The organism is Actinomadura sp. J1-007 (genome assembly GCF_009793335.1).
GTDB classification, from domain to species: Bacteria; Actinomycetota; Actinomycetes; order Streptosporangiales; family Streptosporangiaceae; genus Spirillospora; species Spirillospora yumaensis.
This window is the reverse complement of record NZ_WING01000001.1, coordinates 3,190,860-3,245,207: the sequence shown is the minus strand read 5'-3', so window position 1 is coordinate 3,245,207 and position 54,348 is coordinate 3,190,860. Positions and strand designations below refer to the sequence as shown.

The window sequence follows — 54,348 nt, the reverse complement described above, 5'->3', positions numbered from 1 at the left end:
CGGTCGCCGCGCTCGACCTCGACGGGGACACGGCGGCCGAGACCGCCGAGATGATCGCCAAGGACGGCGGGGAGGCGCTGAGCGTCCCCGTCGACATCGCCGACGAACGCTCCGTACGGGCGGCCGTCGAGCGCACGGTCACGGCGTTCGGCGGCCTGGACTTCGCCGTCAACAACGCGGGCATGTCCTCGCGCCGCAAACTCGACCGGATGTCGCTGGACGAGTTCGAGCGCGTGGTCCGCGTCAACCTGGCCGGGACGTTCCTGTGCATGAAGTACGAGCTGCCTCAGCTCGGAGGCGGTGGGTCCATCGTCAACATCGCCTCCAACGGCGGCCTGTACGCGATCCCGCACGCCCCTGCCTATGTGGCCGCCAAGCACGGCATCGTCGGGCTCACCAAGGTCGCCGCGGTCGACTACGCGCCGGACGGCATCCGCGTCAACGCCGTCTGCCCCGGCCCGACCCGTACTCCGGGGTTCGAGAGGTGGGCGGACGACCCGGACCTGATCGCGCGGCAGGAGGCGATCACGCCGCTCGGCCGGCTGGCCGCGCCGGAGGAGGTCGCGGCCGCCGCGGTCTGGCTCTGCTCGGACGCGGCGTCCTACGTCACCGGGATCGCGATGTCGATCGACGGCGGACGGCGAGCGTGAAGGGCGGCGGGGCGGGAGAACGTTGACCGGTCTGGCCTGGATGAACGGGTTTGTAGCCCGATGGCAGGTGGGCGGCCGGGACGGTGGGGAATCCCGATGCGAGGGGTCGGTACAAACGCGAAAGGGCTGTCATGCTGCACGGCATCGACGTGGCGTCCTACGAGCCCTCCTTCGACACCGAAGGGCTGGACTTCGTCATCGTCAAGGCGACCGAGGGCCGCTCCTACAAGAACCCCGAGCGCGCCCAGCAGGTCGCGCGGGCCCGCCGCGCCGGGTGCGTGGTGGGCTTCTATCACTTCCTGCACGGCCGCCGGGGCCTGCGCCCCGCCCGCATCGTCGCCCAGGCCCGCTACTTCGTCGCGCACTGCGGCGCCGAGGACGGCGACTTCCTGGCCCTCGACTGGGAGACCGACCCCAAAGGGCGGCGCGCGACCAGCGCGCAGAAGGACAAGTTCCTGCGCACGGTCAAGAAGCTACGGCCGAAGCACCGGATCGTCCTGTACTGCAACCGCGACCTGTGGACCCGCAAGAGCACCGGCGACTACCACGCCGACGGGCTCTGGATCGCCGACTACCGCAAGGCCGGGCATCCGCTCATCCACGACGAATGGCTCATCCACCAGTACACCTCCCACCCGCTGGACAAGAACGTCGCCAAATTCAAAACCCGCAATGACATGAAGAAGTGGGCCGCCCGCAAATAGCCGTCCCGTCCGCGCCACCCACCTGGGCGACCGATGGGCGCGCACCCGGGAAGGCCGTTCTCCCGAGCCCCAGCCGCCCCGACCGACCAGCGCAGCCGCCCGAACTTACCCGTTCCCCCGGCTCGCGGCGGCGGGGCGGCCGCATCACCCTCCGGACATGCGCTGCCGTTCCAGGAAGGCCGCGACTTCAGCATCACTGGAGTCGACGCGGAACTCGTTCCCTTCGGGGTCCGTCAGCACCACCCAGCCGAGTTCTGAGCCGCGCGGGTGGCTGCTGACGAGCGTGGCGCCCAGTCCGGTGAGGCGGTCGACCTCGGCGGCGAGGGTCCCATCGACGGGGTTGAGATGCAGATGCAGTCGGCCCTTGGCCGGCCGTGGTTCGGAGCCTTGCCGGAAGAACAGGGAGAGACCTGGTTCACCTTCGTGCAGTTCGATGAAGCTGCCTTCGGCCGAGCCTTGGACGGGACGGCCGAGCGCCTCACCCCAGAACACCGCCAGCGAGTGGGGGTTGCCGACACAGTCGATCATGAGGTACCGCACGGCTGGGCTCATGGCGGCGAGTATCCCAAGGCTGCCTTGGGGGTCGGGTGGGGCGCGGGGGTCCTGGGGGCGGAAGCGGACAAATTGGTCGTTTAGGGTTTGGGGGTGGGTACTCCGTTGGGGGACTTTCTGCGTGCTCGGCGGGAGCGGCTCAGGCCGCGGGACGTCGGGCTCGCCGAGTACGGGCGGCGGCGGGTCAAGGGGCTGCGGCGCGAAGAGGTGGCGATGCTCGCCGGGATGAGCACCGACTACTACGTGCGTCTGGAGCAGGGGCGCGAGGCCAACCCGTCGCCCCAGGTGGTGGCGGCCGTGGCGGACGCGCTGCGGCTGGACGCGGAGCCCGCCGAGCATCTGCGGCGCCTGGTCCAGGCGCCGGAGGCGCGTCGGACGCCGGACGCCGGTGTCAGCCCTCAGCTGCTGAGGTTGATGGACGGCTGGACGGCCTGTCCCGCGTTCGTTCTGGGGCCCGCCTTGGACGTTCTGGCGTGCAACGCGCCGGCCGCCGCGCTGTACGAGGGGTTCGAGCCCGCCGACAACCTGGCCCGCATGGTGTTCGCGGACCCGGCCGGACGGGAGTTCTACCGGGACTGGGAGCGGGCGGCGCACTCGTGCGTGGCGGAGCTCCGCGCCGCGTACGGGCATGATCCGCGGTCGGAACGCATCGGCGAGGTCGTCGCGGATCTGTCGGCGCGCAGTCCGGAGTTCGCCGCCCTGTGGGCCCGCCACGACGTCAAGGCCAAGACCCAGGACGGCAAGCGCCTGCGCCATCCGGTGGTCGGCGACCTGTCCATCCTGTTCTCGGCGTTCACCGTGAACGGTGCGCCGGGCCAGGAGTTGGTGGTGTACCAGGCCGAGTCGGATGCGACGGCGGCGGCGTTCGGGCGGTTGGGCGAACGGCGGGTACGGGTCGGCTGACGCGAGGCCGGGCGCTCGTCCCGGCCTCGCGCGCGGTCAGGGGGTTCTGCCGAGGCCGCGGGCCAGCAGGGTCGCGGTCCTGGCGATGACGCCGTCGTCGATCTCGGGGTGGTCGCCGTCGCGGTTGGTGTAGACGGTGATGATCACCGGCGCGCCGGACGGCGGCCAGGCGATCGCGATGTCGCTGGCGTTGGCGTACTTCCCGCCGCCGGTCCCCGTCTTGTCGCCGACGGTCCAGCCTGGCAGTCCGGCGCGGATGCGCGCGCCGCCGGTGGAGCTGGCCTTCATCCAGTCGATGAGCTGCCGGCGGTCCGCGGGAACGAGGGCGTTGCCCACGGTGAGTTCGGCGAGGCTATGGGCCATGAAAGCGGGCCTGATGGTGTCGCGCTTCTCGCCCGGCTGCCATTCGTTGAGCTCGGGCTCGAAACGGTCGAGCCGTCCGACCGGATCGCCGAGGGAACGGTAGTAGCGCGTCATTCCGGCGGGGCCGCCGATCTGCTTGAGCAGCACGTTGGCGGCCGTGTTGTCGCTGAGGGTGATGGCCGCGTGGCACAGTCGCGCCGTGGTCAGCCCGTTCTTGATGTTCTCTTCAAGGCCGGCGACCGGGGAGTTCTGCTTCACGACCTCTTCCCGGGTCCAATGGAGTGTCCGTTCCATCAGGCCCGGGTCGGCCGTGCGCGCCTTGTTGAGGACGGCTCCGCACAGGATCGCCTTGAAGGTGGAATTGCTCGGGAAACGTTCGTGCGATCGGTGGCCGAAGGTCCTGCCGGTGGCGGTGTCGATCGCGTACGCGCCGATGCGTCCCCGGTAGGACGCCTCCAGTGCGCGCAGTTGCTTGGTGACCTCGGCCCGCTGGGACGACACGTCCGACTTGGGAACGGCGACCGTCAGCGCCTGCGCGTTGCCACGCAGCGCCGCCCCGCTTTCCGCCGCGTCGGTGCCGCAGGCGGCCGCGCCCAGCAGCAGGGAGGCCGCCAGCGTTGCCGTGCCCAGCCTCCGCCACGGCCGTCGGCGCTCGGATTCGCGCATGCTCGGGCTCCTCGTTCCTGTCCTCGTCGTTCAACGAACTTCGAACGCGGGACAGCCCACCAGACCCGGGCCATTTGTGTCCAATATTGATATGGCCGGATGAACGATTATTAAATACATATCGCAGATGGTCAGCGTTCGGGTGCCGGCATGGTCGAGGCGGCGTGCAGGATCTGCCGGATCCCGAACCGGAACCGTCCCTCGAAGTCGACGGACATGAGGTCGTCCAGCGCCGGGACCAGCCCGGGGAACCGCTGCCCGCTCACGTACGCGCGCAGGCGGTCGCGCTGGCCGGTGGGCTCGGCCTGCTCCTCCTGGACGAGGCCGAGGGTGAAGTAGAAGAGGTTCCAGGCCGTCCACGCGGCCGTCCTGCCGGTGGGGCAGCCTTCCAGGAGGGCGGTCATCAGGCGGTCGGTGAACGCCAGGGTCCGCGGTTCCGCGGGGAACGTGCCCGCGACGATCCGGGCGCCGTCGCGGTGCCCGAGCATCGCGCGGCGCAGCCGTCCCAGCAGCTCGGCCGCCTGGTCGTCCCACCTCCCCGGCAGCCCGTCGAGGTCCACCTCGCCGAGGACGGCCTCGGCCATCGCGTCCAGGAGCCGTTCCTTGGTGCGGATGTGCCACATGACGGTGTTCATGCTGACCCCGAGCTCGGCCGCGATCGCCCGCGTGGAGAGCTTGGCGACACCGCCCCTGTCCAGTACGTCGAACGCCGCGCCGACCACCTGGGCGAGCGTGATCCCGACCTTCGCGCGGTCGGCGGCTTGCTTCTTGGTCACTGACCAAGTATATCTGAACGGCATTATTCTTGGTCACTGATAGAGAGGCTTGGCATGGAAGAGAGCCAGGAACGCGAGCGCGGCCGTTCACGGACGGGAGGGTTCGCGATGACGGAGGCGAGGCAGACAACGGTGCGGCCGGTCCTGGCGCTGTTCGCGCTCACGCTGACGGTCTCGGCGGTCCTGCTGGGCAGCACGATCCTCAACGTGGCGCTCCCGACCATGCAGGACGACCTCGGCGCGAGCAACACCGAGCAGCAGTGGTTCCTGAACGCCTACACGCTCACCTTCGCGGGCTTCCTGCTGGTGGCGGGCAACGCGGGCGACAGGTTCGGCCTCAAGCGCCTTCTCGCCTGGGGAACGGCGGCGTTCGCCGTGACGACGGCGGTGGCCGGGTTCCTCGACTCGCCCATGGCGATCATCATCCTGCGCGCGCTGATGGGCGTGGCCGCCGCCACGATCATGCCGACCACCCTCGCGGTCATCCTGCGGATCTTCCCGGCGGAGAAGCGCGCGCGGGCCATCGCGTCGTGGGCCGCCGCCTCCGGCCTGTCGATCTCGCTCGGGCCGCTGCTCGGCGGCGCGCTGCTGAGCGCGGGCATGTGGTGGGGCTCGGTGCTGGAGATCGTCGCCCTGCTCGCGCTCCTCGGGCTCGCGGCGACCTGGGCGTGGATTCCCGCGATCCCGGCGAGCGGCGCCGGGGAACTGCGCGTGATGCCCGTCGCCGGGTCGCTGGCGGGGATCGGCCTGCTCGTGTTCGGAGTCGTCCACGCGACCGACGACGGCTGGGCCTACCTCGGGACCTGGCTGCCCGCGGTCGTGGGCATCGTCGTCCTGGCGGGGCTCGCACTGGCCGAGGCGCGCCACCGCGAACCGCTCCTGGACGTCGGCCTCTTCAAGCACGCCTCGTTCACCGCCGCCGTGGTGGCGCTGACCGTCGGCTCGTTCGTCGTCTTCGGCTACCTGTACTTCACGACGTTCTACCTGCAAATCCTGCGCGGCTACTCGCCGTTGCAGACGGGCCTGCTCCTCATCCCCCTGTCGGTCGGACTGATGGTCGGGGCCCGCTGTCCCGGAACGCGACGGAACGGTTCGGAGCGCGGGCGACGATCAGCGCGGGGATCGTCCTCATGACCGCGGCGTTCGCCTGCGTCGCCGGGCTGGGCGTCCACACCGGGCCCGGCTGGTTCGTCGCGGACGCGTTCGCTCTGCAACTCGGCTTCGCGCTCGTCCTCGCGCCCGCCACCACCCTGGCCTCCGCCTCGGTGCCCATCGAACGGGCCGGGGCGGGGTCGGCGCTGCTGAACACGCTGCGCCAGCTCGGCAGCGCGCTCGGCGTCGCGGTCCTCGGCTCGATCCTGTGGTCCCGGTACGCGGGCATGATGCACGACCGTCTCTCCGGCGCCCCGGCGGGCGTCCGCCGAACGGCTTCCGAATCGCTCGCCTCTGCGCTGGCCACGGGCGATCCCGCGGCCGTGAAGGCCGCCGGTCCGGCGTTCCTCAGCGCCATGCACACGACCGCGCTCGTCGCGGCGGGGGTGTGCGGGATCGCGCTGCTCGTGACGCTGTTCCCGCGCCCGTCCCGCCGTTCGGGAACGACCGCCGCCCCGCCGAGGACCCCGGCCAGGGAACGAACCCACGCCGACCACCGGTCATGACGCGGACCGTCCGGACGCGGCCCGGCCGGGCTTGCCCGTTGCGCTAGGTACTGAAGGTTTAGTTAGAAGCTATCGCGAACCCTATTGACCTCTGCGCGCTCTAGCCGTTATAACTTCTAACGAACACCAAAGCCTCTAGCGAAGTGCGAATGCGGGGCCGGTCCGGAGCCGGGCGCGCAGACGGACGAAGGGAACGCCATGACCACCACCTCCACGACACCCGTCCGCGCGGACCGGCGCGTTCCGCGGACCGTGACCGTCTCCGCCTGGGCCGTCCCCGTCATGGTCGTCGGACAGTTCGCCCTGCTGGCGGTCGTCCCGGTCGTGATCGCGCTGGTCGGCGCGCTCCGCGGCGCCCGCGACCGGACGGTCCGGTGGACGGCCGTGCTCGCGGCCGCCGCGTACGCCGTCCCGCTCGTCATCTGGCGGGTGCGGCCCGACGGCGCGGAGAGCCTGTCCAAGGACATCCACCCCGCGTTCGTCGGACTGATCGTCGCCGCGTCCGCCGCGTTCGTCTTCGCCATCCACCGGGCCGGGCGGCGGCGCCTTCCGGTGCGCTGACGCGCGCTCACACCGCCACTCCCGCAACGCGCACCATCCACTGACAAGGGGAACGCCATGTCCGCGATCCGCAGCACCACCGCCCGCACCGCCCTGCTGACCGTCCCGCTCGCCCTCGGTGTCCTGAGCGCCGTCGCCGCACCCGCCGGGGCCGCCACCGCGTCCGCCAAGACCGCCGAGGCCGCCACCTCCGCCGGGGCCGCCACGTCCGCCGAGGCCGCCACGTCCGTCGGGGCCGCGTCGCGTCACGGCAAGTCCCTCACCTGCCGCGGCGAAGGCGTGGACCCGAACGCCCGCGTCCGCTACAGGACCCAGACCGTGATCAACGCCCCGTTGAAGACCATCTGGAGGTTGCAGACCGACGTGGAGCGCTGGCCGGCCTGGCAGTCCCCGTCGACACCATCGAACGCCTCGACCACGGCCGCTTCCGGAAGGGCTCGGCGTTCCGGTGGACGACCATGGCGCCGCCCACCCCCACCACTCCGGCCGGCACGCTGACGATCACCTCGACCGTCAGGCAGCTCAAGCACGGCTCCTGCATCCGGTGGACGGGCCCCGCGATCGGTACGGGACTGCACATCGACGGCGTCCACGTCTGGAACTTCACCAAGGTCAGGGGAGGCGTCCTCGTGTCCACCGAAGAGACGCACCGAGGTGAGCAGGTCGACTCCAACGTGCCGCTCGCGACCGAGATCCTCGGCCAGGGCCTCAAGGGCTGGCTGAGCGAGCTGAAGACCGCCGCCGAGGCCCGCGGCCGCTGACCGCGAACGGCCCCGCGCCGCCCCCCTCATCGCCGCGCGAGAGGGGGGCGGCGCCGTGGCGTACGGGCCTTCGCCGCCTTCCGCGCGGGGCCGTCCCCCGTGCGAGCTACCCGCGAATGTCCTCTGCGCGGGGAAGATCGCGGGGCCGTCCGATCCCTAGCGTTCGAGATGGCCGCGGCGCTCGGACCGCGGGCTCTCGAAGGGGTCGTCATGCGTTTGCTCAAGCAGTTCCTGGCCGTCGCGGCGGTCGCGTTCGTCGGCGGCCAGGCCGTCGCCGCGGTGGACGGGAACCCGTTGCTCACCTTCGTGCTGGGGCTGGCCGCGGCCGTCCTCGCGCCGGTCGTGTACGCCTGGGTGGTGCGGCGGACCGAGCGCCGCGCGCCGGCGGAGGTGGCCGTGGAGGGCGCCGGCGCCGCGGTGGGGCGGGGGATGCTGATCGGCGTCGGGATGTTCCTGTTCGTCATCGTGAACATCGCCTTCCTCGGCGGCTACCGGGTCGACGGCTACGGCTCGGCGGCGGGCGCGCTCGGGCTGGTGGGCTTCATGGCCGCCGCCGCGGTGACGGAGGAGCTGCTGTTCCGCGGCGTCCTGTTCCGGATCGTCGAGGAACGCGTCGGCACGTGGGTGGCGCTCTCGCTGACCGGCCTGGTGTTCGGCCTGTCGCACCTGGCCAACCCGCACGCCAGCCTGTGGGGCGCGATCGCCATCGCGTTCGAGGCCGGGGGCATGCTCGCCGCCGCGTACGCCGCCACCCGCACCCTGTGGGTGCCGATCGGCCTGCATTTCGGCTGGAACTTCGCCCAGGCGGGCATCTTCGGCAGCGAGGTCTCCGGCAACGGCGACACCAAGGGCCTGCTGGACGGCGCGACCTCGGGCCCGGCGCTGGTCAGCGGCGGCGACTTCGGCCCGGAGGCGAGCCTGTACGCGGTGGGGGCCGGCGTGGCGCTGACGGTCGCGTTCATGTGGCTGGCCCGCCGGCGGGGCCACCTGGTCGGCCGCCGCCGCCCCGTCCGGTCCGCCGCGACCACTACCCTCGCCCAGTGAACGATCTTCGGAGGCTCGCCGGCCTGTGGCGGCGGCGGGACCCCACGGTCCAGGACCTCCCGCTCGCGGTGGGGCTGGCCGCCGTGTCGCTCCTGCCGCCGTTCTACGGCCACGGGACGGAGGTCGGCGACCTGCCGGTCCGCCCGTTCGACGCGCTGGCCGTCGTGGCCGTCGCGCTGGAATGCCTCCCGCTCGCCGTCCGCCGGCGGTGGCCGGCCGCCAGCCTCGTCCTGGTCGTGGCGGGCTTCGCCCTCGACCAGCTCCGCGCCTACCACACGTTCGGCGGCTCCGCGCTGGCCCTGGCGCTGGTGAGCGCGGGCCTGCATCTGGAACGCCACCGGCGCGCCACCGTGGTCCTCCTGTCGGCGGCGTACGTGCCGCTGGCCGTCGCGCTCGACCGGCTCGGCTCGTCCGAGGGGCTGGAAGGGTTCGTGACGTTCTACCTGGCGGTCGTCGCGGTGTGGTGCATCGGGGTGCGGCTGCGCTCCGCCCGCGCCGCCGAGGCCGAGCGCCGCCGCCGCGTCGCCGAGGAGTCCCGCGCCGCCGAACGTTCCCGCATCGCCCGCGAGCTCCACGACGTCGTGACCCACCACGTGACGGCGATGGTCGTCCAGGCGGAGGCGGCGCGCTACCTGACCGCCGCCCCCGACCGCCTCGACGAGACGCTGAGCGCGGTCACCGACACCGGGCGGCGGGCCATCACCGACCTGCGGCACCTGCTCGACCTGCTCAACCCCGACCACGGCACCGGCCACGGGACCGACGCCAGGACGCCGTCCGTCACCGACCTGAGGACGCTCGTCGAGCAGACGCGCCGCGCCGGGCAGCCGGTGGAGCTCACCGAGGACGGCGAGCCCGCGGAACCGGCCGGCAGCGCCGAGTTCGTGGCCTACCGGGTCGTCCAGGAGGCTCTGACCAACGCCCTCAAGTACGCGCACGGCAGCCGAACGTCGGTCCGGGTGCGCCATCGCGAAAAGGAGATCACCGTGGAGGTCGGCAACGACGGCCCCGGCTCGCGCAGCGGGTCCCCGGCGGGAGCGGGCGGGGGCTCGCCGGGCTCCGCGAGCGGGTCGAGGCGCTCGGCGGCGAGTTCGCCGCGGAGGAACGGCCGGACGGCGGGTTCGCCGTACGGGCGCGCATCCCCTCGGGGAGCCGGTCGTGAACGCGCCCGTACGGGTCCTGGTCTGCGACGACCAGGCGCTGATCCGCACCGGCTTCTCCACGATCATCGACGCCCAGCCCGACCTGGAAGTGGTGGGCGAGTGCGGTGACGGGCGCGCCGCCGTCGACCTCGCCCGCAGGCTGAAGCCCGACATGGTGGTGATGGACGTGCGGATGCCGGTGCTCGACGGCATCGAGGCGACCCGCCTCCTGGCGGGCGCGGGGGTGGCCGACCCCGTCAAGGTGCTCGTGGTGACGACGTTCAACCTCGACGAGTACGTCTACGAGGCGCTGCGCGCGGGAGCCAGCGGGTTCCTGCTCAAGGACGCCCCGCCGGCGCAGCTCCTGCACGGCATCCGCACCGTCGCGACCGGCGCCGCGCTGCTGGCGCCCGAGGTGACGCGGCAGCTCGTCGGCCGGTACGCGGCCCGGATCCGTCCCGCCAAGGGCACCCCGGACGACCCCGCGCTGACCCCCGCGAGCTGGAGGTGCTGCGCCTCATCGCCAACGGCCTGTCCAACAGCGAGATCGCCGCGACCCTGGTGATCAGCCACGAGACCGTCAAGACCTACGTCTCGCGCATCCTCACCAAGCTCGACCTCCGCGACCGCGTCCAGGCCGTCGTCTACGCCTACCGCAACGGCCTGGCCACCTGACCTCCGTCCGGCCCCGCTCCCGACCCCGGCCCCGACCCGGTGCCCGAACGCGCTCGCGCGCGTTCGGGGGAGTCCGGAGGGGTCAGTAGACGGTGAGGCCGAAGGTGTTGAGGATCTCGGGGACGGGTTGGAAGTAGGACGCTCCGCCGCCGGTGCTGCACGAGCCGCCGGAGCCCAGTTCCAGGCCGACGGCCATGGTGCCGGCGAAGTAGGGGGCGCCGGGGAGTTCGGGCGGGTCGATGCAGATGTTCGTCCTCGCGACGCCGTTGATCGTGCCCTCGGGGAAGTTGATGGTGAGGTTGGTCGCCGTCACGGTGCCGCAGCGCACGCCGGTGAGGGGGCCGCTGCGGCAGATCCGCTGGCCGACGGACGGGTAGCCCGCGTGCACGATGTCCTGGGAGCCGGGGTACAGGTACACGCTGCCGGGCCGTTCGATCCCGGGGTCGAAGTAGCGGACGAGCGCGGTGGAGATCTTGGCGACCGCCACCACGGTGCCGAGCGGGACGGTCAGGGCCGAGTCGGCGTAGATCGTCAGGCCGGTCTTGGCGCAGCGGCCCCCGGTGAGGAAGTAGTAGGCGTCGGCCTTGCGCACGTTGAAGCCGAGCGCGCAGCGGACGCCGCCGGGGGCGTAGACCGCGCGGCCGCCCTCCAGCATCGGCACGGCCGCGGACGACGGCGCGGACGCGGCCGGGGCCGTGGAAGCGGGCGGGGACGCGGACGCGGCGGGGGCCAGGCCGATCAGGAGGGCGGCGATGCTCGTGGCGATCGCGGCTACGCGGAGTCTCACGGGGTCTCCTGCGGGATCGGAGCCAAGGTTGTTGGCTTTCCCGGATGGTGCGGAAGACGCGGGGCTCCGGCAAGGGGAGGAAAGTGCCAAGGTTGCCGGCGGCCGTATATCAACTGCCGGGGAGTGGAAAGGTCGGTCAGCCGAAGGTGCGGCGTCCTTGTGGAGCGCCGCCGGTCAGGGCGGTGGCTGGGGCGTGACCGTTATGGCTGATACGAGCGCGTCGCTGCGCGGCCAGGGTAGGGGCGACTCCCAGGCTGGTGGGTACGGCTCGGCGTTCCGCGGTGGCGCGGCCGCCTCCTCGGTGGAGGCGGCCGCGCCGGTCGCCTAGCCTCCTGAAGGGACGCCCGGCCGGCTGAGAAAGTCGCGCAGGACGCGCGCGGTGTCGCTCGGGGCGGACGCGGCGACGCACAGCCTGTCGAGCACCAGCAGGTAGCGGCTGAGGTCGCCCGCCTTCTCGACGTGGACCGCGCTGGCGAGCTGCTCGATGTAGACCACGTCGGGCAACTCGTCCTGGTCGAAGCGCAGCACGGTGAAGCGGCCGTTCGGCCCGCCGTGGACGGGACGGCTGAGCGGCAGGATCTGGACCGTCGTCTCCGGCCGTTCGGCGAGCGCGGCCAGGTGCTCGATCTGGCGGCGCGTCACCGCCTCGCCGCCGACCCAGCGGTGCAGGACGGCCTCGTCCAGGACGGCCCAGACGCGGGGACCGCCCGGACGGGCGAGGCGTTCCTGCCGGGCCATCCGCAGCTCGACCTGGAGGCGGACCCGGTCCTCGGGCGCGCGCGGGTCGCGCAGGCGGACCGCGGCGTCGGCGTACTCCTCGGTCTGGAGGAGGTCCGGCACGGCCATCGCCTCGTACACGCGGATGAGCGACGCCGCGTCCTCCAGCCCGAGGTACGGCTCGAACGAGCTCGGCAGGGCCTCGGCGTACGGCGCCCACCAGCCGAGGGTGTTGGCGTCCTCCGCCAGGCGGAGCAGGGCGGCGCGCTCGTCCTGGTCGGTCACGCCGTAGAGGGTGAGCAGGTCGGAGATGTCGCGCTCCTTGAAACCGACCCGGCCGAGCTCCATCCGGCTGATCTTGGAGTCGGAGGAACGGATCCGGTACCCGGCCTCGTGGCGGGCGATGCCGCTCGCCTCGCGGTGGACGCGCAGCCGCGCGCCGAGCCGCAGCCGCGCCACGGTCGGCCCGGCGCGCCACGGCGAGCCCGCCTCCGGCCGGACGTTCGAGCTCTCGGGGCCAGGACGCGGTGGCAGGCGCGGGCCCAGACCCGCAGCTCGTGGTGGGTCGCCCCGCAGAGCTGCGCGATGCGCGTGACGTCCTGCGGGCGCGGCTGCCGTTCGGCGCGCAGGTACTCCGAGACGGTGGTGCGGGCCAGGATCCCGTTCTCGGGGTCGCGGCGGGAGAGCTCGACCAGGCGGCGCAGGCTCAGCCCCGCCTGTTCGCGCAGCCGGTCGAGCTCGTCCATCAGCTCGCGCAGCGTGCGCGCCCGGGACGGGTCCGCGCTGAGGGACGGCCGGGGCGGCGTCTCGACCCGCCCTTTCTCGGGCGGCGGCCTTTCCCTGTCGTCGCCGTCGGGACGTCCCAATGCGGCGGCGGTCTCCCGCCAGCGTTCGCGCCATTCCCGCAGCTCCCCGCCGCAGACCTCGACATAGGCGCTGGTCACCGGCCAGGTCGGGAAATCCCTGCCGCCCGCGGCCTCGGAGAGAATGGAATAGCTGTAGTGGCACCGTGCGGCCATCGCGCGATAGGTGGGCTTTCCGGCCTTCTCCCGGAGGGTGCGGAGCGCGAGGGCGAAGGCCGCCACCGGACCGGCGGACGGATCGAGGGGTTTCTCCTGCCGCGGCATCGTCAGCCACGCGGCGCGCGGACGGCGGCGTTCGCGAGCAGGGCCGCGAGTTCGGCCGCGGCGGCGCACGCGCAGGCCGCGACGCAGGCGGCCTCGTGCGGGTCGGTCCCGCGCAGGACGAGCAGGACGACCATCAGCAGGATCGTCACCGTGATGACCGGCCGCTCCCCGGAAAGGGGCAGCGAGGCCGGAGGCCGGCAGGCAAGGGAAAGGGACACCGGGGTTCCTGTCTGTCATGGCTCGGGCGGAAATTCGCTGAACGGGCGACGGACCTCGGATGGCCCCGCGCGGTTGCCGCCGCGAAAGGCCGGGCATCTCCCGTTTCACGCATCATCGTCGCGGACGGCGCGCGGAACGGGAAGCGTTATGCCTCCCCATATTGTTCACAAAACCAGCGCGCATATCCGCGGGGAACGGCCGTGTCAAGGGCTCGTTGTTCGCGAATCGCGCGGTCAAACAGGCCAAACGTGCGTGCAGAGCATGAACGACCGGGCCGCCCGGCGAACCCGGAACAATGCGCGCCGCCCGCCGGACCGCTGTCCGCGCAGGTCAGCGCCCGGCACGGCGGAACGCCGCCCCGGGCAGGGCGGCCTCAGGGCGGCGCGGGGTTGCCGGACAGGCCGCGTCCGGACTTTGCTTGGAGAGGCCGATCACCGTCTGATGGCTCGGGCGGGACCGATCGAGCGGGGGCCTCCCGTTGCCGCGGGAGGCCCCGACGCGACCCTTCGAACGCGACACCCCCGGCCCGCCGTTCGCCTCCTTCCAGTGCGGCGCCCCGGCGTGCCGTTCGAGCCACGAAAAAGCGGAGGTCCGGCCCGCCGTGCTCAGGGGAGAGGCACGGCGGGCCGGGATCCGTGGGGCACCGCGGCGCGGTACGGCGGCCGGGCCGGGGGCGCGATCAGCGCAGGGTGGCGAGGGCGCGGTGCTCCTCCAGGGCTCGGTCGACCTCCTCGTCTAGCAGGTCGTGGTTGAGGGCGATGGCGGCGGCCGAGCCCATCCCGGCCGCGGTGACGACCTGCGCGCGCGGGTCGGCGACGTTCCCGGCGGCCCAGACGCCGGACACGCTGGTACGGCCCGTCGCGTCGGTGACCACCCGGCCGTCCTCGCCGGTCGCGCAGCCGAGGCCGGTGAGCAGGCCGTCGTTCGGCACCATGCGCGGGAACACGAACGCGGCGTCGCGCGGGACGACCCGTCCCTCGGCCAGTTCGACGGCGCGCAGCCGGTCGCCGTCCACCACCAGCTGCTTGATCGTCCCGTCGAAGATCCGCACGCCGCGGGCGGCGATCCGCTCCCGGTCGGCGTCGTCCACCTCCAGCGTGTGCGGGAAGAAGACGACGTCGTCGGACCACTGCCGCAGCAGCAGCGCGTGGTGGACCGAGCCCGGGTGCGTGCCGAGCACCCCGAGCTTGCGGTCGCGGACCTCGTACCCGTGGCAGTACGGGCAGTGCAGCAGGTCCCGGCCCCAGCGCTCGCGGACGCCCGGGATGTCGGGCAGCTCGTCGCGCAGTCCGGTGGTGACGATGACGCGGCGGGCCCGCAGGACGGCCCCGCCGACCAGGCGCACGTAGAAGCCGTGGTCGATGTGCTCGACCCTCGCCTTGATCAGGCTGACCCCGTACCCGGCGATCTCGGTCCGGCCGACCTCCAGCAGCGCGGCCGGGGACATCCCGTCGCGCGACAGGAAGCCCTGCATGTGGGCCGCCGGGGCGTTGCGGGGCTCGCCCGCGTCGACGACCGCCACCCGGCGCCGGGCCCGGCCGAGCACCAGCGCCGCGTTCAGCCCGGCCGCGCCTCCGCCGACCACCACCACGTCGTACACCGGGTCCCGCTCGGTGTCCTTCACATCGCTCATGGCGATCACCTCCACCGGCAGGATGCGCGGCCCGTCCCCAGACCGGCAACTTTTGTTGCCAATATTGGGACAAACGGGTGGAATGGCCGGCGTGGACAACGCACCCGCCATCGCCCGCGCCCTGACCGAGGTCGGCCCCCGCCTGAAGCGCCTGCGCACCGAGCGCGGCGTCACGCTGGCGGCCCTGTCCGAGGCCACGGGCATCTCCAAGAGCACCCTGTCACGGCTGGAGTCGGGCCAGCGCCGCCCCAGCCTGGAGCTGCTGCTGCCCCTCGCGCAGGCCCACCAGGTCCCGCTGGACGAGCTGGTCGGCGCCCCCGAGGTCGGCGATCCCCGCGTCCGCCTCGCGCCGCAGCGCCTGCACGGCAACGTCGTGCTGCCCCTGACCCGGCAGCCCGGCCCGTTGCAGACGTTCAAGATGGTGCTGCCGGCGTCGCGCAGCACGCCCGACCCCTGCACGCACGAGGGCTACGAGTGGCTGTACGTGCTGTCGGGCCGCCTGCGGCTCGTCCTCGCCGAGCACGACCTGGTGCTAGGGCCGGGCGAGGCCGCCGAGTTCGACACGCGGATGCCGCACTGGTTCGGGACGACCGGGGACGGGCCCGTCGAGGTGCTCAGCCTGTTCGGGCGCCAGGGGGAACGGATCCACGTCCGCGCCAGGCCCCGTTCCGGAAAGCCGTCCGGCGGCTGACCGTCCGGGGCTCAGGTGGGGTAGCCGGGGGTCGCGCCGACGGCGCGGGTCTCGGCGAGTGTGGCGATGCGGGTGGTGGAGCGGCCCGGGATGGCGGGGAGCTCCCACACCTCCGCGCCGAGCACGGCGGCGGCCTCGCGCTTGCCCGCGCCGTGCGGGTCCTCGGCGGTGTAGGCGAGGGCCGCCGGGCGCAGCGGCGCGAACAGGTCGGCGTACGCGCGCCAGTCGACGACGTCGAGCGCGCCGTGCACGATGAAGACCCCGTCCACGGACCGCAGCGCCGCGAGGATCTCGGCCCGTTCGGCCTCGGTCTGGTACGGCCTGCCGGGGCCCTTCCAGGCGCGGGTGCGCGCGTCGTCCTCGACGCCGACCACGAGCGGGTGGCCTTGGGCGCGCGCCGCGTCGAGGAAGCGGACGTGCCCGACGTGGAGCAGATCGAACACGCCGGTGACGATCGTCGCCCCGGACGGCGCGGTCGCGCCGTCCGGAAGCTCCAGGGCCAGTCCGGCGCTGGTCTGTTCTGAGGAGTTCATGTCGGGCGTCGTCCCACTTCCCTCGGTCATGGTCAACGGTACCTACCGTCGCTCCCCATCATCGGACCTCGGGTTCGGTCGAGGTCAACGCACCGCGTACCTCGACTGGACGAGGCCCGCGCCGAACACCTCGGTGCCGAGGTGCTCCAGGTCGACGTCGCGCTCCAGCTCGCCGAACAGCGGCAGCCCCGACCCGATCAGCACGGGCACGGTCGAGATGGTCAGATCGTCCACCCGCCCGGCGCGCAGGAACGACCTGATGACCTGGCCTCCGTCCACGTAGACGTGCCGGGCGGTGGCGTCGAGGTGGTCGATCAGCGCGTCCAGGTCGCGGTGGACGGTGACGCGCGGATCGCCGGTCTCCAGCGTCCTGCTGAGGACCTCGACCCTCTTCCCCTCGTGCGGCCAGGCGCCGAACGTGAGCCCCGTCTCGTACGTCGCGCGCCCCATCACGATGGTGTCGATGCCGGCGATGAACGCGTCGTAGCCGTACTCCCCGGCCTTCTCCCCGCGCGAGGTGAGCCACTCGATGTCGCCGTCGCGGCGGGCGATGAACCCGTCGAGGCTGACGCCGATGAAGACCGATGCGATGAACGTCACGGATGCCTCCCGTTGGCCCGGTAGGGGTCGATGAGTTGGGTGAGCGCGGCGCGCAGGGCGTCCGCGAGGGTGCCGGAGCCGTCGATGGCCCAGGTGATGAGCGCGCCGTTGTAGGCGACCTGGACCGAACGCGCGGTCAGGCCCTCGGCGAGCTCGCCGTCCCGCTCGGCCTCCCCGACGAGCCGGGCGATCTCGCCGTGGATCCGGCGGGCCTGCGCCCTCGCCAGGTCGCGGAACTCGGGGTCGGTCAGGTCGAGCTGGAGGAATCCCAGGTGGTTGGCCATCTCCTCGGGGGTGCGGACCGGCGCGGCGAACGAGTCGAGCGCGGCGAGCAGGGCCGCGAGCGGGGAGCCGTGCGCGGCGCGGGCCCGTTCGAACGCGCTCGCGGCGGCGCCCTCCGCGGTCCGGGCGACCGCGAGCAGCAGCCCGCGCTTGGAGCCGAACCGCTGGACGAGCGTCGCCGGGGACAGCCCCGCCTCCTCGGCGACCTTCGCGAGGGTGAGCGCGGCCGTGCCGTGCGCGCCGATCGCGCGCGCCGCCGCGGCGAGGACAGCCTCGTCGCTGGTCGTGCGTGGCCGGGCCATCGCGCCTCCCGTGGGCTCCCAGTTTGTGAACGGTCGTTTGGAAACCTAGCGCATCCGGGCCCATTAGTAAACGAACGCCCATTTACTAACCCGCCCGCGGGGCGCGCAGAATGCGTCCGCGCGTTCGGCACTCCGTCGCCGGACGCATAGACCGGACGCCCCCACGCTGGCACTTTGGCGCCCATGCCCACGAACCCAGCCCCACCCCCGCCCCCGCCACCGACCACCCCTCCGCCTCCACCCCCCGCACCCCCGCCGGCCGAACCATCCGTGCCGCCTGCGCCGTCCGCGCCGTCCGACCCGTCCGCGCTACTCGCGCCGCCTGCGCCGCCCGCACCCCCAACGCCCCCGCCGTATGTGCCTTCCGGGGGTTTGCGGTGGGGGCGGGGATCGGGCGGGAGTTGGAGCTGCTGCGGAAGGAGGTGGTGGACGATCTCGGGGACCGGGACGCCCGCTACATCCGGCGGGTGATCGCGGTCCAGCGGGGGCTGGAGGTGGCCGGGCGCGCGCTGCTGCTGGCGCACGGGTGGCACCGCAACCTCGCCCGGCCGGGCGCGCGGCGCGGACGTGCGTTCGGCCGGACGGTCTGGGGCGCGGGCACGGCGAGCCTCGCCGCGGCCAAGATCCTGGAGAACATGGAGATCGGGCACAACGTCCTGCACGGCCAGTGGGACTGGATGCGCGACCCCAAGATCCATTCGACGACGTGGGAGTGGGACACCGCGTGCCCGGCGGCGCAGTGGAAGCACTCGCACAACGTGGTCCACCACACCTTCACCAACGTCGTCGGCAAGGACCGCGACGTCGGCTACGGCGTGCTGCGGGTCGCGCCCGAGCAGCCGTGGCATCCGGTCTACCTGGCGCAGCCGTTCTACAACGTCCTGCTCGCCCTGCTCTACGAGTACGGCATCGCGCTGCACGACCTCGCCGTGGAGAAGGTCGCGACGGGCGAGAAGGCGCAGGAGGAGGTGGACGCGCAGCTCCGCGAGATCGGCCGGAAGGTCGCGTGGCAGTGGGCCAAGGACTACGCGGCGTTCCCGCTGCTGTCGGGGCGGTCGTTCCTGCCGACGCTGCTCGGGGCGCTGACCGCCAACACGGTCCGCAACGTCTGGGCCCACATGATCATCTTCTGCGGGCACTTCCCGGCGGGCATCGCGACGTTCCCCGAGGAACGGCTCGACGGCGAGACCAGGGACGAGTGGTACGTCCGGCAGCTCCTCGGGTCGGCGAACATCACCGGCGGGCCGCTGTTCCACCTGATGACCGGGAACCTCAGCCACCAGATCGAGCACCACCTGTTCCCCGACCTGCCGAGCAACCGCTACGCGGAGATCGCGCCGCGCGTCCGCGAGCTGTGCGAACGGCACGGGCTGCCGTACCACACCGGGCGGCTCGGCCGGCAGGTCGCGAGCACCTGGAAGAAGATCGTCAGGCTCGCGTTCCCCGGCGGCTGAGGGCGGCGGGCACCGCGAGCACGGCCGGGACGACCAGCAGCGCGACGCCCGCCGGGACGAGCAGGTACCAGCCGCACGACAGCAGCACGACCGCCGTGAACGCGGTGGCCGCCCACGCCGCCGCGCGGGCCCGTCCCGCGAACAGCCGCGCCGCCGAGGCCATGCCGACGACGGTCACCGCGGCCAGGCACGCCGAGGTGGCCCGCATCAGCGGGTCCAGGCCGACGCCGCCGAGCACGACCGCCGCCGTCAGCGCCCCGGTGAGGACGGCCATGACCGCGAGGGGACGGTGCGGCGTCCCCGACGCCGATGGCGGCGGCCCCCATCGGCGGGGCAGGACGCCGTCGCGCGACAGGGCGGCGCCGAGCCGCGCGCCGCCCGCGATGTAGGTGTTCATCGCGACGAAGCTGAGGGCGAGCGCGACGCCCGCCGTGACGGGACGGGCCGCCGAGCCGATCCCCGCGTCCAGCAGGAGCGTCAGCGGTACGGGCGACGACGCGGCCCGTTCGCCGAGGACGCCGGTCACGGTCACGGCGAGGCCGAGGTAGAGCGCGCCGACGATGACCAGCGTCAGCACGGTCGCGCGCCGCAGCAGGCGGCCGTCCGCGAAGTCGGCGGACAGGTGGCTGGCCGCCTCCCAGCCCGCGAACGCGAAGAACAGCACCCCGGCGGCGTGCGCGATGCCCGCGGCGCCGTGCGGGGCGAACGGGGTGAACGCGTCCGCCCGCACGTGCGGTCCGGCGGCGCAGACGGCGGCGACCAGCAGCGCCGCGAGCAGCGCCACCAGCGCGAGCTGGACGCCGCCCGACAGGCGCAGGCCGCCGTGGTTGGCGGCGAACGCGGCGGCGAGCAGCCCGGCGGCGATCGCGAGCGTGCCCGTACGGCCGAGCCCGGCGGCGGACGCGACGTAGTCGCCGCCGATCAGCGCGCCCGCGAGGACGCCGACCGGCACGGCCGCGTAGAACCAGAGGCCGACGACCGCCGAGACCCTGCGCCCGAAGGCGCGGGCCGCGAACGCGGCGACGCCGCCCCCGTCGGGGTGCCGGGCGCCGAGCGCCGCGAACGTCAGCGCGACGGGCACGCTGAGCGCGAGCAGCACGGCCCAGGCGAGGATCGAGGACGGTCCGGCCGCCGCGGCGGCCAGGTGGGGCAGGGCCAGCACGCCGGGGCCGAGGACCGCGCCGACGAACAGCGCGGTGCCCTGGCCGAGGCCGAGCCGGTGAACGGGCGACTCACTCACGGTGCGGAAACTAGCCAGACGAACGGTCCGTACCGGTCCAAGACGAATGTATGGCCGGAATATGGCCGATAATCCCGTGCATGGACGAACTTGATACGGCGATCGTGCGGCTGCTCCAAACGGATGCCCGGCAGTCCAACCGCGAGCTGGCCCGCACGCTCGGCATCGCGCCGTCGACCTGCCTGGAACGGGTCCGGGCGCTGACCCGGCGCGGCGTCATCCGCGGCTACCACGCCGACATCGACCCGGCCGCGCTGAACCGGGGCGTGCAGGCGCTGGTGTCGCTGCGGCTCCGCCCGCTCACCCGCGGCGTGATCACCACGTTCAAGGACGACATGGCGGGGACGCCGGAGGTGGTCAGCGTGTTCGTGGTGGCGGGCGGCGACGACCTGGTGCTGCACGTCACCGTGCCGGACCTCGACCGGCTGCACGGGTTCCTGCTCGACCGGCTCAGCAAGCGCAAGGAGATCGCCGGGTTCCGCACCTCGGTGATCTTCCAGCACGTGCACAACCGGGTGCTGTCCAGGCTCGACGGCCACGCGTCCCCCTGAGGCGCGGGGTGCAACGCGGCGGAGGCGCGCGGGGTTCCAGTCCCGTAACCGAACGCCCCCGCACCGAAGGAAGAGCATGGACCTACAGCTTTCCGGCCGCGTCGCCATCGTGACGGGCGCCTCGAAGGGCATCGGGCTCGCGATCGTCCGCGGCCTGCTGGACGAGGGGGCGCGCGTCGTCGCGGCGTCCCGCACGTCCGGCCCCGGGCTGGACGCGCTCGCCGGACCGTCCCTCGTCCACGTCCCGGTCGACCTGATGGACCCCGAGGCCCCGGCCCGCGTGGTGGAGCGCGCCGTCGAGGCGTTCGGCCGCCTGGACGTGCTGGTCAACAACGCGGGCGGGCCGCCGCCCGGCGCGACGCTGCCGCGCTTGTCGTTCACCGGCCCGACCGACGACGACTGGCGGGAGATGTTCGAGTTCAACCTGTTCTCGGTCGTGCGGGCCGTCCGGGCGGCGCTGCCGCACCTGCTGGAGAGCGACGCGGCGGCGATCGTCAACGTCTCGTCCTGCAACGCCCGGCAGCCACCGCCGATGAACGTCGACTACAACGCGGCGAAGGCGGCGCTGAACAACCTCACCAAGGCGCTGTCGGAGGAGTACGCGCCGCGGGGCGTCCGGGTCAACACCGTCTCGCCCGGCCCGGTCCGCACGGACTGGTGGACGAAGGACGGCGGCGCGGCCGACGTCCTCGCCGAGCAGACCGGCGCCGGGCGCGACGCCGTGATGGACAAGGTCGCCCCGGAGATGATGAACCTCTCCACCGGCCGGCTCGCGGACCCCCGCGAGGTCGCCGACGTCGTCGCCCTGCTGGCGTCCCCGCGCTCGGCCAGCACGACCGGCGCGGACTTCGCGGTCGACTCGGGCTTCGCCAAGGCCGTCTGACCGACCGGTCAGACCGGGGCCGCCGCCGCCCCTGAGCCGCCGGCCCCGTCCGCGCACACCGCCCCGTCCGGCCGGGCAGCGCTGTCCGCGCGCGCCGTACCGTCCGGTCGCGCCGTACCGTCCGCGCGTGCCGTACTGTCCGCGCGCGCCGCACCGTCCGGCCGGGCAGCACCGTCCGCACGCACCGCGCCGTCCGCGCGTGCCGCACCGTCAGCACGCGCCGTACCGTCCGCGCGCGCCGCATCGTCCGGTCGGGTAGCGCTGTCCGGTCGGGCGGGGGCGTCCGGTTCGGCGGGGGCGTTCGGGGGACGGGGCGGCGGCGCAGGCCCCAGGCGGTGACGGCCGCGCCGAGGGCCGCCGCGACGACCGGCACGACCAGCGCCGCGCGGAACGCGCCGAGCCGGTCGCCGGGGGACGTGCCGTCCAGGGCCGCGACGTGGACGGCGGTGGCGATCGAGATGCCGAGCGCCGCGCCGAACTGGAACGCGGTGTTGAGCAGCCCGCTCGCCAGCCCCTGCTCGGACTCCGCGACGCCGTCGGTGGCCGCGATCGTCAGCGGCCCGTACGCCAGCGCGAACGCGACGCCGAGCAGCAGCAGCGAGGGCAGCATCGCGGCGTACGTCCAGTCCATCCCGACGGGCAGGAACAGCAGGTACGACACGATCGCGGTCAGGAACCCGCCGAGGATCACCCGCACCGTTCCGAAGCGCCGCACGAGCCTCGGGGTGAGGGTCGGCGCGAGGACGACGTCGGCGCCCGCGACCAGCAGCGCCAGCCCGGTCTGCAACGTGCTCCAGCCGCGCAGCTCCTGGAGGTACAGCGTGACGAGGAACTGGAATCCGAAGAACGCGCCGGTCAGCAGCAGCGCCCCCGCGTTCGCCCGGACGAGCGCGCCCGACCGCAGGATGCCGAGCCGGACGAGCGGCGCGGCGGCGCGCCGTTCGATCGCGACGAACGCCGCGAGCAGCGCGGACCCGCCCGCGAACACCAGCGCCGTCCACGCCGCGCCGTCCCCCGGGTGCTCCAGCCGAACGACGCCGTACACCAGCAGCAGCATCGCGGCGGTGACGCTCACGGCCCCCGCCAGGTCGAACGACCCGCCCCGGCCCCGGCCGCCCGCTCCGGCACGTCCGGCGGCGCGGAACGCACCGCCGCGGAACGCACCGCCGCGGGCCGCACCGTCGCGGGGTGCACCGTCGTGGGACGCACCGTCGTGGGGCGCACCGTCGCGGAACGCGCCGTCGCGGTCCGCGCCGTCGCCGGGCGCACCGTCGCGGGCCGCACCGTCGCGGGCCGCACCGTCGCGGGGCGCGCCGTCGCGGGGCGCGGGCTCGCGCGTGCCCGGACCGTCCTTCGGCAGCAGGAGCAGGGCGCCGGCCAGGATCGCGGCCGACAGCGCGACGGGCGCGAAGAACACCCAGCGCCAGCCGAACGAGGTCAGCACGCCGCCCGCGACGAGCCCGAGCGTGAAGCCGCCCGCCGCCGTGCTCGCGTAGACCATCAGCGCCCGGTTGCGCAGGGGGCCCTCGGCGAACGTCGTCGTGATGATCGACAGCCCCGCCGGGGTCATGAACGCCGCGGCGGCGCCGGTCACGAACCGTGCGACCAGCAGCGTCCAGCCGTTCCCGGCGAACCCGCCGAGGCCGGAGAAGACCAGGAACACCCCGAGCCAGAACAGGAACATGCGGCGCCGCCCGAGCAGGTCCGCCGCGCGCCCGCCGAGCAGCATGAAGCCGCCGTAGCCGAGGACGTAGGCGCTGACGACGCCGCTCAGCGTCCCCGTGGACAGGTCCAGGTCGGCCCGGATGGACGGCAGCGCGACGTTCAGCATGGCCACGTCGATGCCCTCAAGGAAGATCGCGCCGCACAGCACCATCAGCACGCTCCAGGCGCGCCCGGCGGACCGCGCGGGCGGCGCCGGAGGGGGCGGAGCGGCGGGCGGGGACGGCGTGGTGGACATCGGGACGGCTCCTTCGTAGACGGTTATGCACGCGCACATCGGTTCTCTCTTGTAACCGACGCCATCATGCGGCACCATCTCCGACCATGGAAGACGGCACTTCGCGGACCCTCGGTACCCCCGGTGATACCGCCTCCGACTTCGACGTCCTCAACTGGGACGTCCGGGAGGGGTGCGAGGTCAGGCAGATCCTCGACCGCATCGCCGACAAGTGGTCGCTGCTCGTCATCGCGCTGCTCGACTGCTCCAGCCTGCGCTTCACCGAGCTGCGCCGCGAGATCGACGGCATCAGCCAGCGGATGCTGACCCGCACGCTGCGCCATCTCGAACGGGACGGGCTGGTCCAGCGCACCGTCCACCCGGTCGTCCCGCCCCGGGTGGACTACGCGCTGACGCCCCTCGGCCGCAGTCTCCACGCGACCATCAAGGCCCTGGTGACCTGGACCGAGGAGCACCAGCGGGAGATCGCCGAAGCCCGCGGCGCCTACGACGTCCGCACCGCCGAGGAGGCCGCGCTCGAACGCGACGGCGCCGCCCCCGCCGCGCCCGCGCGCCCCGCCGGGTCCGCCGCGCCTGCCGGGTCCGCCGCGCCTGCCGCGCCTGCCGGGTCCGCGACCCCCGCCGGGTCCGCGACCCCCGCCGGGTCCGCGACCCCCGCCGGGTCCGCGCGCCCCGCCGCGTCCGCCGCGCCTGCCGCGCCTGCCGCGCCTGCCGCGCCTGCCGCGTCCGCACGCCCCGGCGCGTCCGCCGCGCCCGCCGCGTCCGCGCGCCACGCCGCGCCCGCCGAGTCCGCGACCCCCGCCGCGCCCGCCGCGCCCGCGCGCTCCGCCGCGCCCGCCGCGCCCGCGCGCCCCGCCGCGTCCGCCGAGTCCGCGACCCCCGCCGCGTCCGGCTGAGCCTCCGGCCGCTCGTCCTGCTGGGCGTTGTCCCCGGCCGGGGTGGGCTTGCGGCGGGGCAGCAGGAGCGCCGGGACGAGGGCCAGCGCCATCAGGACGAGCGCGAACCCGTAGGTGTCCCGGAACGCCCCGGCGAGCGGCCCGGCGATCGCCGCGTGCTCGTCCGGGCCGAGCCGGTGCAGGGCCTGGAGGCCGCCGTCGCCGGGGACGAGGCCCGCCATGAACGTGGTGAGCAGCACCGACGCGACGGCCGTGCCGATCGCGGCGGACGTCGTGTTGACGAGGTTCACGGTGGTGCTCGCGGCGGGCGTGCGCTCGTTCGACAGGCCGCGGCTCGCGGTCGTCATCGTCGGCATCATCGTCGCGCCGCCGCCCGCGCCCATCAGCAGCATCGCGCCCCACAGCCCCCAGTACGGGGCGTCCGCGCTGAGCTGCACGGCGAACAGCGCGAACCCCGCGAACGCCACCGCGATCGCGCACGGCACGAACCGTCCGGGCGCGACCCGGTCGATGATCCGCCCGGCGACCTGCATCGTCACGCCGGACGCCAGCGCCGCGGGGACGCCGATCAGCCCGGCGGCCGTGGCGCTCTCGCCCCGGACGACCTGGAGGTACAGCGGCATCAGCAGCATCGTCCCGAAGTAGCCGGTCGAGAACAGCGCCAGCGTGCCCGTCGCCGCGGCGAACGTCCGGTCGCGGAACAGCCCGAGGTCGATCAGCGGGTGCCGCGCCGTCAGCGCCCGCACGGCGAACGCCGCGACCAGCAGCACCCCGGCCGCGATCGGCGCCAGCACGGCGGGCGCGGCGAAGTCGCCCCGGTCGCCGCCCGCCGTCACGCCGTAGATCAACGCCGCGAGCCCCGGCGAGAGCAGCAGCAGGCCGAGCACGTCCAGCGGACGCCGCGGCTGCGCGCCCTCGCGCGGGAACGTCCGGGCCGCGAGGTACACCACGAGCGCGCCGATCGGGACGTTGACGAAGAACATCCACCGCCACGACACCTCGTCGATCAGCCAGCCGCCGACGACCGGCCCGGCGAGCGGGCCGACCAGGATCGACAGGCCGAGCGTGCTCATCAGCCGGCCGAGCCGTTCGGGACCGGCGGCGCGGATCAGGATGGTCATCCCGACCGGCATCACCATCCCGCCGCTGAGGCCCTGCACGACGCGGAACGCGACGAGCGACTCGATGTTCCAGGAGAGCCCGGCGAGCACCGAGCCCGTCGCGAACGCCGCGACCGCGATCAGGTACAGCCGCCGCGCGCCGAACCGCCCGACCGCCCACGCCGTGCTCGGGATCACCGCGCCGAGCGCGAGCGAGTAGCCGGTCGCGACCCACTGGATGGTGCCGAGCGGCGCGTCGAAGTCCTGCGAGAGCCGGTTCAGCGCGACGTTCACCACGGTCGTGTCGAGCGTCACCATGATCGACCCGGCGACCAGCACCAGCGCGATCGCCATGGCCCGCGGGTCGCCCCCGCCCGCCGCGGAGCCCTTCGCGGCTCCGGGGGCCGTTCCTCTGGAGGACATGGCGGTCACGACGCGTAGGGGCGGACGGTGCGGGCCTCGCGCAGGGCCAGCGCCCACCACGCGAGCTGGTCGAGCATCTGCTTGGCCGCGGCGTTGCTCTGCTCCGGGTCCTCCAGGAGGCCCTGGTCGTCGAACCGGCCGTGCGGGTGGTGCAGCGCCACCGAGTCCCGCACGGTCACCGCGTGCAGCTCGGCGAAGACCGGCCGCAGGTGCTCGACCGCCCGCAGCCCCGCCGACACCCCGCCGTACGACACGAACCCGACGGGCTTCGCCTGCCACTGCGTGAAGTGCGAATCGATGAGGTTCTTCAGCGTGCCGGGGTAGCTGTGGTTGTACTCGGGGGTGACGATGACGAACGCGTCCGCGGCGTCCAGCGCCGAGGTCACCGTGTCGAACGCCGGGGGCGGCGCCGACCCGAGCGCGGCGGGCGGCGGCGCGTCGGCGAGGTCGATCACGTCCACCGCGAGGCCGCGGTGCTGCTCGGCGCGCTCGACGAACCAGCGCGCGACCGTCGGGCCGAACCGTCCCTGGCGCGTGCTGCCGATGATGACCGCGAGGCGCAGCGGCGTGTCGTTCATGGGATCTCTCTCCTCAAGACGCAGGTCACAGGCTCTTGCCGGTGGGTCTCCGACGCTACGGAGCCCCGCGCGGCCGGGAATCTGTCAGGTGACCGGCCTTGGCGACCGGCCCGTCCGTCCACACTCTGAGACCTGAACGAAACTTGAGGTCAACCCCGCGGCGCGCACCGCCTCGGCACGCGCGTCAACGTGCGAGGCGGGCAGGCCGGAAGAGGGCGTTCACGGCTGTGCGCGAACGCCCGGTCGAACGGGCCGGGTCAGCCGCGGTGGGCCAGGGCGTCGCCGATGACGTGCTCGCGGCCCCACGCGCCGAGCGGCGCGAGCGCCTCGTTGAGGGAGACCCCGAGCGGGGTCAGGGAGTACTCGACGTGCGGCGGGACCTCGTCGTGCTCCTCGCGGTGGACGATGCCGTCCGCCTCCAGCTCGCGCAGGTGCGAGGCGAGGACCTTCTCGGTGATCCCCGGGACGTTGCGGCGCAGGTCGCCGAAGCGGCGCGCGCGGTCGTGCAGTGCCCACAGGATCAGCACCTTCCACTTGCCGCTGACGACGCCCATCGCCGCGTCGATCCCGCAGACGTACGTGCCCGGCCTCATCCGCCACCTCTCCTGCCTGCTCGCTAACCCCGGGGTAACCGCCCACTCGCAAGTGCGTACTGGTGCGGCCGGGTCGCTCGTACCAGCCTAAACGGCATGGACAACGACATTCGGATCACGTTGCTCGGACTCGGCGACATGGGCACGGCCCTCGCCCGGACGTGGCTCGCCGCCGGATACCGGCTGACCGTCTGGAACCGCACGGCCGCCAAGGCCGAGCCCCTGCGCGCGGAGGGCGCGGCCGTCGCCGCCACCGCCGCCGAGGCCGTCGCCGCGAGCGACCTCGTGGTGGCCTGCCTGCTGGACGACGCGTCCGTTGAGGAGTCCCTCGCGGGGGCGGACCTGGCGGGCAAGGACCTGGTCAACCTGACGACGGGCACGCCGGGCCAGGCCCGGTCGCGCGCGGACTGGGCCCGCGGCCGCGGCGCCCGCTTCCTGGACGGTGGGATCATGGCGGTGCCGCCGATGATCGGCGTACCGGAGTCCGGCGGGTACATCTTCTACAGCGGCTCCCGCGAGGTCTTCGACGCCCACCGCGAAACGCTGGCCGTCCCGACGGGAACGAGCTACGTCGGCGAGGACGCGGGCTTCGCGGCGCTCCACGACGTGGCGCTGCTGAGCGCGATGAACGGCATGTTCGCCGGGGTGTGCCACGCGTTCGCGCTGGTCCGCAACGAGGACATCTCCCTGAAGGATTTCGCGCCGCTGCTGACCGGTTGGATCACCGCGATGGCCTCGAACCTCGGCGTCGTCGCCGAGCAGCTCGAAAGCGGCGACTACACCAAGGGCGTGGTGTCCAACCTGGCCATGCAGGTGGCGGGCAACGCGACCCTGCTACGGACCGCGGACGAGCAGGGCGTCAGCGCCGAACTCCTCGCCCCGTACATGAACCTGATGGAACGCCGCCTCGCGGCGGGCCACGGCGAGGAGGGCACCACCGGCATCATCGACCTCCTCACCCGCTGACCCCACTGACCCCGCATCCACGGACGCCCCCACCCCCGGCCGGTCGCCGTCCTGCGGCCTCCCGCCCCGCGGCTCGCGGGCGGTCCCAGCCCCCGGCCGGTCGTCGGCCTGCGGCCTCCCGCCCCGCGGCGTGCGGGCGGCCCCAGACGCCCGGCCGGTCGTCGGCCTGCGGCCTCCCGGCCTGCGGCCTCCCGGCCCGCGGCTCGCGGGTGGCCTCAGGCGTCCGGGCGGGCGGCGGGTTCCGGGGGGTCGTCGGCGAGGGACGCGAGGTCGAGGCGGGCGAGCCGTTCGGGGTCGGAGAGGACGTCGATGGCGACGACCTTCCCGCCCGTGACGGTGAACGCCATGATCGACAGCGGCCGGCCGCGCGAGGCGACGACGACCCCGGCCGCGCCGTTGATCAGCGCCGGGCGGGCGTGCGGGGACAGCCGGCCGAACGTGACCGCCTGCTCGGCCACGGTCCGGGCGCCGGTGATCACGACCGTGTGGCGGGCGCGCGCGATCCCGCCGTCCGAGCGCAGCACCACGCCGGGGTCGAGCACGGAGACGAGCGCCTCGAAGTCGCCGTCGCGGGCGGCGGCGAAGAACGCGTTGACCACGTCGCGCTGGCGGCCGAGATCGGGATCGGGCGCGGGGGCCTGTCCCCGCACCCGGCGGCGCGCCCGGCTCGCGAGCTGCCGCGCCGCGACCGGCGTCCGCTCGATCATCGGGGCGATGTCCTCGAACGGCACGGCGAACATGTCGTGCAGCACGAACGCGAGCCGTTCGGCGGGCGCGAGCGTTTCGAGCACCACCAGCAGGGCCAGCCCGACCGAGTCGGCCAGGAGCGCCTCGTGCTCGGGGTCGGTGCCCTCCTCCCGGTCGACGACCGGGTCCGGCATCCGCGTTTCGAGGGGCCCCTCGCGCCGCTGCTCGCGCGAGCGCAGCACGTTGAGGCACACGCGGGCGACCACCGTGGTCAGCCAGCCGTCGAGGTTCTCCACGCCGTCCGTTCCGGCGCGGCTGACCCGCAGCCACGCGTCCTGAACGGCGTCATCGGCCTCGCTCAACGAGCCGAGCATCCGGTACGCCACCGCGCGCAGGCGGCCCCGGCTCTCCTCGAAGCGCTCCGCCAGCAGTTCGCCCTCGTCCACCTGTCACGTTCCTTCCTCGCCGCGTGTCATGACGGTAGACCCGCGTGAACGGGGTGAAGCTGACCGGGCCGCGCGCCCGGAACGGACCAGTTCGGAGGAGCCATGACATCGCCCATTCTGCTCACCGGTGGCACGGGGACGCTCGGGCGCCTGGTCGTACCGCGCCTGCGGGAAGCCGGCCGCGACGTGCGGGTGCTCAGCCGCCGCCCGCACGAGCCCGCGGAGGGCGTCGAGTACGTGACGGGCGACCTGCTGAAGAACGAGGGGATCGAGGCCGCGGTGGACGGCGCGGAGACCGTCCTGCACCTGGCGGGCGGCGCCAAGGGCGACGACGAGGCGACCCGCAACCTGGCGCGCGTCGCGGCGCGCACCGGCGTCCGGCACCTGGTCCACATCTCGGTCATCGGCGCCGACAGGATCCCGCTGGCCTACCTGCGGACCCAGCTGGAGGCGGAACGCGCCGTCGCCGACGCGGGCGAGCCGTGGACCGTGCTGCGCGCCGCCCAGTTCCACGACCTCGTCCTGAAGATGGTGGAGAAGATGGCGAAGCTGCCGGTCGTGCCCGCGCCGGGCCTCCGGCTCCAGCCGGTCGACCCGGCGGACGTCGCGGCCCGCCTCGTCGAGCTGGCGCTCGGCGAGCCCGCCGGGCGGGTGCCCGACCTCGCCGGGCCGGAGGTGCTCAGCATGGCCGACCTGGTCCGCGCGTACCTCGGGGCACGCGGCAAGCGCCGTCCCCTGATGCCCGTCCGGCTCCCCGGGAAGGTCGGCCGCGCGTACCGGGCGGGCGACAACCTGACGCTCGAAGGCGCGGACCTCGGCAAGCGCACCTGGGCCGAGTTCCTGGCCGACCGCCTGCCTTGAAGGACCGCGCCCTCAGCGGGGCGGCGGTGCGGACGGCCGCCGGAAGTCGGCCCACACCACCGTCCCCCTGGCGGCGCCGTGCGATCCCCAGCCTGTGGACAGCGCCTCGACGGGCCGCGGCCCGCGCTCGTCCTCGCAGGTCGGCTCGTCCCGCACGCGCCCCGTACGGAGTCGAGTCAGTCCGCGGGAACGAACGACAGGGGTTTGGTGAGGGTGCGGCGGACGGGGGAGCGTTCGACGCGGTCGAGGACGGCGGTGCGCTGGGCCGGGGTGAGGGACGGCGGCAGGGTGAGGGCGTAGCGGAAGCGGGTCGCGTCGTCCTCGCGTTCCAGCCAGACCCGGGCGTGGACGTCGCCGGTGACGCCGAGGTCGGCGAGGGCCATCCGCGCGGTCATCGTGACGCAGGAGGCGAAGGCGGCCTCCAGCAGCTCGTGCGGTCGCGGGCCCTCGGCGCCGCCGACGCCGTTCTTGGCGGTGTCGGCGAGGCCGGCGTGGAGGTCCGTCCGGTACTCGACCTGGTTGGGAACGGGCAGTGCTCTCGCCTCGATCATGGAACGAGGCTAGCCCGCGTGTCCGCATGTTGGCCAACATCGTCCACTATGTGGACGGAAGTCGGGGCGGCAGCAGGCAGCGCAGGACGGGGCGGGCCGCTTCGGCCGGGTCGGAGGGCAGGCCGGGCGGCAGGTTGCCGTTGAGCCAGAGGGCCGCGAAGCCGTGCACGATCGACCAGGCGGCGATCGCGGCGGTCCGCTGGTCGGCGCCGGACGGCGCGGCGTGGCCGCGCGCGCCCCGCTGGAGGATCGCGTCGGCCCGCGCGCTCTCGGCCGCCACCTCCGGGTCGTCCGCCCGGTAGAGGTCGGGGCGGAACATCACCTCGAAGTAGGCGCGGTGATCGACCGCGAACCGCACGTACGCCGCGCCGACGTCCAGGAAGTCGTCCCCGGCGGCGGTGAGGGCGTCGGCGAACAGCCGGTAGCCCTCCGCCGCGACGGCGGTCAGCAGGCCCGTCTTGTCGCCGAAGTGGTGCGCGGGCGCGGCGTGCGAGACGCCCGCGCGGCGGGCCAGTTCGCGCAGGCTCCAGGTGGCCGGGCCGGACTCCGCGATCGCCTCGACGGCCGCGTCGAGGACGGCGCGCCGCAGGTTGCCGTGGTGGTACGAGGTCACCCGCCGATCATATCTTGCCATTGACAAGTTGTGCCCGCCCGTGCGTCAATCTATCCACTGACAAGATGCGAAGGAGGGCGACATGCCCGCTCTGCCGTGGACCGGATTCCCCGACGCCGACGACGGGTCGAAGGTGGTCGTCATGGCCTCCCGCCTGGAGGTCCGCTCGTTCAAGGACGTCCCGGGGTTCTTCCGGGCGTCGATGACCGTGCTGCGCCAGGCCAAGGAGTCGGACGGGATCAGGGGCGTCGCGCTGAAGGCCGACCTCGCCCGCCGCACGTTCTGGACCGTCTCGGTCTGGCGCGACCGCGACGCCGTCCACGCCTACGCCGCCGCCGAACCCCACCGTTCGACGATGCGCCGCAAACGCGCCGTGATGCGCGACTCGACGTTCGTCTTCTGGGACGCCGAGACCGCCGACCCCGTCCCCTGGGACGAGGTCGAACGCCGCATCACCGCCCAACGCGCCACCGCCTGACGCGGGGGGCAGGGGGCAGGAGGCGGGGGGTCAGTGGCCTCGGACGAAGGAGAGGTTGCGGGTGAAGGGGCGGAAGCCGAGCGACTGGTACGTGGCGCGGGCCGAGGGGTACGCGTCGTCGCCGCGGGCCGCGACGCGGGCGTGGTCCGCGCCGAGGGCGCGGGCCGCGCGCAGGGCGCCGAGGACGGCGGCGCTCGCGAGGCCGCGGCGCCGGTGCCCCGGGGCGGTGCCGACCGGTTCGAGGACGGCGGCGCGGTTGCGCTCGTCCAGCCAGACCAGGCAGAACGACACGGGCGTGCCGTCCGGCGCCTCGACCAGCCAGTCCAGGTCCGCCCGGTACGGCCAGGCGCGCATCACCCTGAGGTAGCTCTCCGTCACCACCTCGGACGGCTCGCCGGGCCGGGAGAACGCCGCGCGGTGCACGGCCGCGCGCGCCCCCGCCTCCTCCTCGCCGCGTACGGGACGCAGCGTGTAGCCGTCAGGCACCGCCGGTTCCGGGAGGTCGCCCGCCAGGGAACGGCGCAGGTGGACGAAGAACGGGCCGTTGCGCTGGAGCCGGAAGCCGTGGCCGAGGAGGGCCTCGACGAGCGGGGACTCGGTGTCCAGGACGGTCACCACGCGCGCCGACCTTGGCGCGACGGTCTCGAACCATCGCAGGATCTCGTCCATCACCCGCGCGTGCGCCGGATCGACGTGCAGGTCGAGCCGTCCGGGGGGCTGGGCCCACGCCCACGCCACGGTCTCGCCCGCGTGCTTCCAGACGGAGATCCGCCACTGCGGCTCGCGCCCGGGGTGCTGGAGCCGGTGCCAGACCAGCTCGCCGAGGTGCCAGCGGCAGCCGTCCGGGGACCACAGCCGTCCCGTGAGCTCCTGCATCGCGCGGAGATCGGCGAAGTCGTGCCGTTCGTAGCGGCCCTGTCCCATCGACGGGACCCTACCGGTGGCCCCGTCCCCCGCGCGGGTGTTCGTGTTCCGTCCCGGGGTGGCCGGGCGGCTTCCCGTGGGACTTCGGCTTCTTCGGCTTCTTGGACTTCCACGGCCCGCGCGGGGGCGACCCGTGCCCGCGGCCCTTGTCGTTCTCGTCGTCGCCGCGCTCCGGGACCGTTCCGCCCTTGGGCTTGGTCCTCTTCGGCTTCTTGTGCTTGTGGTGCTTCTCGCCGTCCGCCTCGGGCTTGCCGGAAGGACCGGAAGGAGGAGAGCCGGGCGAACGTGACGGGTCCGCGGTCGGGGACCGGCTCGGCAACGGCGTCAGGCCGTCCCGCGCGGGCGACCGGTCCGGGGAGGGCTGGATGCGGGAGTGGTGCGGCTCCTGGCCGGGCAGCCTGCCCGTACCGGCGGCCAGGGCGACCCCGCCGCCGAGCACCGCCACCGCGCACGCCCCGGCCAGCGTCTTGGCGGTGAGCAGCCCGGCCAGGGCGGGACGCCGCCGGGCGCCGTGCCGTCCGGTGGCCGTGCGCGGCGGCGCTTCGGGCAGGACGGCCGTCCGCCCGGCCGCGACTCCGCCGGACGACCGCGCCGCGCCGTTGGCCCCGGCGGTGCGGGCCGCGAGGAACGCCGTCACGGCGGCGTCCTCCCCCGCGAGTTCCGCGTCCGACGCGGGTCCGGCCGCGGCCTTCAGCAGTTCGGCCAGCGGCCGGTCCTGCGCGGTCGCGGGATCGGCGTGGCCGCCGGCGTCGAGCAGGCGCTCGGCGGCGGCCGGGTCGAGTGGATCGTGCCGGTGATCGCTCATCTCACCCCTTCAGCGCCGGAAGCCTCACCGCCGTCACCGTGCGGCGCGGGAAGCGGCACAGGGTGCTGGCCGGCGGGCGGCGCGGAGAGGCGTTCGGTGAGCCGCCGCAGCCCCCGGTACGCCGCCGTCCGCACCGCGCCGGGGCGCTTGCCGAGGACCCTCCCGGCCCCCTTCGCGTCCAGGCCGACGACCACGCGCAGCAGGACGGCCTCGGCCTGGTCGGGCGGCAGTTCGGCGATCAGCGCGACGGCCGCCTCGGTGGCCAGGCCGTCGAGGGCGAGCGCGGCGGTGTCGCCCTCCGCCGCGATCCCGACCAGCTCGTCCGCCGGAACGTCGGCGACCGGGCGGCGGCTGCGGCGCCGGATCTGGTCCAGGGCGCGGTGCCGGACGATCGTCGCGCACCAGCCGCGGAAGCCGTCGATGTCGCCGGTGAACGAGCCGAGGTCGCGGGCGATCTGGAGCCACGCCTCCGACGTCACGTCCTCGGCCTCGTCGCCGACGAGCGCCTTGGCGTAGCGGAGCAGCCGGGGCTGCACGTCGCGGAAGAGCGCGCGGAAGGACTCCTCGTCGCCCGCCTGCGCCGCCAGAACGGCGCGGTCGAGCTCCTCGTCCCTCGCCGCGTCCCTCACCCGCGACATTGTGCAGCCATTTCGCGACAGGTGTGATGCCTACCGCCGCCTGGGCGCCGAACGCCCGTCCCGGCCCGCGTCCCCGGACTCCGATCCGCCCGGACGGCGGCCCCGCCGCCGCCACGACCGGCGGGGCGCCGAACGAGTCAGCGGAGCGAGTCAGCGCGTCCGGCCGCGCGGAACGCGGGCGCGGCCGGACGCGCCGTACGGTCAGGTCAGCGCTTGACCTGGCCCCGGTAGCCCACCGGGCCCTCGCCCTTGAACTGGGCGGCCCCCTGGAACCTGGAGCCGTCGTCGAAGAACGTGATGCTCGCGTTGCCCTCCTGGCCGGCCCACGAGATCTGCGTGCCGTTGGCCGGCAGCCGGTCGGACGGGACGACGGCCTCGCGGTTCTGGACGACGACCGTCAGATCGTGGTCGTCGTGCCAGGGGGCGTCCGGGCCGCCCCACTGGATCTGCGTCTTGTACGTGGCCATTGCCAACCTCCTTCGCTCGCGCGCTGTCGCGCGCTCCTCGGTGCTGCGCGGCCGTGCCGAGCGCGGGCACGGCCGAGAGGCCGCGGAGCAGGGTCCGCGACGGGAGACGTCGACGCCGAGGGCCTCCGGGGCCGGGATCCCGGCCGCTCGCCTGACGATCGTTCGGTAAACGCTCTTGTCAAGTCGGCCCTCTCCTCGTTCGTACGCTCGCGGTCACGCACTGACAACCTCGGTGGCCCGTAGCGGACGGCTCACGAGCCGTAGCGGCAGAGTGAGGAGGCCGCCGCGGAGCGAGTGCGGACGCCGTCCCGGCACCCGTCCGGAGTCTGGCGCGGCGCCTGTCGCGGAAACCGTCGTGGAGCGAGGGCGCGGAGGCCGTTTGCGGCACCCGTCCGCGCGGCCGTGGCACGCCTGTCCTATAACGGCCGCCCCAGAGGCCAGGCCAAGCCAGACCCGGAGCCGGACGGCGACGCTCGCCGCCCGTCCCGCGCGGGCCCGATCGCGCCGCTCGGCGAAGACCGGATCGCCGGGCGGGAACAATCGGGGTGGGGGGACGGTTACACATAGCGGTCGGTGTGCTTGGTGTCCCCGGGCCTCACCTATCGCCTTCGCGGAATACCGTCCGGCTGGAGCCGCGTTGTGCCTTTCGCCGAGAGGCGACCCACACATCGACCACGACCGGGACCCCGCCGGGCCGCTTGGCCCGGCGGGGTTCGGCCTTTTCCGGATGGAAGATCCCGGATGGAAGACTTGCGGGCATGAGTCTCGCGGCACGTCTGGAACGCCTCGGCCGGCCCCTGGTCGAGGAGCAGCTCCGTCACCCCACGGTCGAGGGCATCGCCCGCGGCGATCTGGACGAGGCGGTGTTCCGCTCCTGGCTCGAACAGGACTACCTCTACCTGCTCGACTACGTACGGGTCTTCTCGCGGCTCGCCTGGCAGGCGCCGTCCGCGCACCTCGGTGATCTAGTCGATCTGGCGTACTCGACGTTCCACGACGAGCTGGCGCTGCACCGGTCGCTGTCGGCGGAGTTCGGCGCGGACCTGGAGGGGGCGGAGAAGGGCCCCGCGTGCGCCGCGTACACCGAGTTCCTGCTGGAGAGCGCCGCCGACTACGGCGACGGGCTTGCCGCGCTCTACCCCTGCATGTGGGGCTACTCGACGCTCGGCGCGCGTCTCGCTGAGGACCCGCCCGCCGAGCCCCGCTACCGCCGCTGGGTCGACACCTACGCCGACCCCGCGTTCGCGGAGCTCTCCCGCCGCTGCGCCCAGATGATCGACGAGGCCGCCCCCGACCCGGACCGCGCCGAACGCCTGTTCCTGGAGGCGATGCGGCACGAACTCGCCTTCTGGTCCGTCCCCTAGCGCCGCGGCCTGGGCGCGGCGGGCATGCCGGTCACGCGGCCGCGCGGGGGATGAGGGGCGGTTGGGGGATTCATGGGGTGGAGCGGAACTCCGCACTGCTCGATACCGGGCATATGCCTCATATGACGACATCTGGTTATGCCGTGGCCGGTGCTCGTCTCGCCGACCGGCCGGCGGACTACGAGGCCCTTGGACTGCCGAGACGGGGCATCGCGCTGTGGGAGGACGGCTTCCGCACCGCGCCCGGCGCCCCCGGAACCTGGGAGTGGTGGTACTTCGACGCCCAGCTCGACGACGGATCCCAGCTGATGATCGTCTTCTACGCCAAGGAGGTCGGCCACGAGCCGTCCGGCGTGTCGCGGCCGTTCGTCACGCTGGAGCTCGACCGCCCGGACGGCACGCGCGTGGAGACGCGCGCGGTGGCCGACGAGGGCGACTACGCGTTCTCGACCGACCGGTGCGAGGTGCGGATCGGGGCCAGCGCGTTCTCCGGCGACCTGCACGACTACCGCATCCACGTGGAGGCGGAGGACGTCACCGCCGACGTCACGCTGACCGGTTCGACGCCGCCGTGGCGGCCCGGCACCGGCCACCTGTTCTTCGGGGACGACGAGGGACGCTACATCGCCTGGCTCCCGGCCATCCCGCACGGAGAGGTCGAGGCCACCCTGCGCCTCGGCGGCCCCGAGGCCGGCCCGGACCCCGGCGGCGCGGCCGGCCCCGGCCAGGGCGAACGGCTCGCCGGGCACGGCTACCACGACCACACCTGGGGCGACGCGTCGCTGGCCATGCTGGTCAGCCACTGGTACCGGGCCCGCGCCGCCGCCGGGCCGTACACCGTGATCGCCTCCCACCTGACGGCCGGGAGCCGGTACGGGCACGCGGTCGTCCCGCTGTTCCTGCTGACCAGGGGCGGGCGGATCATCGCCGACGACGGCGCCCTGGTCTACATCCACACCGCCGGGGAGCACGACGACCGCGACACCGGCAGGCCCATCGCGGACACCGTCGTCTACGAGTACCGCGCCGTGGACCCCGCCGACGACGGCTACCGCGTCACGTTCTCGCAGGACGGCGCCGCCGAGCCCGCGTCCGAGCACTCCCGCGGCTTCCAGCACGTCCTCGCGCGGCTCGCCGGGCTCGAAGGCGCCTACCTGCGGTTCAGCGGGCGGGCGAAGATCGAGCGGTTGAGCGGCGGGCAGACGGCCGAGGAGCACTCGACCCACGCCACGTGGGAGCTGGTCTACCCCGGCGACGACGACCCCGCCTGACCCGCGTCACCTCCCGGCGGTCAGCGTGAACGCCGCCGTCCGGACGGCGTCCCCGTGCTTGAAGTCGAGGAACAGCCGGTACGTCCCCGGCCCGGGGACGGCGGCGTGGAACGCGATGCGCGGGCCCGCCGCCGTGACGCCGTCGCCGGGCTCGCCGTCCGGGTGGACGTGCACGTAGGCGAGGTCGCCGGCGCGCAGCACGACCAGGTGCCCGTACGCCGCCAGGTACGGCTGGAGGTCGGTCACCGGGACGCCGTCCCGCGCGACGGTCAGCGTCACCTCGCGGGCCTCGCCCGCGACGAGGTCGCCGTCCAGCGTGACCGTGTAGCCGTCCACGTCGAACGAGCGCGAGGCGGCGGGCACCGGCTCCGGGGCGTACGGCCCGGCGACGGCCAGGTCCGCGCCGAGCGTGATCGTCCGGCCGAGGGCCTCGGGGGCGATGTCGGCGAACACCCGGTACGCGCCCGCCGCGGGCAGGTCGAGCCGTACCGACCAGGTGCCGTCGGCGTCGCGTTCGGGATGGACGTGCTGGAACCCGGTCAGCTCGCGCCGGACGACGATCAGGTGCAGCTCGCGGTCGTGGATCGGGGTGAACGCGTGGACCGGCCGCCCGTCCGGCCCCAGGATCCGGAACCGCAGCTCCTGCTCGCCCGGCTTCGCGATCGCGGCGTCGAGATCGAGCGTGTGGCCGTCCTGCGAGATCTGCAACCCGCCCGGCGCCCCGTGCCCGCCATGAGCGTCGGCCGTCCGCGGAGCATGGGCGAGCGGGGTATGGGCGTGGGTCTGCGAGGTGTGCGTCGTGTTGCTCATCGGTCTCGCCCTTCTTTCCTGGGGGACGGCCCGGTCGCCGGTCCGACGCTTCAGAACATATACGGTCGGGGGGTATATGACCATTACGTTCGCGGTGATGTGGGTCACCGTGCGGAGGGGTGGGGCGGGGGCGGCCGGGCGTTGGAGAGGTTCGTCCCGGACGCGCCCGCCGGAGGGCCGCCAAGAGGTTGATTACCATTAGTTAGGATTCATCTACTCAGCGTGAGGTAGATTCCGTGCTGTGGACACGAGGGGGTACCGGGGGGTATCGGGCGGACGCCGTCCGGCCGTGCTGTGGCCCGTTCTCCTCGCCGCGTTCCTCCTGCTGACCGGGCTGTCCGCGCCCGGAAGCCACATCTGCCAGGCGCAGAATCCCCTCGTCAGCGCGCTGCACGACGTGGGCGGCCACTCGTCCGTACCCCGCCGCGCTGACGCTCCCGACCCGCACGGCACGGACGTCGCGCCGCCGGACGTGCGCCCCTCGATCCTTCGGCCTGACGCACCTGCCGTGGGCGTCCGGTCCGTCCCGGCTCAGCCCGTACGGCCCGTACCGCCGGCGCAGGCCGCCGCGGGCGAGTCCGGCGCCGCCGAGGCGGCCCAAGGGCAGGCCGAGAGCGGACGGGGCGAGTCCGGTGACCAGGAGATCGCCCGCCGCGCCGTCCCGCGCGGCTCCGGTCGGGGCGCGGCATCGCGTCCCGCCCGGTCGGCGCAGGACGGGTCGTCCGCCGTCCACGGCGGCGCGGCCGGACGGACGAGCCCCCGCCACGGACGCCTCGCCCACACACCGGGTGCGCGCTTGCTCGTCAGCCTCGGCGTCTCCCGCGTATAGGACCCGTCCGACGCGCCCCACGCACGTTCACGCGTGCTGAGCGACGGGTCGCCGCACGTCCGCGTGCGGGCCCGACCGCCGTCCCCGTCGGGGCGCGTCCTCGCGATCCGTTGGGTTCAGACGATCGAGGAGCGGGATTCCATGCGAACCCGGAACGTACACGTCATCACCGAGAACTGGCGGTTCCACTGCCTGCACTGCCAGGCGCGCTGGGAGCACCTGTACGAGGCGTGGCACGGCGACGACGGGCACGGCGGCGACGCCGTCGCCTGGCGGCTCGGCGGGGTGGCCAGCCAGCCGCCGTGGATCGACCCGGCCTGCCCGTCCTGCCTCAGCCTGCACGTCAAGACGCTGCCCGCGGGGCCACTGGTCCCCGAGCAGCGCTGAGGCGGACGCCGCGAAGCGATCACGCGCGGCCCCGGCAGGTGGGGCCGCGCGTGATCGGTCAGGGAGGGGGCGGGACCGCCCCTTCGGTCAGCGGGCGGCGGCCTTCTCCGCGCGGGCGGGCGCGGGACCGGAGCCCACGGCCGGGGCCGCGTCCGCGGCGAGGGACTTGAAGCCCTTCAGCCGCAGGCTGTTGCTCACCACGAACACCGACGAGAACGCCATCGCCGCACCCGCGATCATCGGGTTGAGCAGGCCGCACGCGGCCAGCGGCAGGGCGGCCACGTTGTAGGCGAACGCCCAGAACAGGTTCCCCTTGATCGTGCGGAGCGTGCGGCGCGACAGCCGGATCGCGTCGGCCGCGGCCCGCAGGTCGCCGCGGACCAGGGTCAGGTCGGACGCCTCGATCGCCACGTCCGTCCCGGTGCCCATCGCGAGGCCGAGGTCGGCCTGGGCGAGCGCGGCGGCGTCGTTGACCCCGTCGCCGACCATCGCGACCGTACGGCCCTCGCCCTGGAGGCGCTTGACGGTCTCGACCTTGTCCTGCGGCAGGACCTCGGCGACGACCTCCTCGATCCCGACCGCGTCCGCGACGGTGCGCGCGACGGCCTCGTTGTCGCCGGTCAGCAGCACCGGCCGCAGCCCGAGCTCGCGCAGCCGCGCGATCGCCTCGGCGGAGGTCGGCTTGACCTGGTCGGCGACGGTGACCACGGCGCGCGCCGCGCCGTCCCAGCCGACCGCGACGGCGGTGCGGCCGAGCGCCTGCGCGTCCGCCATCGCCCGCTCCAGCTCCGCCGGGAGGTGCTGCGACCACTCGGCGAGCAGCCGGGGGCGGCCGACGAGCACGCCGTGGCCGTCCACCATGCCCTGCACGCCGAGGCCCTCGACGTTCGCGAAGTCCTCCACCTCGGCGAGCGGGCCGACCCGTTCGGCGGCGCCGCGGGCGACGGCCTGCGCGATCGGGTGCTCGGAGGCGTTCTCCAGCGCCCCGGCGAGGCGCAGCGCCTCGTCCGCGTCCACGCCCTCGGCCGTGACCACGTCCACCAGGGCCATCCGGCCGGTGGTGACGGTGCCGGTCTTGTCCAGCACGACGGTGTCGATCGCGCGGGTGGACTCCAGCACCTCCGGGCCCTTGATCAGGATGCCGAGCTGCGCGCCGCGCCCCGTCCCGACCATCAGCGCGGTCGGGGTGGCGAGGCCGAGGGCGCACGGGCAGGCGATGATCAGGACGGCGACGGCCGCGGTGAACGCCGCGGCGAGCCCCGCGCCGGCCCCGATCCAGAACCCGAGGGTCGCGACCGCCAGCGCGATCACGATCGGGACGAACACCCCGGAGATCCGGTCGGCGAGCCGCTGCACCTGCGCCTTGCCGGTCTGCGCGTCCTCGACCAGCCGCGCCATCTGCGCGAGCTGGGTGTCCGCGCCGACGCGGGTGGCCCGCACCAGCAGCCGGCCCCCGGCGTTCACGGTCGCGCCGACGACGGTGTCGCCCGGCCCGACCTCGACCGGGACCGACTCGCCGGTCAGCAGGGACGCGTCCACGGCGGACGAGCCCTCCTCGACCACGCCGTCCGTCGCGATCTTCTCGCCCGGACGGACCACGAACACGTCGTCCACCGCGAGCAGGTCCACCGGGACGCGCTCCTCGCGCCCGTTCCGGACGACCGAGACCTCCTTGGCGCCGAGCTCCAGCAGCGCCTTCAGCGCGGCCCCCGCGCGGCGCTTGGAGCGCGCCTCGAAGTAGCGCCCGGCCAGGATGAACGCGATGACCCCGGAGGCGGCTTCGAGGTAGATGTTCATCGAGCCGTCGGAACGGGTCATCGAGAAGTCGAAGCCGTGCTTGACGCCGGGCTCGCCCGCCGTCCCGAGGAACAGCGCCCACAGCGACCAGCCGAACGCGGCGAGGGTGCCGACCGACACGAGGGTGTCCATGGTCGCGGCGCCGTGCCGCAGGTTGGTCCAGGCGGCCTTGTGGAACGGCCAGCCCGCGTAGGTCACGACCGGCGCGGCGAGCGTCAGCGACAGCCACTGCCAGTACTCGAACTGGAGCGCCGGGACCATCGCCATCGCGATCACCGGGACGGCGAGGACGACGGAGGTGACCAGGCGCTGCCGCAGCGGGCCGAGCCCGTCGTCCGGCTCCCCGGACTCCGCGCTCTGCCCGCCGCCTCCCGCGGGCTCGGGCGGCGGCGGGACCTCGGCGGTGTAGCCCGCCTTCTCGACCGACGCGATCAGCTCGTCGGCGGTGACGCCCTCGGGGACCTGGACCCTGGCCTTCTCGGTGGCGTAGTTGACCGTCGCGGTCACGCCCTCGATCTTGTTGAGCCGCTTCTCGACGCGGGCCGCGCACGACGCGCAGGTCATCCCGCCGATCGCCAGCTCGATCTGCCCGGACGCGGCGTCGGGGACGGCACCGGTGCTCATCGCTCCTCCTCCTGGTGTGTCGTTCGTGCGGGACGTCTAGTGCGCGTGGCCACCGTGCCCGCCACCGGACGGTTCATCCGGCTTCTGGGACGGCGCCTCGGACGGCGCCTCGGACGGCGCCGGAGCGGACCCGCCGGACCCGCCGGGCGAGCCCTGCGAGCCCTGCGCTCCGGCGACCGCGGTGAACTCGGCGGTGCGGACCTTGCCCTCGTGCTGGAAGTCCAGGTACAGGCGGTACGCGCCGGAGCTCGGCACCTCGGCGTAGAACGTGATGTCGGGGCCGGGCCTGGTCCTCCCGTCGCCGGGCTCCCCGTCCGGGTGGACGTGCAGGTAGGCGAGGTCCCGGTCGCGCAGGGCGACCAGGTGGCCGTACGCCTCAAGGTACGGCTGGAGGTCCGTCACCGGTTCGCCGCCCTTGCTGACCGACAGCGTCAGCCTGCTCGAACGGCCCGGAACGAGGTCGCCTCCGAGGCGCACCTCGTAGCCGTCGACCTTCGCGACCCGTTCGGGCGCGGGCAGCGGCTCGGGCCGGTAGTCGCCGGGCGCGGAGACGTCCGTGCCGAGCGTGAGCTGCTCGTCCACGCCGTCCGGCTGGACGTCGGTGAAGAACCGGTACGTCCCGGCGGACGGCAGCGTGACCGGCGCGGACCAGACGCCGCCGCCGACCTCGGTCGGGTGCAGGTGCTGGAACCCCGACAGGTCGCGCCGCGCGATGATCAGGTGCAGCTTCTTGCCGTGCAGCGGGGTGTAGCGGGTGACGGGCCGCCCGTCCGGGCCGTTCACGGTGAAGCGGAAGTCGGTCCGTTCTCCCGGCTCGACCGTCGTGGTCCGGGGGCTGAGCGTGTAGCCGTCCTGGGCGACCTGGAGCCCGCCGGGTACGGGGGTACCCGTATCGCCGCCGGTCTCCGCGCCGGGCGCCGCGCCCGGGGCGGACGCCCCGGAGTGGCCGTGGCCGCCCGAGCCCGAGGCGGAGCCGACGGGGCCGGCCGCGTTGCCGACCCCGACGGCGCCGCCGAAGACGACGGCCAGGCCCAGGGCGTACGCCCCCAGCTTGGTCGCGGTGTTCATGCCGCTCTCACGCCTTCACTTCGTATCCGGCCTCTTCGACGGCGGCCCGGAACAGGGACTCGTCGAGAGGGGCCTCGCTGGTCACGGTCACCGCGCCGGACTCCAGGTCCACGTCCACGCCGGTCACGCCGGCGATCGCGCCGACCTCCTCCTTGACCGACCCGACGCAGTGCCCGCAGGTCATCCCGGCGACGGTGTAGGTGGCGGTGCTCATGTCCTGTCTCCTCTCGCTTACCCCTAGGGGGTATCCAGTGGTCCTCATGCTGCCACAGCGCCTCACCGTCCGCAACCCGTACCCCCTTGGGGTTATTTCGAGATCCGGGTCACGTCCGGGCGCGGCGGCGGGCCCGTCCGGCGCGGCGGGACCGGCGAAGTTATCCACACCCTGTGCGGCGGCCGGTCCCGAACTGGACCGGCGTTCTGTTGAGATTTGCCGAGGTATGTCCCGTGGAGGGAGCGTCTTTCCGCGGGATCCCGAGGTTGCACACAGGGTTTTCCACAGCCTTCCACAGGGTTGTGGACGGAAATCATCGCCGATACTTGAGTCATGCCAGAGCTACCTGAGGTGGAGGCGCTCGCCGGCTTCGTGCGGGAGCACGCGGTGGGCCGCGCCGTCGCCCGCGTCGATGTTCTCGCCATCTCGGCGCTGAAGACGTACGACCCGCCGGTGACCTCGCTCGGCGGCCTCACCGTCACCGGCGTCGCCCGGCACGGCAAGTTCCTCGACCTGGACGTGGACGGCCTGCACCTGGTCGTCCACCTCGCCCGCGCGGGCTGGCTGCGCTGGCGCGACGAGCTGCCGTCCAAGCCGGCGCGGCCCGGCGGCAAGAACCCGCTCGCCCTGCGCGTCCACCTCGACGACGGCTCGGGCTTCGACCTGACCGAGGCGGGGACGAAGAAGGGCCTCGCCGTCTACGTCGTCCGCGACCCGGCGGAGGTGCCCGGCGTCGCCGGGCTCGGCCCCGACCCGCTGGACGAGGCGTTCACCCCGGACGTGCTGCGCGGTATCGTCGCGGGCAAGCGCACCCAGATCAAGGGGCTGCTGCGCGACCAGAAGGTCGTCGCGGGCATCGGCAACGCCTACTCCGACGAGGTCCTGCACGTCGCGAGGATGTCCCCGTTCAAGATCGCCTCATCGCTGACCGGCGAGGACATCGACACCCTGCACGGCGCGATCGTCACCACGCTGCGCGACGCGGTGGCGCGGTCCCGGGGCCTCGCCGCGCAGGACCTCAAGGGCGAGAAGAAGACCGGCCTGCGCGTGCACGGCCGTACCGGCCAGGAGTGCCCCGTCTGCGGCGACACGATCCGCGAGGTGTCGTTCGCCGACTCCTCGCTCCAGTACTGCCCCACCTGCCAGACCGGCGGCAAGCCCCTGGCCGACCGCCGCCTGTCGCGCCTGCTCAAGTAGCCCTGTCCCCGGACATGAGTGAGGACCCCGGCCGCCCATGACCGGGGTCCTCTGCCGAACGGGCCGGAACGGGAGCGGCTCGTTCAGCGGACCTTGGGGACGTCGCCGAACAGCGGGCCGAGCCCGCTCCAGCGGTGCAGTTCGCAGCCGTCGGTGCGGGTGAACCGCGCCCGCACGGGCTGCCCCTTCCAAGTGCCCTTGACCGTGGCGACCTCCGGGCCGCCGTAGATCTTGGTGCACATCTGCTGCTTGGGCGGTGCGGCGAACGGCGCCTTCGCCTTGGCGAGGGTCGCGCACGCCGCGTCCGCCTTCGGATGGTCGCCGCCCCGCGCCTTGCCGTCCGCGGCGTCGCACCGCAGCGTCCAGGTCTTGGCGGGCGCCTGGGTGGACGCCTTGACCTGGACGGTCAGGGCGTCGCCGCCGCCGGCCGGGGTGGACGGCCGGACGGACGTGGTGGCGGAGGGCTTGCCGGCGGAGTTGCTCGTGGTCTGTTCATCACCGCAGCCGGCCAGTGACATGATCGCCACGAGGCCGGGCGCCGTGAGAAGGAGCGTCCGATACCGCATAGGTGATTCGACGCGGGAGGGTTCCGCGCGGTTCCATGGAGGTGTGATGAATTTCGGGGACGACGTGCCGGCCGTGGACGCCGCGGACGTTCCGCAGGACGCCTATCTGCTGGACGTGCGCGAGCAGGACGAGTGGGACGCGGGGCACGCGCCCGAGGCCGTCCACATCCCGATGGGGGTCCTCGGCGACCGCGCCGGCGAGGTGCCGCGCGACCGCGAGGTGTACGTGATCTGCCGCTCCGGCGTCCGGTCCGCGCAGGTGACGGTGGCGCTCAACCAGGCGGGCTGGCTGGCCAGGAACGTGGACGGCGGCATGAAGCGGTGGGCCGAGACGGGCCGTCCCATGGAGAACGGCGGCGACGGGCGTCCCTACGTGGCCTGACCGCCCGGACCCGGACCCCGGCCGGACCCGGACCGCGGCCCGGACCGCGCGCCACGCCGCCACCCCGCCGCCGCGCCGCCCCTCGCCCGGTATGACCGGCGTGGGGCGTTCGTCCGGTCGGCGGCTGTACGATCGGGGCTGACCGATATCCGCGGGAGCTCGTGCCGAACGGGCTGAGAGGGCGATCTGAACGGCGTCGCCGACCGCATGAACCTGTCCGGGTAATGCCGGCGTAGGGAGTGAGTCCCATGACGTCCGATGTCCGGGAACGTCCCCGGGACGAGGTCCCGTACACCCTCGACGAGCCCGCGCCGAAGGTCCTCGGCTTCTGGGACCAGGGGGCCTTCTGGGCCAACCTCGGGGTGAGCCTGTTCGCGTTCTCCGGCGCCTACACCGTCCTCGCGCCGGACGCCGACGGCAGGCCGACGATGTCGATCGTCGCGGGCATCGTCGCGATGGCCGCCGGCACCGTGATCGGCGGCCTGATGCTGGGCCTCGCCGCGGCCCCCGGCGCCCGCACCGGGCAGCCGGCGATGGTGCTGCTGCGCGGCCTGTTCGGCGCGCGGCTGTCGTACGTGCCGACCGTGCTCAACATCGCGCAGCTCGTCGGCTGGGGCACGTTCGAGCTGATCGTCATCGCCGACGCCGCCCGCGCGCTGTGGGACGGCGTGCCGCGCTGGTCGTACGTGATCGCCGCCGGGCTCGTCACGACCGTGCTGACGGTCTGGCCGCTCGGCTCGGTGCGGCTGCTGCGCCGCTACGTGACGGTCGCGGTGCTGGTCGCGCTCGTCTACTTCTACGTCCAGCTCCTGCGCGAGCCGCTGCCGGACCTGACGGACGGCTCGTGGGGCGGGTTCTGGCTCGGCGCCGACGCCGCGCTCGCGGTGTCGATCTCGTGGGTGCCGGTCGCCGCCGACTACACCCGGCACGCCCGCAGCGCGCGCGGCGCGTTCGGGGCCGCCGCGGTCGGCTACTCGGTCACCCAGATCGTCGCGTACGTGCTCGGGCTGCTGGCGCTGGCGATCGTCGCGGGCGACTCCACGCGGGTGTTCGACCCGTTCCTGCACGTCACGCTCGGTGTGGTCCTCTTCGCGGTGTTCGTGGTGCGCGAGGCCGACCAGTCGTTCGCGAACGTCTACTCGACGGCGGTGTCCATCCAGAACCTCGTGCCGCGCGCCGACCGCCGGGTGCTGTCGGTCGCGCTCGGCGCCGGCGTCACCGTGCTCGCGCTGCTGCTGGACATCGGCGACTACTCCGGCTTCCTGTCGCTGATCGGGTCGGTGTTCGTGCCGATGCTGGGCGTGCTCGCCGCCGACTTCTTCCTCGGCCGCGGACGGCTGCCGAAGTGGGACAGCTCCCGTACGGCGCCGTCCCGCTGGGGCATGATCGCCGCCTGGGCCGTCGGGATCGTGGCGTACCAGCTCGTCAACCCCGGCGCGGTCGGCTGGTGGACGCGGTTCTGGACCGGCGTCCGCGACGCCCTGCTCTTCACGCCGCAGAGCTGGATGAGCGCCTCGGTGCTGTCGTTCGCCGTCGCGGCCGCCGCCGCGCTGCTCATCGGCAGGGTCGGCGGCACGGGCGGGACGGGCGGGGTGGCGAAGATCACGCGTTGAGCCGGGCCGGAACGGTCAAGATCAGAAGAGCGCCCGGTTCCCGCTCACCGGCGCCCGCCGCGCCCGCGCCCGCGGGGCCCGCGGCAGCTCGATCGGGCGCCGCCGTGGCGTCTGACGTGGCGTTCTTCCGGTCGGAGGTCGGGCGCGGTGGGAACCTTTCGGCGGTGGTTGCCGGGCACGGGCAGGCGATCCGGTGGCACGATGTCAGTCGTGCCCCACCACGTCCACGACCCGATCGCCCGCGCCGTCATCCAGAGCGCGGCCGACGCGATCGTGGCCGTCGACCACCGCTACCGCGTCACGGTGTGGAACCCGGCCGCTGAGCGGATGTTCGGCTGGACGGCCGAGGAGATGGTGGGACGCGTCGCGCCGATCGTCCCCGACGAGCTCCAGGCCGAGCACAACGCCGTCCAGGAACGGCTCCTCACGCGCCGTACGGGCGAGGGCGGGCAGATCTCGATCGCGACCCGCAGGTTCCACCGCGACGGCCGGCTGATCGACGTGCGGATCGACACCAGCCTCCTCAAGGACCCGGACGGCGGCCCGCTCGGCTGGGTCGGCGTCTACCACCCCGTCGAGGAGGACGACGTCGTCCAGCACCACATGGCCGAGCGCGCCCGGCTCGTCCGCCGCCTGAACGACATCGTCGCCGACCTCAACGCCGAGCTCGACCTCGCCACCGTCCTCGACCGGATCACCGACGCGCTGATCGAGCTGACCGGCGCGGACGCGGGCGGGTTCGTGCGGATCGACGGGGACCGGCTGCGGCTGGTCAGCATGTCCGGGCTGCCCGAGCACCTGCGCGGCACCACCGCCGACCTGCGGTCGAGCCTGGTCGGCGAGCTGCTGCGCTCCGGCAAGACGGTCAAGCTCGCGACCGGCGAGCGGCGGCTCGGCGACCTGGTCTGGTCGGAGCTGCCCGGCCTGCACACGATCGCGCTCGGCCTGTCGTACCTCCAGAACAGGCCCTACGGCGCGCTGTACGCGCTGTTCTCGGGGCAGAAGGTCGGCCACACCGAGCTGGAGCTCCTCGAACTGCTCGCCGGGCACGCCGGGGTCGCGGTCGGCAACGCCGTCGCCTACGCCGAGGTCGTCCGGCAGCGCGCGCACGAGCGCGCCGTCATCGACTCCAGCGCCGACGGGATCGCCGTGCTGGACCGCGACCTGGTCGTCCGGCAGTGGAACCCGGCCGCGCACACCCTCACCGGCATCCCGGCCGGCGAGGCGCTCGGCCGGCCGCTGCCGTTCGCGATGCCCGCGCTGGGGGAGATGCTGACGATCCCGTGGTCCGAGGGCGTCTGGCTGAACGTCCTCGCGGCCGAGATCGAGGAGACCGGCGGGCTGGTGGTCGACTTCCGCGACGTGTCCGAGGCCAAGGCCCTGGAGGAGGCCAAGGACCTCTTCCTCGCCACGACCAGCCACGAGCTGCGCACCCCGATCACGGTCGTGCAGGGGTTCTCCAGCACGCTGGTCAACCGCTGGGACGAGCTCGCCGACACCGACCGCCGCGCCGCCGTCGCCACCATCGCCGAACGCGCCCAGTCCCTCGGCCGCCTCGTCGAGCACCTCCTGCTCGGCGCCCGCGCCGGAGCCGACGAGCTGACCGTGACCAACGAGACGTTCGACCTGGCCCGGGTGATCGAGGGCGTGGTCGCGGGCTTCCGCTCCCTGTCGTCCCTGCACCGCGTGGAGCTGGAGATCGACCCGGACCTGCCGCAGGCGCGCGGGGACGCGATGGCCACCGACATCGTGCTGGGCCAGCTCCTGGAGAACGCGTTCAAGTACTCCCCGGACGGCGGCACCGTCCGCGTCAGCGCGTACCCGGAGGGCGGCTCCCTGGTGATCACGGTCGTGGACGAGGGCATCGGCATCGCCCCTGGCGACCACGAGCGCGTCTTCGAACGGTTCGTCCAGGGCGAGGCGGGCGACCGCCGCCGCTTCGGCGGCATCGGCCTCGGCCTCTACATCGTCAAACGCCTGACCGAGGCGCAGGGCGGCACCATCAAGGCCGGCCCCGCCCCCCACGGCGCCCCAGGCACCTGCATGACCCTGACCCTGACCCGCCCCGCCTGACACGGCCCGATCGCGTCCGCCCCGGTCCTTCGGCGCGTCCGCCCGGTCTCTTCTGCTGGACGTTCGTTCGGCTGTCGCTCTTTGTGCGGGCTGAGGGGGTGGGGCGGGGTGGTGGAGCGGGGCGGGGCCGGATCCGGCCAAAAACGGGGAACGGGAAGGTGTCTTGTCGCGATCTTGACAACCGGGAGGGTGTGAGGTTGCGGAAAAGTACGGTGTCGCCGGGGTGTGACGGACGAAACGTGCGCGTGAGGAGTAATCCGTCGTTGGCTGGATAGATCCTTTGTTGTTCGCCGTTGGTGACGGGGTTCCATTGGGCGCCGCGTACGGGGGAGATCGCCGTGACCGGATGGTCGCTCGCTCGTTGGTCCGGTGGCAAACTGTTTCGTCCAGGTTTCCGGATGAGTCCTTCAGGGCATTTCGGTCGTAACGGAAGTGCGGTACGGGGACCGATCCGAGACGGATCCACGGGGAGGTGAGGGTGTCGAGCGTCGTTCTGCTGCCACACGCACCGTCCAGCGTCGCGGTGGCCCGCAAGCGCCTCAGCTCCGAGCTGGCCGCCTCCGGAGTCTTCGAGTCCGTGATCGACGACGCCAGCGTCATCCTCAGCGAACTGCTCAGCAACGCGCTCCGGCACGCCCGCCCGCTCCCGTCGGGCCAGATCCGGGTGTCCTGGGACTGCCGCGGCGAGCTGCTGGAGGTCGAGGTCAGCGACGGCGGCGCGATGACCGAGCCGCGGTGCGGTCCCGGCACGCTGTCGTCCCTGGGCGGGCGCGGCCTCGGCATCGTTGAGGCGCTCTCGGAAGGCTGGGGCGTCCGCCGCGAGGACGGCGCCACCACGGTCTGGGCGATCCTGCGCGCTCCGCACCTCGCCGACGCGAGCGGTTCGCCGCGGGCGGGCGCCGCGCACGCCGTCGTGCCGGACCTGGCCGATCTGCCGGGCGTTCCCGACGAACCGGACGCCAACCTCTGCAACGGGACCAGGCACGGAGCGGCCTCGACTAGGGCATACCCCGCCTAGAGCGGCCATTGCCCCGCCTTGTAGGGTCCTCGACAAGCTCGGGCGCTGTCGTGCCCCCGTCGACACCGCCCGAGCCATCCACGTCCGGGCCCCCGGCCGCCGCGCAGGCGCCGGGGGCCTCGCCGTTCCCGGCGCGCCGCGCGGGACGGGTCAGGCGGGCGGGTCGCGGAGGATGGGGCAGGACATGCAGCGCGGTCCGCCCCGGCCGGTGCCGAGCTCGCTGCCGCTGATCCGGATGACCTCGATGCCGGCCGCTTCGAGCTGGGCGTTGGTCTCGATGTTGCGCTCGTACGCCACGGCGAGGCGCGGCGCGACGGCGAGGGTGTTGTTGCCGTCGTCCCACTGCTCGCGTTCGGCGGTGACGGGGTCCAGACCGGTGTCGATGACCTTCAGGTGGTCCAGGCCCATCGCGTCCGCCGCGGCCTTGAGGAACGGGCGGGGCTCGGACACGGCCAGGTCGCCGTTCGCGGCCGTGACCGTGTAGGCGGTGAGGGAGTGCGCCACCGGCGGGTACATGACCACGGTGTCGACGTCGACCATCGTGCAGACGGTGTCGAGGTGCATGGTCGCCCGTTCCTGCGCGATCGGCACCGCGAGCACGGTGTGCGCGAGGTTGGCCTCGAAGACCTGGCGGGCGAGCCGTTCGACACCGGCGGGCGTGGTGCGCTCCCCCGTGCCGACCGCGAGGACCCCGGGGCTCAGCAGGAGGACGTCGCCGCCCTCGACCGATTCGAGGGACGGTCCGTACACCGGCCGCACGCCGGAGAAGCGCGGGTGGTGCGCGTAGATGAGGCCGGCCAGCGTCGACTCGCGCCGCCGCGCGGGCATCGCCAGGCTCGCGACCGCGACCCGGCCGCCGATCCAGGCGCTGCTGTCGCGGGTGAACAGCAGGCCGGGCAGCGGGTCGATGATGAAGTCGAGCCGGTCCATCAGCCGGTACACCAGGCCGTGCCCGGCCTTCAGCTCCTCGTGCGCGAGCCCGGCGATCAGCGTGTGGGCGAGGTGCTCGGGGTCCTGGTCGCGCAGGTAGCCCTCGACGACCCGGCCGAGCTGGTCGCCGAGCCGGGGGTCGGCGACGATCTCGGCGATCGCCTCGTCGCGGGTCTCCTCGTACTCCAGCGCGTCCTGGAGCAGCTCGGTCACGTACAGCACCTCGACGCCGCGCTCGCGCAGCGCCTCGGCGAACGCGTCGTGCTCCTCCTGCGCGCGCCCCACCCACGGGATCGCGTCGAACAGGAGCTGGTCGCTGTTGCGCGGCGTGAGCCTCTTCAGCTCGGCGCCCGGACGGTGCAGCAGAACGGTCCGCAGCCGCCCGACCTCGCTGGTGACCCGATGCGTGCGCTCCGTCGTCTCCGTCACCCTTTCGAGTCTAGGCGGCCCTTGATCGGCGGGAACGCCGGGGACCGGCGATGCCGTGACACCATGCGAGAGTGATCCCGGGGCTTGCGCCGCACCTCGGCGCCGCGACGCTGCTGCGGATCTCCGCCGAGGGGATCGCGACGGCGCTCGTCCTGACCGTCCAGGCCCGTACCGGGCACGCCGCCACCGCGGGGTACGTCCAGACCGCGATGACCCTGCCGTACGTGCTGAGCGGCCCGGTGATCGGCCACGCCATCGACCGCACGACCCGTCCCCGCCGCACCGCCCTCGCGCTCGCCGCGGCGTACGCGGCGTCCACGGCCGCGCTGCTCGCGACCGTCGGACGCGTCCCGCTGGTCCTCGCCCTCGGCGTCGCGGCCGTGATCGGCTGCACCGAGCCGGTCGTGGTCGCGGTGACGGGCCTGCTCCCGCGCTTCGTCCCCGCAGGACGGCTCTCCCGCGCGTACGGCCTGGAGGCGTCCAGCTACAACCTCGCCGCCGTCGCGGGCCCCGGCCTCGCCGCCGCCGTGGCCGCCTACGCGGGCGGCTCGTACGCGGGCGCGGTCATCGTCGCCGCCTCCACCCTCGGGGCCCTCGCCCTGCCCCTGCTCCCCTTCCCGCCCCGCCGCCGACCGACTCCACCGTCCCCGTCTCCCCCACCGCCGCGCCCCCTCCACAGCCTCGTCCGGCTGCGCCCCTTTGGACGAACGCGGCGTCCAGAACGACTCCGGCGGCGCGGACGAGCCCGTTCGGCCGGAGGAAGGCGGGAACGGCGGGAAGGGCGGGGACGGCGGGGACGGCGAGGAAGGCGGGGGTGGCCGGGGCGGCGGGTCGGTCGGGAGGGGAGTGGCCGGGGTGGCGGGGGTGGTGGTCGGCGGGTTGAGGGTGCTCGCGGAGGGGCGGGTGCTGCGGGCGCTGACGGCGGCGACGACGTTCGCGTGGCTGGGGTTCGGGGGCGTCGCGGTCACGGCCGTCCTGCTGGCCGGGCACCTCGGCGAACGGCCGAGCGCGGGCGGGCGGCTGCTGGTGGCCATGGCCCTCGGGTCGCTGCTCGGATCGCTCGCGTCCAGCCGCTGGCTCACGCCCCGGCACGCCGAACGGGTGATGGTCGGCGGGCTGGTCGCGTTCGGCGCGTCGCTCGCGTCGCTGGCGGTGGTGCCGTCGCTGACGTGGGCCATGGTCGCGTTCGCGGCGGCGGGGCTGTCGGAGGGGCCGGTGTTCGCGGCGACGCTCATGCTGCGCCAGCGCGAGGCGCCGCCCGAACGGCTCGGGGAGGTCAACACCACCGGCGGCAGCCTCAAGATCGGCGCGTCGGCGCTCGGGCCGCGCTGACGGCCGCGTCCGCGGACCTGGTGGGGCCGGTCGGGCTCGTGCTGACGATCGCCGGGTTCCAGTTCGCGGGCGCGGCCATCGGCGCGGTCCTGCTCCGGCGTCCCGAAAGCTGACCGCCCGTTTCGGACGGGTATCGTCGGCGACTTTGAGCGACGACGGCGGTGCCCGGGTGCGACCGCTCCTCGTGGGGGAGAACAGCGTGAGTACACCAGTGGGTGAAGGGCGGGACGGCGGTCGGCGGGGGCGCCGCTCGCGCCGTCCGGACCCGGGCGAGGGGCCCGCGGCGGCCCTCGCCGAACGGTTGTGGCGGCTCAAGAAGGAGGCGGGCGACCCCTCGTACGCCGAGATGTCGTCCGCGCTGGGCGCTGCGGCGTCCAAGTCGTCCCTGGCCGCCGCCGCGCGGGGCCGCGGCCTGCCGACCTGGGGGACGACCTGGGAGTTCGTCCGCGTCCTCGCCGTCGACCGCCTCGGTGCCGACCCCGAGCGCACCGAACGCGAATGGCGCGCGTACTGGGAGGAGGCCCGCGACGCGCTCACCGCCGCCGAGGACGCGGCGGCCCTCCCCACCGGAACGGACCCCGAGCCCACCTCAGCGACACCCTCGCCCCCCGCGGACCCGCCCAGGGCGAACGAGTCCGTGGACGGGGACACGCAGCCGGTGGGGGTGCGGCCCAGGCGGCGGCCCTACCTGTACGTGGTCGCCGCGGCCGTGGTGGCGGCGCTCGTCGCGGGCGTCGTGGTGCTCGTGAACGCGGGCCACGGCTCGTCCGCTGGCAAGGACGGCAAGGGCGGCAAGGACGGCGAAGGGACGCGGGCGAACGCGGGCCGCCGGGACGACTCGCGCTTCGAGGGCGACGTCACCTATCCGGACGGGACGAAGGTGCGCGGCGGCACGACGTTCCGCAAGGTGTGGCGGATCCGCAACACCGGCGACCTGCACTGGAAGCGCCGCTACCTGCTGCGCGTCGGCAGCGGCCCCTGCTCGGCGCCGAAGTCGGTCGCGATGCCGGACGCCGCGCCGGGCCAGGCCGTCGACGTCGGCGTCCGGGTGACCGCGCCGAGGACGCCGGGCCGCTGCCGGATCTACTGGAAGATGGCCGACGAGCACGGGCGCGTCCTGATGCCCGACAAGCGCCCGGTCTTCCTGGACGTCGCCGTCGTACGACCCTGACCGGCGCCGGTCGGCCCCGCCCGCCCGAGCGGCGAATAAATCGGTCGACTCCGGGCCGGACGGTCCGTACCGTCTGACGCATGTTCTTCGCAGCCGGCACCCTGACGCTCGCGGACCACGGTCCGCTGAGCGCGGTGCCGGCTGCCTTCCTCTCGGGAGCAGCGGCAGCGGGCGCGGCCGTCGTCGGCGGCGCGCGAAGCTGACCCCTCTCCGTCCCGCCTCCGGAGAACCAGCGGAGGGGGGTGTCATGGCCCCGGGCGCACGCCCGCGGGGGTTCTCACGTTCCGCACATGGATCCGGTGAGGACGAACGATCATGGCCAAGCAGCTGTACGAGCGCGACAAGCCGCATCTCAACATCGGCACGATGGGGCACGTCGACCACGGCAAGACCACCCTGACCGCGGCGATCACCAAGGTGCTCGCCGCGCGCGGGCTGGCGGCGGCCGTGCCGTTCGAGGGCATCGACCGGGCGCCCGAGGAGCGCGACCGCGGCATCACCATCAACGTCGCGCACGTGCACTACGCGACCGCGACCAGGCACTACGCCCACATCGACATGCCCGGCCACGCCGACTACGTGAAGAACATGATCACGGGGGCGGCGCAGGTGGACGGCGCGGTGCTGGTGGTGTCGGCGCGGGACGGCGCGATGCCGCAGACCCGCGAGCACATCGTGCTGGCCCGGCAGGTCGGCGTCCGGCACATCGTGGTGGCGCTCAACAAGGCCGACGCGGTGGACGACCCGGAGCTGCTCGACCTGGTCGAGCTGGAGGTCCGCGAGCTGCTGTCGGAGTACGGCTTCCCGGGCGAG

General features: G+C 73.9%; 57 protein-coding genes, 6 pseudogenes and 1 riboswitch (2 of these 64 running past the window's edge). Of the genes and pseudogenes, 33 read left to right on the top strand and 30 right to left on the bottom strand.

The features are described 5' to 3' along the window. Together GEV43_RS14735 and GEV43_RS14730 are read left to right on the top strand one after the other, a co-directional pair. Positions 1-650: the 3' portion of an SDR family NAD(P)-dependent oxidoreductase gene (locus GEV43_RS14735; protein WP_160821181.1), read on the top strand. The gene continues 94 nt to the left of window position 1, outside the view; 650 of the gene's 744 nt are visible here — the last part of the coding sequence; its start codon lies beyond the left edge, outside the window; the stop codon is at positions 648-650. A gap of 131 nt (positions 651-781) precedes the next feature. After that, entirely contained in the window at positions 782-1,354 is a 573-nt protein-coding gene (locus tag GEV43_RS14730) for a glycoside hydrolase family 25 protein (protein ID WP_160821180.1), read from the top strand. 144 nt (positions 1,355-1,498) lie between these two features. On the opposite strand, the gene GEV43_RS14725 is transcribed toward GEV43_RS14730, so the two are convergent. Next, complete coding sequence (locus GEV43_RS14725) at positions 1,499-1,906, bottom strand: VOC family protein (RefSeq protein ID WP_160821179.1); 408 nt, start codon at positions 1,904-1,906, stop codon at positions 1,499-1,501. A gap of 93 nt (positions 1,907-1,999) precedes the next feature. Here GEV43_RS14725 and GEV43_RS14720 point away from each other — a divergent pair, with 93 nt between their 5' ends. Beyond that, a complete protein-coding gene (locus tag GEV43_RS14720; RefSeq protein WP_206681174.1) occupies positions 2,000-2,809 on the top strand; it encodes a helix-turn-helix domain-containing protein in 810 nt (269 codons plus the stop codon). A 36-nt stretch (positions 2,810-2,845) separates the two neighbouring features. On the opposite strand, the gene bla is transcribed toward GEV43_RS14720, so the two are convergent. Continuing rightward, positions 2,846-3,838, bottom strand: coding sequence for a class A beta-lactamase (bla, locus tag GEV43_RS14715; RefSeq protein ID WP_160821177.1), 993 nt, complete (start codon positions 3,836-3,838; stop codon positions 2,846-2,848). 131 nt (positions 3,839-3,969) lie between these two features. Further along, positions 3,970-4,614 carry a TetR/AcrR family transcriptional regulator C-terminal domain-containing protein gene (locus GEV43_RS14710; RefSeq protein WP_160821176.1) on the bottom strand — a complete coding sequence of 215 codons (645 nt, stop codon included), beginning with the start codon at positions 4,612-4,614 and terminating at the stop codon, positions 3,970-3,972. 108 nt (positions 4,615-4,722) lie between these two features. Here GEV43_RS14710 and GEV43_RS14705 point away from each other — a divergent pair, with 108 nt between their 5' ends. From GEV43_RS14705 to GEV43_RS14675, 8 genes and pseudogenes are all read left to right on the top strand, one after another. After that, a complete protein-coding gene (locus GEV43_RS14705) occupies positions 4,723-5,748 on the top strand; it encodes an MFS transporter (protein ID WP_160821175.1) in 1,026 nt (341 codons plus the stop codon). Then, on the top strand, positions 5,745-6,272 hold the full coding sequence (locus GEV43_RS14700; RefSeq protein WP_160821174.1) for a multidrug efflux MFS transporter: 528 nt from the start codon (positions 5,745-5,747) through the stop codon (positions 6,270-6,272). The genes GEV43_RS14705 and GEV43_RS14700 overlap by 4 nt, the downstream gene beginning before the upstream one ends. Positions 6,273-6,470: 198 nt before the next feature. Next, the gene (locus GEV43_RS14695) at positions 6,471-6,833 is read left to right on the top strand and encodes a hypothetical protein (RefSeq protein WP_160821173.1); all 363 of its coding nucleotides are present in this window, start codon (positions 6,471-6,473) and stop codon (positions 6,831-6,833) included. Positions 6,834-6,890: 57 nt separating this feature from the next. After that, entirely contained in the window at positions 6,891-7,331 is a 441-nt protein-coding gene (locus tag GEV43_RS50240; protein WP_241682912.1) for a hypothetical protein, read from the top strand. After that, positions 7,292-7,594, top strand: a complete 303-nt coding sequence (locus GEV43_RS50235; protein WP_241682911.1) for a hypothetical protein — start codon at positions 7,292-7,294, stop codon at positions 7,592-7,594. Before GEV43_RS50240 ends, GEV43_RS50235 begins: the two co-directional genes overlap by 40 nt. 210 nt (positions 7,595-7,804) lie before the next feature. Beyond that, positions 7,805-8,638 (top strand): CPBP family intramembrane glutamic endopeptidase, encoded by an 834-nt coding sequence (locus tag GEV43_RS14685; protein WP_160821172.1) that lies wholly within the window; start codon positions 7,805-7,807, stop codon positions 8,636-8,638. After that, positions 8,635-9,800: pseudogene (locus GEV43_RS14680) on the top strand (sensor histidine kinase). Before GEV43_RS14685 ends, GEV43_RS14680 begins: the two are co-directional and overlap by 4 nt. Continuing rightward, positions 9,797-10,455: pseudogene (locus GEV43_RS14675) on the top strand (response regulator). Before GEV43_RS14680 ends, GEV43_RS14675 begins: the two co-directional pseudogenes overlap by 4 nt. A gap of 82 nt (positions 10,456-10,537) precedes the next feature. Here the strand turns inward: GEV43_RS14675 and GEV43_RS14670 are convergent. The 5 genes and pseudogenes from GEV43_RS14670 to GEV43_RS14650 form a co-directional block, all read right to left on the bottom strand. Then, entirely contained in the window at positions 10,538-11,242 is a 705-nt protein-coding gene (locus GEV43_RS14670; protein ID WP_160821171.1) for a S1 family peptidase, read from the bottom strand. Between the two features lie 324 nt (positions 11,243-11,566). Beyond that, on the bottom strand, positions 11,567-12,418 hold the full coding sequence (locus GEV43_RS14665) for a helix-turn-helix transcriptional regulator (RefSeq protein ID WP_309239639.1): 852 nt from the start codon (positions 12,416-12,418) through the stop codon (positions 11,567-11,569). Positions 12,419-12,519: 101 nt separating this feature from the next. Continuing rightward, positions 12,520-13,086 (bottom strand): annotated as a pseudogene (locus GEV43_RS56115) (helix-turn-helix domain-containing protein); the annotation flags it as partial. 2 nt (positions 13,087-13,088) lie between these two features. Next, positions 13,089-13,304: a hypothetical protein gene (locus GEV43_RS50225; protein ID WP_160821170.1), complete on the bottom strand. Its 216-nt coding sequence runs from the start codon at positions 13,302-13,304 to the stop codon at positions 13,089-13,091. A 680-nt stretch (positions 13,305-13,984) separates the two neighbouring features. Then, positions 13,985-14,938, bottom strand: a complete 954-nt coding sequence (locus GEV43_RS14650) for an NAD(P)/FAD-dependent oxidoreductase (protein ID WP_160821169.1) — start codon at positions 14,936-14,938, stop codon at positions 13,985-13,987. 82 nt (positions 14,939-15,020) lie between these two features. Between GEV43_RS14650 and GEV43_RS14645 the strand changes: the two genes are divergently transcribed. After that, positions 15,021-15,629 carry a helix-turn-helix domain-containing protein gene (locus tag GEV43_RS14645; RefSeq protein WP_175250059.1) on the top strand — a complete coding sequence of 203 codons (609 nt, stop codon included), beginning with the start codon at positions 15,021-15,023 and terminating at the stop codon, positions 15,627-15,629. Between the two features lie 11 nt (positions 15,630-15,640). Here the strand turns inward: GEV43_RS14645 and GEV43_RS14640 are convergent, their stop codons facing one another. The 3 genes from GEV43_RS14640 to GEV43_RS14630 all read right to left on the bottom strand — a co-directional run bounded on the left by GEV43_RS14640 (position 15,641) and on the right by GEV43_RS14630 (position 17,346). Then, complete coding sequence (locus GEV43_RS14640; RefSeq protein ID WP_160824528.1) at positions 15,641-16,162, bottom strand: adenylyltransferase/cytidyltransferase family protein; 522 nt, start codon at positions 16,160-16,162, stop codon at positions 15,641-15,643. A gap of 84 nt (positions 16,163-16,246) precedes the next feature. Beyond that, a complete protein-coding gene (locus GEV43_RS14635) occupies positions 16,247-16,762 on the bottom strand; it encodes a dihydrofolate reductase family protein (RefSeq protein WP_160821167.1) in 516 nt (171 codons plus the stop codon). After that, positions 16,759-17,346, bottom strand: coding sequence for a TetR/AcrR family transcriptional regulator (locus GEV43_RS14630; RefSeq protein WP_160821166.1), 588 nt, complete (start codon positions 17,344-17,346; stop codon positions 16,759-16,761). The genes GEV43_RS14635 and GEV43_RS14630 overlap by 4 nt, the downstream gene beginning before the upstream one ends. Before the next feature lie 425 nt (positions 17,347-17,771). On the opposite strand from GEV43_RS14630, the gene GEV43_RS14625 reads away from it, so the two are divergent. Then, positions 17,772-18,800, top strand: coding sequence for an acyl-CoA desaturase (locus GEV43_RS14625; protein WP_309239638.1), 1,029 nt, complete (start codon positions 17,772-17,774; stop codon positions 18,798-18,800). On the opposite strand, the gene GEV43_RS14620 is transcribed toward GEV43_RS14625, so the two are convergent. Beyond that, positions 18,775-20,040, bottom strand: coding sequence for an amino acid permease (locus GEV43_RS14620; protein ID WP_160821164.1), 1,266 nt, complete (start codon positions 20,038-20,040; stop codon positions 18,775-18,777). The two genes, GEV43_RS14625 and GEV43_RS14620, sit on opposite strands and share 26 nt — an antisense overlap. An 80-nt stretch (positions 20,041-20,120) precedes the next feature. Between GEV43_RS14620 and GEV43_RS14615 the strand changes: the two genes are divergently transcribed. Continuing rightward, positions 20,121-20,591, top strand: coding sequence for an Lrp/AsnC family transcriptional regulator (locus tag GEV43_RS14615; RefSeq protein WP_160821163.1), 471 nt, complete (start codon positions 20,121-20,123; stop codon positions 20,589-20,591). Between the two features lie 76 nt (positions 20,592-20,667). Beyond that, the gene (locus GEV43_RS14610; protein ID WP_160821162.1) at positions 20,668-21,474 is read left to right on the top strand and encodes an SDR family NAD(P)-dependent oxidoreductase; all 807 of its coding nucleotides are present in this window, start codon (positions 20,668-20,670) and stop codon (positions 21,472-21,474) included. A gap of 520 nt (positions 21,475-21,994) precedes the next feature. On the opposite strand, the pseudogene GEV43_RS50220 reads toward GEV43_RS14610, so the two are convergent. Then, positions 21,995-23,305 (bottom strand): annotated as a pseudogene (locus tag GEV43_RS50220) (MFS transporter); the annotation flags it as partial. Between the two features lie 215 nt (positions 23,306-23,520). On the opposite strand from GEV43_RS50220, the pseudogene GEV43_RS14600 reads away from it, so the two are divergent. Continuing rightward, a pseudogene (locus tag GEV43_RS14600) lies at positions 23,521-23,883 on the top strand (winged helix-turn-helix transcriptional regulator); the annotation flags it as partial. A 35-nt stretch (positions 23,884-23,918) separates the two neighbouring features. Here the strand turns inward: GEV43_RS14600 and GEV43_RS14595 are convergent. The 3 genes from GEV43_RS14595 to GEV43_RS14585 all read right to left on the bottom strand — a co-directional run bounded on the left by GEV43_RS14595 (position 23,919) and on the right by GEV43_RS14585 (position 27,024). Continuing rightward, a complete protein-coding gene (locus GEV43_RS14595; protein ID WP_160821161.1) occupies positions 23,919-25,853 on the bottom strand; it encodes a DHA2 family efflux MFS transporter permease subunit in 1,935 nt (644 codons plus the stop codon). A 5-nt stretch (positions 25,854-25,858) separates the two neighbouring features. After that, positions 25,859-26,431 carry an NADPH-dependent FMN reductase gene (locus tag GEV43_RS14590; RefSeq protein ID WP_160821160.1) on the bottom strand — a complete coding sequence of 191 codons (573 nt, stop codon included), beginning with the start codon at positions 26,429-26,431 and terminating at the stop codon, positions 25,859-25,861. A 257-nt stretch (positions 26,432-26,688) separates the two neighbouring features. Beyond that, positions 26,689-27,024 (bottom strand): helix-turn-helix domain-containing protein, encoded by a 336-nt coding sequence (locus tag GEV43_RS14585; protein WP_160821159.1) that lies wholly within the window; start codon positions 27,022-27,024, stop codon positions 26,689-26,691. A 96-nt stretch (positions 27,025-27,120) separates the two neighbouring features. On the opposite strand from GEV43_RS14585, the gene GEV43_RS14580 reads away from it, so the two are divergent. Next, the gene (locus tag GEV43_RS14580; RefSeq protein WP_160821158.1) at positions 27,121-27,990 is read left to right on the top strand and encodes an NAD(P)-dependent oxidoreductase; all 870 of its coding nucleotides are present in this window, start codon (positions 27,121-27,123) and stop codon (positions 27,988-27,990) included. 215 nt (positions 27,991-28,205) lie between these two features. On the opposite strand, the gene GEV43_RS14575 is transcribed toward GEV43_RS14580, so the two are convergent. Next, the gene (locus GEV43_RS14575; protein WP_160821157.1) at positions 28,206-29,123 is read right to left on the bottom strand and encodes a sigma-70 family RNA polymerase sigma factor; all 918 of its coding nucleotides are present in this window, start codon (positions 29,121-29,123) and stop codon (positions 28,206-28,208) included. A gap of 102 nt (positions 29,124-29,225) precedes the next feature. Between GEV43_RS14575 and GEV43_RS14570 the strand changes: the two genes are divergently transcribed. Further along, positions 29,226-29,984 (top strand): SDR family oxidoreductase, encoded by a 759-nt coding sequence (locus GEV43_RS14570; RefSeq protein ID WP_160821156.1) that lies wholly within the window; start codon positions 29,226-29,228, stop codon positions 29,982-29,984. Positions 29,985-29,996: 12 nt separating this feature from the next. Here GEV43_RS14570 and GEV43_RS14565 read toward each other — a convergent pair whose 3' ends face one another. From GEV43_RS14565 to GEV43_RS14555, 3 genes are read right to left on the bottom strand one after another with little or no spacing between them, the layout of a single operon-like run. Beyond that, positions 29,997-30,140: a hypothetical protein gene (locus GEV43_RS14565; RefSeq protein WP_160821155.1), complete on the bottom strand. Its 144-nt coding sequence runs from the start codon at positions 30,138-30,140 to the stop codon at positions 29,997-29,999. Positions 30,141-30,160: 20 nt separating this feature from the next. After that, positions 30,161-30,535, bottom strand: a complete 375-nt coding sequence (locus GEV43_RS14560; protein ID WP_160821154.1) for an OsmC family protein — start codon at positions 30,533-30,535, stop codon at positions 30,161-30,163. A gap of 46 nt (positions 30,536-30,581) precedes the next feature. Further along, a complete protein-coding gene (locus GEV43_RS14555) occupies positions 30,582-31,148 on the bottom strand; it encodes a TetR/AcrR family transcriptional regulator (RefSeq protein WP_160821153.1) in 567 nt (188 codons plus the stop codon). Between the two features lie 82 nt (positions 31,149-31,230). On the opposite strand from GEV43_RS14555, the gene GEV43_RS14550 reads away from it, so the two are divergent. Then, positions 31,231-31,626 (top strand): DUF4188 domain-containing protein, encoded by a 396-nt coding sequence (locus tag GEV43_RS14550; protein ID WP_160821152.1) that lies wholly within the window; start codon positions 31,231-31,233, stop codon positions 31,624-31,626. Positions 31,627-31,656: 30 nt separating this feature from the next. On the opposite strand, the gene GEV43_RS14545 is transcribed toward GEV43_RS14550, so the two are convergent. The 4 genes from GEV43_RS14545 to GEV43_RS14530 form a co-directional block, all read right to left on the bottom strand. Continuing rightward, the gene (locus tag GEV43_RS14545; RefSeq protein ID WP_160821151.1) at positions 31,657-32,550 is read right to left on the bottom strand and encodes a GNAT family N-acetyltransferase; all 894 of its coding nucleotides are present in this window, start codon (positions 32,548-32,550) and stop codon (positions 31,657-31,659) included. 10 nt (positions 32,551-32,560) lie between these two features. Beyond that, positions 32,561-33,355 carry a hypothetical protein gene (locus GEV43_RS14540; RefSeq protein ID WP_160821150.1) on the bottom strand — a complete coding sequence of 265 codons (795 nt, stop codon included), beginning with the start codon at positions 33,353-33,355 and terminating at the stop codon, positions 32,561-32,563. After that, positions 33,352-33,984, bottom strand: coding sequence for an RNA polymerase sigma factor (locus GEV43_RS14535; protein ID WP_309239637.1), 633 nt, complete (start codon positions 33,982-33,984; stop codon positions 33,352-33,354). The genes GEV43_RS14540 and GEV43_RS14535 overlap by 4 nt, the downstream gene beginning before the upstream one ends. Before the next feature lie 215 nt (positions 33,985-34,199). After that, positions 34,200-34,460 (bottom strand): hypothetical protein, encoded by a 261-nt coding sequence (locus GEV43_RS14530; protein WP_160821148.1) that lies wholly within the window; start codon positions 34,458-34,460, stop codon positions 34,200-34,202. A 758-nt stretch (positions 34,461-35,218) separates the two neighbouring features. On the opposite strand from GEV43_RS14530, the gene GEV43_RS14525 reads away from it, so the two are divergent. Beyond that, entirely contained in the window at positions 35,219-35,824 is a 606-nt protein-coding gene (locus tag GEV43_RS14525; protein WP_160821147.1) for a TenA family protein, read from the top strand. A gap of 143 nt (positions 35,825-35,967) precedes the next feature. Continuing rightward, complete coding sequence (locus GEV43_RS14520) at positions 35,968-37,095, top strand: hydroxyneurosporene dehydrogenase (RefSeq protein ID WP_160821146.1); 1,128 nt, start codon at positions 35,968-35,970, stop codon at positions 37,093-37,095. Positions 37,096-37,101: 6 nt separating this feature from the next. On the opposite strand, the gene GEV43_RS14515 is transcribed toward GEV43_RS14520, so the two are convergent. Continuing rightward, entirely contained in the window at positions 37,102-37,905 is an 804-nt protein-coding gene (locus tag GEV43_RS14515) for a hypothetical protein (RefSeq protein ID WP_206681173.1), read from the bottom strand. Between the two features lie 289 nt (positions 37,906-38,194). Between GEV43_RS14515 and GEV43_RS14510 the strand changes: the two genes are divergently transcribed. Both GEV43_RS14510 and GEV43_RS14505 read left to right on the top strand, forming a co-directional pair. Next, positions 38,195-38,734 (top strand): hypothetical protein, encoded by a 540-nt coding sequence (locus GEV43_RS14510; RefSeq protein ID WP_206681172.1) that lies wholly within the window; start codon positions 38,195-38,197, stop codon positions 38,732-38,734. Positions 38,735-38,875: 141 nt separating this feature from the next. After that, positions 38,876-39,121 carry a hypothetical protein gene (locus GEV43_RS14505; protein ID WP_160821144.1) on the top strand — a complete coding sequence of 82 codons (246 nt, stop codon included), beginning with the start codon at positions 38,876-38,878 and terminating at the stop codon, positions 39,119-39,121. An 87-nt stretch (positions 39,122-39,208) separates the two neighbouring features. Here the strand turns inward: GEV43_RS14505 and GEV43_RS14500 are convergent, their stop codons facing one another. Genes GEV43_RS14500 through GEV43_RS14490 form a run of 3 tightly spaced genes read right to left on the bottom strand, consistent with a single transcriptional unit; the run spans position 39,209 to position 42,824 of the window. Next, complete coding sequence (locus tag GEV43_RS14500) at positions 39,209-41,542, bottom strand: cation-translocating P-type ATPase (RefSeq protein WP_160821143.1); 2,334 nt, start codon at positions 41,540-41,542, stop codon at positions 39,209-39,211. A 36-nt stretch (positions 41,543-41,578) separates the two neighbouring features. Then, a complete protein-coding gene (locus GEV43_RS14495; protein WP_160821142.1) occupies positions 41,579-42,610 on the bottom strand; it encodes a hypothetical protein in 1,032 nt (343 codons plus the stop codon). 7 nt (positions 42,611-42,617) lie between these two features. Next, positions 42,618-42,824, bottom strand: coding sequence for a heavy-metal-associated domain-containing protein (locus tag GEV43_RS14490; RefSeq protein WP_160821141.1), 207 nt, complete (start codon positions 42,822-42,824; stop codon positions 42,618-42,620). Positions 42,825-43,157: 333 nt separating this feature from the next. Here GEV43_RS14490 and GEV43_RS14485 point away from each other — a divergent pair, with 333 nt between their 5' ends. After that, entirely contained in the window at positions 43,158-44,021 is an 864-nt protein-coding gene (locus tag GEV43_RS14485) for an Fpg/Nei family DNA glycosylase (protein WP_160821140.1), read from the top strand. A gap of 83 nt (positions 44,022-44,104) precedes the next feature. Here the strand turns inward: GEV43_RS14485 and GEV43_RS14480 are convergent, their stop codons facing one another. Next, a complete protein-coding gene (locus GEV43_RS14480; protein ID WP_241682908.1) occupies positions 44,105-44,539 on the bottom strand; it encodes an SSI family serine proteinase inhibitor in 435 nt (144 codons plus the stop codon). Positions 44,540-44,633: 94 nt separating this feature from the next. On the opposite strand from GEV43_RS14480, the gene GEV43_RS14475 reads away from it, so the two are divergent. The 4 genes from GEV43_RS14475 (at position 44,634) to GEV43_RS14460 (ending at position 49,673) form a co-directional block, all read left to right on the top strand. Further along, a complete protein-coding gene (locus tag GEV43_RS14475; RefSeq protein WP_160821138.1) occupies positions 44,634-44,969 on the top strand; it encodes a rhodanese-like domain-containing protein in 336 nt (111 codons plus the stop codon). A gap of 141 nt (positions 44,970-45,110) precedes the next feature. Further along, a riboswitch (TPP riboswitch) is annotated at positions 45,111-45,226 on the top strand. Beyond that, positions 45,218-46,582, top strand: a complete 1,365-nt coding sequence (locus tag GEV43_RS14470) for a cytosine permease (RefSeq protein WP_160821137.1) — start codon at positions 45,218-45,220, stop codon at positions 46,580-46,582. It overlaps the preceding riboswitch by 9 nt. A 201-nt stretch (positions 46,583-46,783) precedes the next feature. Next, the gene (locus tag GEV43_RS14465) at positions 46,784-48,655 is read left to right on the top strand and encodes a PAS domain-containing protein (protein WP_160821136.1); all 1,872 of its coding nucleotides are present in this window, start codon (positions 46,784-46,786) and stop codon (positions 48,653-48,655) included. Positions 48,656-49,133: 478 nt separating this feature from the next. Beyond that, positions 49,134-49,673: an ATP-binding protein gene (locus tag GEV43_RS14460; protein ID WP_309239636.1), complete on the top strand. Its 540-nt coding sequence runs from the start codon at positions 49,134-49,136 to the stop codon at positions 49,671-49,673. A gap of 150 nt (positions 49,674-49,823) precedes the next feature. Here the strand turns inward: GEV43_RS14460 and GEV43_RS14455 are convergent, their stop codons facing one another. Next, positions 49,824-51,032, bottom strand: a complete 1,209-nt coding sequence (locus GEV43_RS14455) for an arginine deiminase (RefSeq protein WP_160821134.1) — start codon at positions 51,030-51,032, stop codon at positions 49,824-49,826. A gap of 71 nt (positions 51,033-51,103) precedes the next feature. Here GEV43_RS14455 and GEV43_RS56110 point away from each other — a divergent pair. The 5 genes and pseudogenes from GEV43_RS56110 to tuf form a co-directional block, all read left to right on the top strand. Next, a pseudogene (locus GEV43_RS56110) lies at positions 51,104-51,652 on the top strand (MFS transporter); the annotation flags it as partial. A gap of 79 nt (positions 51,653-51,731) precedes the next feature. After that, positions 51,732-52,364, top strand: coding sequence for a hypothetical protein (locus GEV43_RS50210; protein WP_241682906.1), 633 nt, complete (start codon positions 51,732-51,734; stop codon positions 52,362-52,364). A gap of 199 nt (positions 52,365-52,563) precedes the next feature. Next, positions 52,564-53,535, top strand: coding sequence for an NBR1-Ig-like domain-containing protein (locus GEV43_RS14445; protein ID WP_206681171.1), 972 nt, complete (start codon positions 52,564-52,566; stop codon positions 53,533-53,535). A gap of 80 nt (positions 53,536-53,615) precedes the next feature. After that, positions 53,616-53,738, top strand: a complete 123-nt coding sequence (locus GEV43_RS53790) for a hypothetical protein (protein WP_302930806.1) — start codon at positions 53,616-53,618, stop codon at positions 53,736-53,738. Positions 53,739-53,850: 112 nt separating this feature from the next. After that, positions 53,851-54,348, top strand: the beginning of a protein-coding gene (tuf, locus tag GEV43_RS14440) for an elongation factor Tu (protein ID WP_160821132.1). 687 nt of this gene lie beyond the right edge of the window; 498 of the gene's 1,185 nt are visible here — the first part of the coding sequence; it begins with the start codon at positions 53,851-53,853; its stop codon lies off the right edge, out of view.

Excerpts from the sequence above, each read along its gene's own strand:
- GEV43_RS14730 (WP_160821180.1), top strand. The coding sequence starts at position 782 with ATGCTGCACGGCATCGACGTGGCGTCCTACGAGCCCTCCTTCGACACC.
- GEV43_RS14725 (WP_160821179.1), bottom strand. The coding sequence starts at position 1,906 with ATGAGCCCAGCCGTGCGGTACCTCATGATCGACTGTGTCGGCAACCCC.
- bla (WP_160821177.1), bottom strand. The coding sequence starts at position 3,838 with ATGCGCGAATCCGAGCGCCGACGGCCGTGGCGGAGGCTGGGCACGGCA.
- GEV43_RS14705 (WP_160821175.1), top strand. The coding sequence starts at position 4,723 with ATGACGGAGGCGAGGCAGACAACGGTGCGGCCGGTCCTGGCGCTGTTC.
- GEV43_RS14700 (WP_160821174.1), top strand. The coding sequence starts at position 5,745 with ATGACCGCGGCGTTCGCCTGCGTCGCCGGGCTGGGCGTCCACACCGGG.
- GEV43_RS14695 (WP_160821173.1), top strand. The coding sequence starts at position 6,471 with ATGACCACCACCTCCACGACACCCGTCCGCGCGGACCGGCGCGTTCCG.
- GEV43_RS50240 (WP_241682912.1), top strand. The coding sequence starts at position 6,891 with ATGTCCGCGATCCGCAGCACCACCGCCCGCACCGCCCTGCTGACCGTC.
- GEV43_RS50235 (WP_241682911.1), top strand. The coding sequence starts at position 7,292 with ATGGCGCCGCCCACCCCCACCACTCCGGCCGGCACGCTGACGATCACC.
- GEV43_RS14685 (WP_160821172.1), top strand. The coding sequence starts at position 7,805 with ATGCGTTTGCTCAAGCAGTTCCTGGCCGTCGCGGCGGTCGCGTTCGTC.
- GEV43_RS14650 (WP_160821169.1), bottom strand. The coding sequence starts at position 14,938 with ATGAGCGATGTGAAGGACACCGAGCGGGACCCGGTGTACGACGTGGTG.
- GEV43_RS14645 (WP_175250059.1), top strand. The coding sequence starts at position 15,021 with ATGGCCGGCGTGGACAACGCACCCGCCATCGCCCGCGCCCTGACCGAG.
- GEV43_RS14640 (WP_160824528.1), bottom strand. The coding sequence starts at position 16,162 with ATGAACTCCTCAGAACAGACCAGCGCCGGACTGGCCCTGGAGCTTCCG.
- GEV43_RS14630 (WP_160821166.1), bottom strand. The coding sequence starts at position 17,346 with ATGGCCCGGCCACGCACGACCAGCGACGAGGCTGTCCTCGCCGCGGCG.
- GEV43_RS14615 (WP_160821163.1), top strand. The coding sequence starts at position 20,121 with ATGGACGAACTTGATACGGCGATCGTGCGGCTGCTCCAAACGGATGCC.
- GEV43_RS14610 (WP_160821162.1), top strand. The coding sequence starts at position 20,668 with ATGGACCTACAGCTTTCCGGCCGCGTCGCCATCGTGACGGGCGCCTCG.
- GEV43_RS14595 (WP_160821161.1), bottom strand. The coding sequence starts at position 25,853 with ATGTCCTCCAGAGGAACGGCCCCCGGAGCCGCGAAGGGCTCCGCGGCG.
- GEV43_RS14590 (WP_160821160.1), bottom strand. The coding sequence starts at position 26,431 with ATGAACGACACGCCGCTGCGCCTCGCGGTCATCATCGGCAGCACGCGC.
- GEV43_RS14585 (WP_160821159.1), bottom strand. The coding sequence starts at position 27,024 with ATGAGGCCGGGCACGTACGTCTGCGGGATCGACGCGGCGATGGGCGTC.
- GEV43_RS14580 (WP_160821158.1), top strand. The coding sequence starts at position 27,121 with ATGGACAACGACATTCGGATCACGTTGCTCGGACTCGGCGACATGGGC.
- GEV43_RS14570 (WP_160821156.1), top strand. The coding sequence starts at position 29,226 with ATGACATCGCCCATTCTGCTCACCGGTGGCACGGGGACGCTCGGGCGC.
- GEV43_RS14560 (WP_160821154.1), bottom strand. The coding sequence starts at position 30,535 with ATGATCGAGGCGAGAGCACTGCCCGTTCCCAACCAGGTCGAGTACCGG.
- GEV43_RS14550 (WP_160821152.1), top strand. The coding sequence starts at position 31,231 with ATGCCCGCTCTGCCGTGGACCGGATTCCCCGACGCCGACGACGGGTCG.
- GEV43_RS14545 (WP_160821151.1), bottom strand. The coding sequence starts at position 32,550 with ATGGGACAGGGCCGCTACGAACGGCACGACTTCGCCGATCTCCGCGCG.
- GEV43_RS14540 (WP_160821150.1), bottom strand. The coding sequence starts at position 33,355 with ATGAGCGATCACCGGCACGATCCACTCGACCCGGCCGCCGCCGAGCGC.
- GEV43_RS14530 (WP_160821148.1), bottom strand. The coding sequence starts at position 34,460 with ATGGCCACGTACAAGACGCAGATCCAGTGGGGCGGCCCGGACGCCCCC.
- GEV43_RS14525 (WP_160821147.1), top strand. The coding sequence starts at position 35,219 with ATGAGTCTCGCGGCACGTCTGGAACGCCTCGGCCGGCCCCTGGTCGAG.
- GEV43_RS14515 (WP_206681173.1), bottom strand. The coding sequence starts at position 37,905 with ATGAGCAACACGACGCACACCTCGCAGACCCACGCCCATACCCCGCTC.
- GEV43_RS14505 (WP_160821144.1), top strand. The coding sequence starts at position 38,876 with ATGCGAACCCGGAACGTACACGTCATCACCGAGAACTGGCGGTTCCAC.
- GEV43_RS14500 (WP_160821143.1), bottom strand. The coding sequence starts at position 41,542 with ATGAGCACCGGTGCCGTCCCCGACGCCGCGTCCGGGCAGATCGAGCTG.
- GEV43_RS14495 (WP_160821142.1), bottom strand. The coding sequence starts at position 42,610 with ATGAACACCGCGACCAAGCTGGGGGCGTACGCCCTGGGCCTGGCCGTC.
- GEV43_RS14490 (WP_160821141.1), bottom strand. The coding sequence starts at position 42,824 with ATGAGCACCGCCACCTACACCGTCGCCGGGATGACCTGCGGGCACTGC.
- GEV43_RS14485 (WP_160821140.1), top strand. The coding sequence starts at position 43,158 with ATGCCAGAGCTACCTGAGGTGGAGGCGCTCGCCGGCTTCGTGCGGGAG.
- GEV43_RS14480 (WP_241682908.1), bottom strand. The coding sequence starts at position 44,539 with ATGTCACTGGCCGGCTGCGGTGATGAACAGACCACGAGCAACTCCGCC.
- GEV43_RS14475 (WP_160821138.1), top strand. The coding sequence starts at position 44,634 with ATGAATTTCGGGGACGACGTGCCGGCCGTGGACGCCGCGGACGTTCCG.
- GEV43_RS14470 (WP_160821137.1), top strand. The coding sequence starts at position 45,218 with ATGACGTCCGATGTCCGGGAACGTCCCCGGGACGAGGTCCCGTACACC.
- GEV43_RS14465 (WP_160821136.1), top strand. The coding sequence starts at position 46,784 with ATGTCAGTCGTGCCCCACCACGTCCACGACCCGATCGCCCGCGCCGTC.
- GEV43_RS53790 (WP_302930806.1), top strand. The coding sequence starts at position 53,616 with ATGTTCTTCGCAGCCGGCACCCTGACGCTCGCGGACCACGGTCCGCTG.